The following is a 57,671-nucleotide window of genomic DNA, read 5'->3' as shown; positions in this document are numbered from 1 at the left end:
TTTCACCTGGCCAAAAGTTGATTCCTTTAATGGTTTTGTTTGGCGAACCGATACGGTCAATACGGCCTATTCGCTGAATTAAGCGAACAGGATTCCAATGTATGTCATAGTTTACTACCGTGTCGCAGTCCTGCAAATTTTGTCCTTCGCTTAAACAGTCGGTTGCAATTAAAACATCAATGGGTTTTTCAATTTTGGTTTGTGTGGTCTTATCGTGCTGTTTGATGATTTCTAACCATTTTGGGTAAGACACTTTCCATTTGTCGGCTTCACGGTAATCATCTGAAAGGTTGATTCTTTCATATAGGTCAGACCAATCTTTTTCATTGTAAAGTTTGGTGAAAGGAGCAAAGCGTTCCAAAATGGGTTCAAACTTGTCGCCTGAATAACCATCAAAACTTTCACTGATAGAACCGGAAACAAAAGCCACATTTGGAATGCCTCTTTTCTTGAGTTCATCATACAGGAACTTAGCAGTATCTTTAAACACAGTAAATACCAACACTTTTTTATTGTCAGACTTCTTTTGCTTGTTGGTGATGTGTTCAATGAGTTTATTCAGTTTTTCATCTTCTGCTTTATTAGCATTGAAGTCAGCTTCATACTTATCCAAACTGTCTTTCAGTTTAGATAGCTTTTTGATGTCGGCTTCTAAATGTTTTTTGAATAGGTCAATATGTGTAATAGCAGAAAGAGGGATTGGTCTTTTCTTTCCGAGTGTGATTGGTTCTTCTGTTTCTCCATCTATCTCGGCTGCTGTTTCGTCAATTTCTTCTTTTTCTTCTTCGGTCAAATCATCTTCAATGGAACTGTCGGTTTTGCTTTGAATAAACTGTTCAACTTTATTCAGTGCATTTGTGTGATGATTTAAAATGTTTTCAACGGTGCTTTTGAATGAGAACCAACTTGATTCCAGTCGTTTCATCAAAAGGATATACATCATCTTAACGAGGAACTTTTGGCGTTGCTTTTCATCTTCCAGCACACTCTTTGGCGAAATGTTCTTGATGTAATCGGCAGGTCGGTATGCTGTTAAGTTTACCGAAATAGCATCTAGTATGTCGTCAAATGATTTTAAGTCGCCAATATTTTCAGGTGTTACAAACTCATTGATGGGGTCTTCCTTTTTCGGGAAATTCATTTCTCCGAATTCACCTTCTATGAGTTTTCGGGTTCTTGCAACGATTAATGCATCCGTCAATTTTTCAAACTTTTTGGGAAGTTTGGCAATGAAGTCAGCAATTTTTCTATCGTCAATATCCGACCATTCGCTGAAGTCCTTTTGTGCTGTTTTGAAAATATTCTCCAGACTTTCAATTTCTAAGTCAGTTTCTTTAAAGCCATCATCAAGTCCTTTGGTCATCAGTTTAAACTGATTACGAATGTCCATCAGCTTGTTATTGATTGGCGTTGCTGAAAGGTGCATTACTTTTACATCTCTGCTTTTGTTCTCAGGCAACAACACTTCATCAATCAGGAATTTGTATCGTGAAGATTTGTCGTTACGCAGGTTGTGGCTTTCGTCAATTACTATGAGCAGTTTGGGTCTTGTCTTGAAATAACGAAGTGTTTTGTCGTTGTAACGGTCAAAACGTCCTTCCTGCAAGTCGGTATGATAGCGGATGTAAAAATCAATTTCATCTTTCTCAAATCGACTTTGTTGGCCGACTTTGTATTGTTGCCAGTTGTTTGAAAGTTTCTTTGGGCAAAGCAATAGAACCGTGTAGCCTTTGAGTTCAAAGTATTTCATTACTGCTAAGGCCGTCCATGTTTTACCCAAACCAACTGCATCGGCTAAAATGGCTCCATTAAATTTTTGGAGCATTTTTATTAAACTGATTGCACCTTTTTGTTGATAGGGGAAAAGAGTTTTGTAGATAATGGTTTCCTCTAAGTGAGCAATTTCACGCTTGAACTCAGCATCACCTGAAAGTTCCATGATGTCGTCCTTAAACATTTCGTAAAGGACTTTATAATACAAGTCGTGTGGGGTGTACTCTTTGAACAGGTTTTTAATCAGTTCAATGATGTATTGTTTAACTTCTACTTTGGTTTTGTCGGGCAATTCAATTTTTTCCAATGCCACCTTTTCCCACTGCTCTTGAAACCATTTTTTCAAGTTTTTAAATTCATCCTCATAGTCGTGTTTGGCAATGTTCAATTCAATATTTGAACTGTCCTTAATGCCAAGTCCAGCATCGGTCAGGTTTGAGCTGCCTACAATGAAATAGTTTTTGGTTTTTGTCTTGTCAGTGTAGAGATATGTTTTAGCGTGGCAAAAATTCTTCTGAATACTTTTGACAGCAACTTTGTCTTGTTGCAAAAACTCAACGGCCTTTTGAGCTGATTGACTTAAGGTAAGAGTTGAACTAATACTAGTGTTCCCATTTAGCAAGTCAATTACTTTATTTAACTGAGCTTCATCCTGCATTAAGTTTCCTAAAATCAGTCGGAATTTTTCAACAGAATTGATGTCATCTTTCATTAACGCCAAGGCGTTTACTGAAAAATATCCAGTCACAAGATCAAGCGAGCCGTTTTCGGTGTTCCCTTTTATGAAGTCAAACACTTTAAAGTGTTCGTTGTCCTCTGTTTTTGTCTTATTATCTAATAGCATTTAAAAGTCAATAATTTTAGTTCGTGAATATCGCAAATTATCTCTAAGCATTGGCAAAGAAGTGGCTCTTTTAGCTTGGCTGAAGGGTCGGCTTTTGTTTTGGGCAAAGCCAAATGTGCCACTTGCGGGCTGGCTAAAATTACTCCCTTGTTTAATTTGTTTCCCAGCGGTGCTCGTGAATGCTTGGCATTTGTTTTTAAAAAATGTGGGTGGGGAAATGCTTGTAGCATTCACGAACTCCTTGAAAAAACAAACACAACGTGAGTAAAAAATAAAAAACACAGGGTCGGCAATGAGTGTCGGCTTACTCGTTGTCCGTTTTCAATATGGTCTGTATGTCGTTGTCCACCTGTCAAAATATATTTCTCTTTTTCATGTCAATGTCTGCTGTGTCGTGTCGTTTTACGCTTGCTGCCAACGTTTTGCCGCTTTGCGAAGGCGGGGATTTTCACCACAAATGTTGATGCGGAGAACCAAACTTTCATTAACCACAAATGTGTCTGCGGAGCACTGAACCGCCACTTTTGCCAAACGCCTGTTATCGGTTCGGCTTTCTTGTCTATACATTTTTGTGCAGTTCTATTTCAGGCATTTCATCCCACGTTTTGCCTTCCAAAAGCCGTCCGGTTTTCTTTTTGTTTGTCCCGCCCCATTGTTTGAAAAAGAAGGCTACGTCTGCGTCCAAACATTGATTTTTTATGTCTGTAACCCATTCTTCTTTCATAGGTCTTGGCTTTCGTCCGCTTTCACCACCCACAATTACCCAATCTATTCCTGTCAAGTTCATATTGGGAATTGCACCGATTAAAGGTTCACAAGAAAGGAATTTAACTCTTGCACCTGTCTCACGAAGCAAGTCAATTCTTTTGGTTACTTTATTGTTCTCTACTGAAACGCCCATCCAAATGTTGTGTGTCCAATCCAACCAACCTTCACTGTCGTAATACCGTAAAATGTCGGCTCTTTTAGTCAATACCTGAAAAACGTGTTGAGGATTATCTTTCATTACTTTGAAAACCTTCCTAATAAAGTCAATCGGAACGCCTTTGTGAAAAAGGTCGCTCATAGAGTTTACGAAAACGACTTTTGGTTTTTTCCAAGTATATGGCGTTTGTAATTCGTCTTCGTGAATGGTTATTTCAAAATTGTTCTTGTATTTCTCAACACCCATTGCTTGCAAACGCTTTGACATAACTTCTGCATAACAGAATTTACATCCTGCTGAAATCTTGTCGCAACCAGTTGTTGGGTTCCAAGTCATTTCAGTCCATTCTATGCTAGATTGTGCCATTTCTATTTTTTTATTTGGTAAGTGATTATGTTCTTCTTACGGAAAACGTTTTCATAAGTCAAATATGGTGTTTGTGTCTCATAATTTAGTTTTCCTTCTTTTTTGAGCCTTTTCAATACTATTTCTGCGTGTTTTGGAATATGACCACACTGGTAAGTGTAAAGTAGAACCGCTTCATTGGTAACAGAATTTTTCTCTAACAACTTGTTTTCAAGGTCTGATTGGAACTTTTCAACTTTTGTCATTCGTTTGCCTTCAAACAAAGTCAGCTGATTTTTCTTGTTGTCATCATCAATATCAAAGTCAGCTTCTCCATTTAATTCATTTCTTTTCCAAGCTATCGTTAGAAATTTGTTTACAGCTGCATAGTTTTTTGACCCAAATACAATTCCATAAATGTTGGCATTTTTCTTAATTGAAAAAGGAAACAATTTCAATTCAGTTTTCGCAGGAAGTCTTGATTTCATTTTATTCAAGACCAATCTGTGCATATTTCTATATTCTTCTGCTTCCAACTCTGACACATCAATCTCAAGAGCTTTTTTGAATTCTTCCGTTTTTCCGTAACGCTTAAAAAATGAAGAAGAAACAAAGTAAAGAAAGTCTGTTGTTTTAAGATTTTCTAACTGGTTGATATACTCTTGCGAAATGAATTTTACTCCATTTTGGTCTAAATAAACAAGTGAAGGGTATTTACTTATAATTGGTGTAAGTTTAAAAAATAATTCTTCTGCATTCTCATTGTAAAAGTTTATTGTCGGAAAGTATTTGAACTTGGGATTTTGGCTTAAATAATTACTACAATTATCTTTAAGCAATTCAAATTTATCTTGCTTCTTTTTGGTAGGTTCAAATTCATTTAAGTGTAAAACAATCTTAGTCTGTTTCGACATTATGTGACCTAAATGTTCGCTTATCTTTGCCAATAGTCGAATAGGACTTCCCGGAACATTTTCAGAGTCATATCCTGGTCCGGAAAAAAAATCAAAAATGTGAATTTCTGTAACGTGCGGTTGCATCACAAAAGTCGGTATCCAAGCTTGAGCATAATCTTCAAAGATTTCAAGTTTGGTTATTGTTCCCTTGTCGAACGGTTCTAAGTGTATGTTTTTTGAACCCATTTTATTTTGATTTTTTATCTCGGTGTCGGTTTTCTAAGCTGACGCACAACATTTACTTATACGCACTTTAGTTCGTTTTTTTCGAGTTAATAGATTATCCAAGGGGGCTTTTATATCTATCTTTTTTTCCTTTGCTTGATATCAATGACCATACGCTGCGAATCAACGTACTTGAGTCGCGTACTGGCTACCTCGCTTACCCTTAGTCCGGCAGCATAGCTTGGTAAGAGCCTGCTCTTGTGCCTTAGGCTTCCAATCAGTATTGCTTTGTTCTCAGGCTTTTCATTAGCCAATGATACAAAAGTGTTTACAAATATCCAAACGGTCTAGCGGGTTTTAGGCTTGTTCAAGGTTTGCGGGGTGTCTACAAAAAAGCCGCTCCCTTTGTGGCGGAGAGCGGCTTGGCAAGCATTGTGCAAAACCCCTGTTGGGGGCTTGGTGGGGGGTGCTATTCTTCGGTTTCGATAGGGGCGGTGGTATCGCCTTGGGCGGCTTGTACTTCGCCTTCTTCGCCGTTGGCCAGCATATCTTCGTTGGCTACGCGGGCTACCGAAGCGATGGCATCACCCTCTTGGATGCGGATGAGGCGCACGCCTTGGGTGGCGCGACCCATCACGCGCAAGTCGCTCACGGAGGTGCGCAGCAGGATGCCCGAGCGGTTGATGATCATCAGGTCGTCCCCGTCGCTCACTTCCTTGATGGCGGCCAGCTGCCCGGTTTTATCCGTCAGTTGGAAGGCTTTTACGCCTTTGCCTCCACGGTTGGTGATACGGTAGTCGCTGATGGGAGAGCGTTTGCCGTAGCCGTTCTCCGACACCACGAGCAGGTGCGACTCTTCGCTGCTCACACACACCATCCCCACGACATAGTCGTCGTCGCCGCTGAGGGTTACGGCCTTTACCCCGGCAGCCACGCGGCCCATAGCGCGCACTTTGTTTTCGGGAAAGTGGATGGCCTGGCCTTTGCGCGTTCCGATCACGATATGGTCTTGGCCGCTGGTCATTTTCACATCCAGCAGGCGGTCACCTTCGTTGATACTGATGGCGCGGATACCGTTTTGGCGTGGGCGGGAGTAGGCCTCTAGGGTGGTTTTTTTGATGATTCCCTGGGTCGTTACCATCACCAAGAAGTGATTCTGGAGGAAGTCCTCATCGCTGAGGTTGCTCACATTGAGCACGGCGCAGACGCTGTCTTCCTTTTCCATCTGAATCAGGTTTTGGATGGGGCGGCCTTTGGCGGTTTTGTTGCCTTCGGGCACTTCATAGGCTTTGAGCCAATATACTTGCCCACGGTCTGTGAAGATCAGCAGGTAATCGTGTGTCGAGGAGACGAAGAGGTGGGCGGGGAAGTCGTCGGCCTTGCTGCTGACACCGCGAGAGCCTACGCCACCACGGCTTTGGGTGCGGTATTCGTCGAGGGCAGTGCGTTTGATATAGCCTTGGTGTGAGATAGTAATCACCATCGACTCTTCCTGAATCATATCTTCGATAGACACATCGCCTTCGGCGTGGTAGACGATGTCTGTGCGGCGGGCATCGCCGTAGCGCTCTTTCATCTCTAGCAGCTCATCGCGGATGATGCCGGTACGGAGGTTTTTGTCGGCAATGATGGCCTCTAAGCGTGCAATCAACTCGGTGATGCGGCGGTGTTCTTCTACAATCTTGTCGCGTTCGAGGGCTGTAAGGCGTTGGAGACGCATATCTAAGATGGCGCGGGCTTGGCGTTCGCTCAGCTCAAAGCGCTCCATCAAGCCGATGCGGGCGGTTTCGCCGTCTTTAGAACCACGAATCAAGGCGATGACTTCGTCGAGGTGGTCGAGGGCTATCAAGAGGCCGTCGAGGATGTGTTGGCGTTCTTGGGCTTCGCGCAGCTCGAAGTGGGTGCGGCGCAAGACTACCTCGTGGCGATGCTCTACAAAGTATTCGATAATTTCTTTGAGGTTGAGCAATTGCGGACGGCCTTTGACCAAGGCCACGTTATTGACCCCAAAAGATGACTGTAGGGCGGTATATTTGTAAAGCTGGTTGAGCACCACTGAAGGCATGGCGTCTTTTTTGAGGTCAAACACCACACGCAGGCCGTTGCGATCCGACTCATCGCGGATGTCGCTGATGCCTTCTATCCGGCGCTCGTTGACGAGGGCCGCCGTTTTCTCAATCATCGCCGCCTTGTTGACCAAGTAGGGGATTTCGGTAACAATGATTTGCTCCTTGCCGCTGGGGCTGGTTTCGAAGCTCGCTTTGGCGCGTACCACTACCCGGCCACGGCCTGTTTCGAAAGCATTTTTGACCCCTTGGTAACCGTAGATTGTCCCTCCGGTGGGGAAATCGGGCGCGATGATATACTTCATCAGCTCAGGGATGGTGATTTCGGGGTTTTCGAGCAGGGCGATGATGCCGTCTACCACTTCACTGAGGTTGTGTGGGGCAATATTGGTCGCCATCCCGACGGCAATACCCGCCGCGCCATTGATGAGCAAGTTGGGCACTTTGGCCGGCAACACGCTAGGCTCGGTGAGGGAGTCGTCAAAATTGGGCTGAAAATCAACCGTTTCCTTACGAATATCTTCCATCATCTCCTCAGAGATGCGGCGTTTGCGGGCTTCAGTGTTGTGATTGATAAAGCCATTGGCCACAAAAGAATGGCATTCGCTGGCTACCTTGACAGAGTAGACTACTTCCTCTTCGGCCAAAAGTTGGCAAGCATTTACCGTAGCAAAGTAGTACCTGTCGGCTACCAGATGATGAAAAAGCTCCTGTAGTTTGGCTACAGCTAGGGCTTGATGAATGCGTTCGTACTGGGCATCAATGCGTTTGTAGCGGTCAAAGTTATGTTTGGCCAAGAAAGGCGAAACTTCCGAATGTTGACGCACATACTTGCTCAGGAAGGGGGTATAGTCGCTGCTGTGGCTATAACGTACAGGGGTTTGCTCACGGCGCGTTTGTTCGGCAGCTATGAGGGCTTCTAGCTTTGTTTGTTTGGAGGCAGCAAAGCCAACATTCTGACAAAACAGGCTGATGTTATGGAAGCCGCCAATGCAGAGTTTATACTCTTTACGGGCTTTGGCAGGAGAGATTTTACTCACAATACCAAACTCCAACAACAACACCTGTAGGCCTTGTGCAAGCGCCAAGCTTTGGGTACAATATTGTAGGTTGAGGGTGTTTTTGGGCAACAGGGAGATAGAACCGTCTCCCTCAAACAAGTATTGTAAAAAGACACGTTGCACGGCCTTAGGGCTGCGGAAAATATAGTCAGGAACTATTTTGTCTCCGGCTTTGCGTCCGGCTAGGTCTTCGAAAAGAGGGCTTTGTGCGAAGGCATCAAGTTTTTGAACATCAAACTCAAAAATCTCCTTTCCGGAGGGTAGGCGGCGCTGATAGTTGTAATAGCCAGCACCCACATTGGCGGTATAAGCCTTGATGAATGCCTCATAATAGGCTTTATCAGTATTGTTAAATGTGAGGCGCTTCTGTGAGATAGATCCTTCAGACACTAGGCAGCCGGCAATGATAGCCCAATTGAGGGCGGTTTGGTCGGCGTGTTCTTGCTGTAGTTCGTGCTGTGTGCGGTCGATAACTACTTTATCTCCGGCTTTCACACGGCTGAGCAACTTCCAAATATAAGCCGGTCTTCCGGCTTCATCTTGGCCAAAAACCAGCACAGGGTGGTTGCCGGTACCTTTCAGTTGGTATCCCTCTTGTGTTTGAAGCGCATAGACGGGGTGTTTTCCGGAGTTGAAGAACATCACTGCGTCATTGGCTTGGCGGTGGAGAGAGAGCACCTTGGTTTGTATAGGCGTTTCGCTGTTGAGCGCGGCCTGTGGCACTAGGTCTTTGATAGCAATCAGCCCACGGTCAGTCTTCAGGCGTGTATCCCCGGTTACGCAGTAACGCATGGCCGCCGCTGAGTCTCCGTCGATTGAGCCGAAGTTACCCTGCCCATCGACTAAGGGGTAGCGCATCGACCATTCTTGGGCCATCCGTACCATGGTATCATAAACGGAGGAGTCGCCGTGTGGGTGGTATTTACCCAGTACTTCTCCCACGATTCTAGCTGATTTTTTGTAGGCCTTGTTGTGTGCCAGGCCTAGTTCTAGCATCCCATAAAGCACGCGGCGGTGTACGGGCTTGAGGCCGTCGCGCACATCAGGCAAAGCCCGTGAAACAATCACCGACATAGCGTAGTCGATGTAGGCGGTTTTCATTTCATCGCCTATATCTACGGGCGTGATTTGCGGATTAGATTCACTCATTGTTCAGATAATGTGGTGTTCTTTAAGCCTTCAAAGATAGGCAAAAAAGGCCGGATAGCCCACAAAATCCCCTTTTCATTTTGATGAAAATACGTCAAATCTTGTGGCGGCATCCCTACCCAAAAACAAGCGGCAGCGAGCGTAGGAGGCTTGTCAAGTAGTTGCGCTAGGGGACATTTTTGGAAAAGCAGCTCGGAACTCCAGCTCCGAGAAAAGCTGAGGCCTCATTTTGAGGGTACAATGAGACTTAGTTACAGTTTTAATGTGGGATTTGAAATGCCCGGGGGTGTGTCAAGCAGTTTTATTTTTAGTCAAATTGTAATGGTATTTGTATCTTTTATATCTTGTGAGAGAAACTAGTGCCTACAACCAACCTGCGCTCAAGCCTTAGGCTACACAAAAACGCTGAAAGACAGACAGATGAATACCTACAAACGACCGTTGTTCATTCATTGGTTTTACTATATATCGGCCATTGTCAGCTATTGGGTGGCGTTCATCCTTTTGGCTGTACACTATTATCAGCAGGAGCTGCCGATTCCGGTGGGGGCGTATGCCTTGCTGGGCTTATGTGTGTTTTATCCGCACATTGTATTTGGGATTCAGTATTTCAAAACCGGCTTCAATGAGCGCCACGAGCGCTATTGTATGTTGCTAGATATCAGCCTTTGTGGGGTGTTTGCCAATTTTATTGCGGTGTTTTCTACTCCGGCGTTGCTCTACTTGATGCTGACGATGACCAATATTATGTTTGGGCACGGGCTAAAGGTTTTTTTGCAGGGTTTGGCCTTGGCGATGGTCAATTTTGGTGTTTCGGTGGGGCTGATGGGGCTGAATTTTTTTACCCCGGTATCTTTTGAGCTGAGCTTGGTCAGCGGTGTGCTTACCTTGGCCTATCCTGTGTATTTGTCTTATATCATCCACTTGCGCACCAATAGCCTCAAGCGTTCTAAGGCGATGCTCAAGCATCAGAAGCAAGAAATAGAAACCCAACACAGCGAAATACTGCTGCAAAAGAACGCCATGCAAGAGCTCAACGAAGAGCTTAACCAGCTCAATGAAGAGCTAGCCACTACCGTAGATACCATCTCTGAGCAGAAAAACAGAATCGAACAACAAAACGAAGACATTACCCAAAGCATCAACTACGCCAAACGCATCCAAGAGGCGGTGATGCCCTCTAAGGGGTATATACAAATGCTTTTGCCCCAAAGTTTTGTGTTGTATAAGCCCAAGAACATTGTGTCGGGCGATTTTTATTTCTTGACCAAACATCGCCAAAAGCTTTTTGCAGCGGCTGTCGATTGTACCGGACACGGTATTCCCGGGGCTTTTATGAGCCTTTTGGGCAATGACCTCCTGACCGAAATCATCACGGGAAGGAATATCTTTGAGGCAGATGAAATATTGCAGGAGCTAGACGAGGGCATCAGCAAAATATTGAGGCAAAAGGAAACACTAAACCGCGACGGTATGGACATCGCCCTGCTCTGTATCGACTTAGAAAGCCTCGAAATCAGCTTTGCCGGAGCCAAAAACCCGCTCGTGTATGTCGAAGATGGTTGCTTGCATTATATCAAAGGGGATAGCAAACACATTGGCGGCTTACAAAACACCGAAAAGGGGTTTACCAAGCACCTTGTCAGGCTTCAAAAACCAGAAAATACTGTTTTCTACCTCTTCTCCGATGGCTACCAAGACCAGTTTGGCGGGCCGCTACAGAAAAAATTTATGGGCAAACAACTGCGCGACTTGCTGTTAGAGGTCCATCAAAATCCTTTTGAAACACAACACTACATCCTAGAACAAACCATAGAGCAATGGCGTAGCCAAGGCAATGAAACCCAAACAGATGATATTCTGGTGATGGGCTTTAAGCTACCGCTTTTGGGCAGATAATCAGCACAGAAACGCGTACAATCCAACCCCTCTTGGACTTGTGTTTGAGAAAGATGAAAAGGTTGTACTTCGCAACAAAAACATAACATTGGCTTAAACTAATGGTGCATACAAATGGGTAACTTTGTATCCAGTACAACCCTAGCGTCATGCTACCCCAAACTATGTTTAGAGCCAATACCGTTCGCACCCGTTTGCAGCTTTCTTTCTTGGTTTTTGTCTTGATTATGGCACTTATTGTCGCCATCGACTATGCCTTCCGTAAGCGCGAACGCAACCTACAGCGTACCTTTGACCTCGTACAAACAGTCAATACCGATATTCAAATGATTCAGCGCCTAGAGCTGACTTTTTTTATTGACGAAACCATCAACGAGGCTGTTTATCAAACAGGGCAGAGCGAAGTGCTCAAACGCCGCTCCGAAGTAGTAGGACGCATCCACAACAACCTCCAAGCCTTAGCACAAGGACACTCAAGCGTGGCCTCACGCATACAGACAGAGGTCAAGCAACTCCAGAATGCCGTCCAAAACCACGAACAAGTCTTCGACAAAACAGTCCAACTCTTGCTCAAGCGAGGCTTCAAAGACTACGGCGCCGAAGGGGCAATGCGCAAAAACATTCACTATATCGAAGAAACTTACGGCAACCAAGTAGATCTTGCCCTCTTACTGATGATCCGCCGCCACGAAAAAGACTTTATCATCCGCAAGCAAGAGCAATATACCCAAAAACACGCAGAGGCGATTGAGCGCCTCAAAGCCCAAAACCAAAACCAGCCTAATATCGTGGCTGCGCTCAACCGTTACGAACAGATTTTTAAAGAGGTCGTCAGCCTAGAGCAACAAATTGGCTTTAACCCACAAACAGGCCTGCGCAAACAACTCAATGACCTCAACGGACAGGTTACGGAAGTAATAGAAAAACTCAATGAGTTGATTATCAGTACTGTAGAGCAGGCGAAGTGGCAAAATCAAGTCGTCCAGATTCTGATGCTGGCTATCTGTATTGTTCTGACACTCTACCTGACCTATGCGGTTCCAAGGGCCATCGGTAAGCCCGTACAGCGCCTTTCAGGAGATATTCAGCGTGTCATCCAGAACCAATTCAGAGGTACAGATCCCATTGCGCGTATTGAGAGCAAGGATGAAATCGGCCTGCTTTCAGACAATGTCTCGCAGATGGTCGAAACGGTACGCCGCAACTTCAAAGAGCTGCGCGAGAAAAACGAAGAAGTAGAGAAAAAACAAAGCGCCCTAATGAACAGTGTTATTTATGCCGAAAGAATGCAAAAATCATTGCTCCAAGAGCAGGTCGCCATTTTAGACACTAATTTTGAGCGCTATTTTGCCATTTATCAACCCAAATATGAGGTTTCGGGCGATATGTATTGGCTACGCAGGGTAGAAGACCGCCTCTTGGTAGCGATGCTCGATTGTAAGGGCATTGGCCTTGCTGGTTCCATTATTACGATGATTACCAACTCCTTGCTCAACCAACTCATCAGCCAGCATCCGAAGGCTAGCCCAAGCCAACTACTCAATTTACTACACCGCCAAATTCATAAGTCTCTACCACAAGGTTATGTGCAGATGGCGCTTTGTAGTATCGAAAATATCGCCGCCGAAGACAAAATCCGCCGTATTACATTAGCCTCTGCCGGCTTGCCGGTTTTTGTTACGAAGGGGCTGGAGCTGCTGGAGTTTGAAGGCTCGCCCTGCGTATTGGGAGGAGGGAAGCTGCAAGACCCCAATTGCGCCGAACACACCCTAGAGCTGCACCGAGACAATATGATTTTTATGATGACCGATGGGTTGTTCAGGCAGATGAGCGCCGATGCAGAAGAAGCGCGCACGCAGTTCAAAGAGCTGGTATCGGCCAATATCCACCTCTATACCACAGACCAAGAACGTATCCTTAAAGAAACGCTCCACCAACTGACCCAAAGCCAAAAACAACACGACGACATCTCGCTGCTTGGCCTCAAACTCTTCTTCAAAAGCAAGGTAGTTCAGCCCGAAAAAGCCTTGGCCAGTGTATGAGTGTAGCCCCGGAGAGCTTTTGCTGCTCCAAGACAGGCGGATGATTGGGATACCTCTTAGAGCTTATCTAAAATTCTCTTCATCGACACCAAAACAGCTGCTTTTTGGCTGCTAATTCGTTAAAAATGCTCATCGTAGCCCACCCACAATTAAAATCGTGGGCTAAGACAAGCGCCTGCGCCTTTTGCTTAATATCAGCACAAAAATCAGCTGTTTTGAGCGCGCCGCGCTGAAAACTTAGCCAAGCTCTTAGCTCACGTGCAGCACCAATCCTTTGAGGTACTCGCCTTCTGGGTGATAGATATTGACGGGGTGGTCGGCAGGTTGGGTCAGCTGATAGACAATCCTGACCTCACGGCCAGCGTCAGCAGCAGCACCAAAGACAATCTTACGAAATAAATCGCGGGAGATATTGCCCGAGCAAGAAAAGGTAAAGAGCAACCCCCCTTTTTTGATTTTGCGGAAGCCGGTCAAGTTCAAATCCTTGTAGCCACGGCTGGCATTGGGCACAGCACGGGCGTTTTTGGCAAATGCCGGAGGGTCTAGAATAATGAGGTCGTAGTGGTTGTCGGGCATATCGCGCAAAAACTTGAAGCAGTCTTCGGCAACCCCTTGGTGGGAGGCTTGAGCGAAGTTATGGCTAATAATCTGCTCACACTGCGCTATGGCCGCCTTCGATACATCGACCGAATCGACTGAAGCCGCACCGCCCGCTAAGGCATACACACTAAACCCGCCCGTATAGCTGAAGGCGTTCAAGACGGTCTTCCCCCGGCTTAGTTGGCGGACTAGCTGGCGGTTGTCGCGTTGGTCAATAAAAAAACCTGTTTTCTGCCCTCCTTCGATATCGATGCTGAAGCGTAAGCCATTTTCTTGAACCCAAAGTGTATCGGGGTAGGCCTTGCCGTCTACCCAACCTTTGGAGAGCGTAACTTGCTCCAAAAAACCACTGTTTTCCTTGATATTGAGGTAGATATATTCGTAGCCTAGCGCCCTGATGGCCGCTTCTACAAGGGGATATACTCGCTCTGCGCCCTTGGTCAAGACCTGTATGACCACCACTTGGCCATAGACATCAGCAATAAAACCGGGAAGGCTGTCGCCCTCAGCGTGAAGTAGGCGGAAAGTATCTGTAGCCTTAGGTAATACCAAACGCCGCATTTGCGCAGCGATGCTTACTTTTTCTGCCCAATAAGCCCCATCAAAGGCGGCTGTTACTTGCCCAAAATGAAACAAGCGGCAAACAATCTGACTCTTGGGCGAATAAAAGCCATAACCCAAGATCTCCCCACCGCGATTGGCTACGGCCACAATATCGCCATTTTGAGCCTGTGGTAGCACCTGTACCGCCCCCGAAAAAATCCAAGGATGTCTGAAAATAACGGCACGGTCTTTACCAGACTTGAGCTGAAGGGTGGGGTATGGCTGTGTAAAATTCATAAATCTATGGGCTAAATATAACTAGGCCGCAAAGATAGGGAATGTTTGTGAGGAACGTATCGCCAACGGATACCAATACTACCACCACTGAATATTTCAGAAAAGCAGTACGGAGCGCTAGAAAATTCAAGTCCTTTGTTATACCAAGGTTTAAAGATTTACAGGATTTGATTTTCTTGATTCTCGGCGTACGCATATCCCCAACCCATACCACTGGACGTTTTGGAAAAGTAACTCGGCACCTCAGTTTGTGTCGGAGCTGAGGCCTGATTTTAGGGTACAATGAGACTTAACCCATAGTTTTAACGACGGGGTTTGGAAAATGTCCAGCGGCGTATGTCCCAAACCAAATCTTAGCCATCAAAAAAATACCCCTTGAAAACACACAAGGGCGGTCTTTCAAGGGATACCAAAATATCCTAAACTATGGCTGAAACTATTTTTTTTGAGGCTCTTGGAGTAAATCCAGAAAGTCCATCGAGATATATTCCATATTATGGATTACCTTTTGTACTTGCCCGACAAGGTAATTGTAAGCCAAGTTCATCAGAATTCCCACAATAAGCCCGGCCACTGTTGTAACCATAGCCGTATAAATGCCTGATGAGAGGAGTTGGGGGCTTACAGCGCCTTCCTGCTGCGAAATGACCATAAAGGCTTGGATCATCCCGATAACTGTGCCCAAAAAGCCCACCATCGGTGCTGCGCCAGCAATGGTCGCCAACATAGACAAGTTGCGCTCTAGGCGGTAAACTTCTATCTTACCCACATATTCAATGGAGGTTTCAATGTTTTTGAGCGGGCTGCCAATACGCGAAAGCCCTTTGGCAATCATTCGGGCTATGGGAGTGTTTTTGTTTTCACAAAGCTGCTTGGCAGCCTCTATATTGCCTTCGAGTACAAGCTGCTTCACCTTGCGCATCCAGCCTTGTGGATTACGGGCGGCACGCTTGATGGTGATGATGCGTTCAAAAAAGATATATAACCCTGCCACAGAGAGTAGCAGAATAGGAATCATCGTAAACCCTCCTTCAAAAGCTAAATCAATGACCGAGAGCGATTCCTGCTGGGGGTTGTTAGGGCTGAGCTGTAGGAGCAAAGCTGCCAAGGTGCTTTCCATAAGCCAAATAAATGGTTGTTGAGGTGTCTTGGAGAAAAACGAAGCAAAGGTTGTTAAAATTGTTCAAACGAACAAGCGTTTGCCTAGTAGTGCGCCTTCAAATCAAATAAATCTTGTCACACGCTGCTGGACACTTTCGGAAAAGCAGCTTGGAACTCCTGCTCCGAGACAAGTTGGAGCCTTATTCGGTTATAAATAAGACTTAGCCCATAGTAGGGTTTGGAAAATGTCTAGTGGTGTGATTTTGTCACAACCTGACCCTTCCATAACTTTGGCCGAATCCAATTGGGGCTAATTTTGGAAAGATATACCAAGATTTACTTGGCGCGCAAGGATTTTCAATGCGGATATTTTCTAGATTAATTTTTGACTGAATATAAATAATTATATATCACATCAACCCATAAAAGATATGGACTTATTTAATCACTTGACAGCAGAAGAAGCGCTAACACTAAAAGAGATGTTCGAGTACAAAAAGTTTAGCAAAGGGGATTTTATAATAAAAGAAAATGATACAGTCAAGCACATTTACTTTATCTTGAGTGGGTTGGTCAAGCTGTCTTATATCGATGAAGGAGCCAAGGAGTTTATTTTATCCTTTGCTTTTGAACAATGGTGGGAAACAGACTTTGCTGCATTCTGCAATCAAGACAAAGCCACCTTATCGCTCCAGTGTTTGGAAGATACAGTAGTGTATGGCCTGAATTATGATAGCTATTTTGTGTTTTTAGAAAAGCATAAATTATCAAATTATTTTTTAGAAAAATCAATAAAAGGCCATATTGCTAGTCAGAGAAGGATTTTGTCGCTTCTGGCATTATCACCCAAAGAAAGGTACGAACAATTTGTACAACTATATCCTACGCTTATTCAGCGAGTTCCCAAATCTGTATTGGCGCTTTATCTTGGTGTTTCAAGGGAAACGCTGAGTAGATTATATAGGCGGGCTAAAAAATAATAGTGATTTGGCTCACACCAGTATCCTAGAAAGTAGTCAGATATTTGTGCCAGATTAACGTATCTGCTCATTTAAACTACTTTAAGATGCAAAAAAACAGTAATAACCCTTGGCGTTGGCAAGACACAAGAAGCTATGTGCAAGCCGTAGAAGTAAAGAATGTGGAAAGCACGCTATATGTTTCTGGGCAAACGGCCATAGATGATGAAGGGGTATCCAGCAATCAGGATATGCGTGCGCAATTGATCCACAGCATCCAAAACCTGGAAAGGGTCATACGGGAGGCTGGCTATGAGCTAAAAAACATTGTGCGTCTGAATATTTACACTACCTCAAAGGCTGAGTTGTTCGAAAATTTCGATGTTTTTCAAAAATGGACAGCCGAAAACGGGATACAGCAGGCTTCTACCGTATTGGAAGTCAAAAGCCTTTTCGAAACACTGCGAGTAGAGCTTGAGGCAACAGTAGTGAAATAAAAAGTACAAATACCCCACGGTTTTGCCGTGGGGTAAAGTATATCAAAACTGCAAGACCCAAGCATCAATGCCATACTGCGTTTTTAGGGTTTGTTCGTGTGTTTTGGCCTGCTCACGGTCAGCAAACACATAAGAAGAGACCCTTACGCGGTTGCCTTGCTCTACAATGCGTAGTTGTCGGAAACCCTTCTGAGTCATATGGTTATAGAGAGAATAGGCGTTTTCGGCCTTATCAAAGCTCCCTACGATTACATAAAACTGCTTGCTGGGTGCTTTTATCAATACTTGCGAAAGGTTGGCTGGCGGAGTAGGGTTGATAGCCAGCGCGCCCAAGATATTGCGGTTGGGTGGTGGCAACTCTACTTTGACGCTTTGGGAGTTGGTGGTATTGCCCTGTGTATTTTTGGCAGCCTTGTTATCAGTTTTTGCTGGAGTTTCTACTGGGGTATTTTGCGTGTTTGCAGGTGTTTCGGTCGCACTGGGGGTGGCGCGTTCGTCAAGGGGGAGGTTCTGCTCATCAGTAGAGAGGTCTTCGCCGGTGTCTTGGCTGGTGTCCTCTTGATTGCGGACAATCACGGCGGTATCTCCGCCCTTATCTCCCAATAACTTAGGCACAATACCAGAGTTGGCCAGATACCAAGCTCCTATCGCAGTGCCGGTCAGCACAATACCTGCGCCTACATAACGGCCTATAGGGCGGCGTTTGCGGGTACGGTCATACTCTTCAGGCTCTTCTTCGAAGATAGGATCTTCTTCATCGAGGTTTTCGGCAGGCTCTTCACGGTCTACGGGCTTACTGAATAAGTTGGGCAGGCCATAGCTGTCGCCGAGTAGGTTGGCGTTTTCGGCCATTTTGAAGCTCATCACTTCTCCCTCATCCAGATACAACGTACCCAAGCCGTGGATGGTGTAGCTGCGCTGTACGCTGACTTCTATCTTTACGGCGGCCACATACTGCCGTACTTTGTCTTGAATATCGGCCAAAGGCAGCCCTGTTTGTTCGGATAGGTATGCTTCAAACTGGCCGTCGTTATATTTGGAAGAGGGGTAGAAACTGATGCGTTTGCTTGGCGGCATCCAGTGATGGATACCAGAATGTACCTCTGCGCCCTGATAGCTCGATTCGAACTGCCCTAGCTCAGGGATGAGCAAGCTGTCATGTTCGAGCAACCAGCCGCATATATGCTCTTCTATCAGGTGTTTATCTGAAGTCATAAGTCAATCCTATTAAAAAGTTTAGTCCCCGCACAGGGTATCGATAATATTGTTGGTACGTATTTCCGAAGAGGTTGTTTGTACGAGCAAATACCGACCAATGTTTCCACAGCATATATTCAGCTTGGAGGTTTAGGTCGGCGATCAAGGGGAGGTCTACCGTTGTTGCGGCATTAAAATTAAACGCTTTGATGCCTGCATACAAATAAAAGTCCAAATTCAGGCGTAAATTTTTAATAGGGTCATAGCTCAAGTGTGTGTTGCCCACCCAAGATGGCCTATGCCAAGCCTCTGTGGTTTCGGGCAGTTGGTAGTAGAGGTATTGGAGGCTGCCTCCGGCCTGTAGCCCGGGTTTGAGCTCGTATTCGGTTTGAGCTTTGAGGCTCCAGGTTTGAGCGTTGGTAGGTACATACAACACATCAAAGCGGGCGGGGTCTAGTGGGTTGTTAAGAAACAGATAAAACTGCTCATCATTGGCCCAAGCAGCACGCACCTGATAGTTCCATTCGGGGCTGAGGTCGCCTTGGAGCTTCAGGAAAAGCTCGTAGTTGCGTACGGTATTTCTAGGGAGGGCATCAGTAGCAATAAACGGATTTTCTCTACTCAAACTGTAGAGGGTATTGGCTTGTAGTTGGCCTACAAAACCAATGGTGGCGCGCAGTATGGGCCTCCAATCATAGCTAAACAACAGGTGTGGCAATAGTCGAAGCTCAGTTTCTTGTCCTTGACGTTCTTGCTGGGCCAACAGTACGACACCTACTTCGGCACGCCAAACGCTATCTTTTCGGATAAGGGTAGGGTGTAAGCCAAGCCACGCTCGGGCATTTTCGTTGTTGGGCTGTTCGGCAGTACGGAGCGCCACATAGCTTCCATCAGCATATATGCCCATTTGCCAGCGCTCGTTCCAGTGGTAGTTGAGCTGGCCTTGTAGCTGTAGTTGTTGCTCGCTATTGTTTTCTCTGCTGCTCCAAGAGCGCACATTTAGCGCTGCGAGGTATTGCCACGGGCTTTGGGCCGATTTGTTCTGATAGCGCAAGCTCCAGTCTACTCGTTGGAACACTTGGCGCAGGCTGTCGCCAAAAGGCAGGTTGTCGTTTTCAAAAGCATAGCCATAGTAGCGGAACATTTGTCTTGTATAACTCAGGTCAGTGTGCCAGTGTGCTGTTTCCGTAAAAAAATCAGCATAAGCCCCCACGCCATGAAGGTTGTTGGCCGAGTAATCTGCCCCACCTACAGGGCCACGGCGCGCATACCAATGCTTCCCGTGAAGGCCATAACTGAAGTTAGGCGATATTTTTTGGGTAAATAGGCCTTCGAGGTAAGTAGTCGCAAAATTGCCAATCCCTCCCATTAGGTATCCTTCTTTGCTACGGTCTAAGACAGGTCGGTCAACGGCCTGTGTTTCGGGCAATGCCAAGTTTACTTCCAGAGGCTGTGTTTCGTAGTTGGGGGTATTCAGCTCGTATTGGATACGCCCTCTTACACGTTTTAGAGGCTCAGGAACGGCCTTTTCGGCATTTTTTTTCAGAATAGGCAAATCAATGCGGGCATCTTTTTCGATGACTACCTGCTGCTCTTGTACAGCCCCACCTTGGGCGTAGAGCCGGGCGGCTCCTGAGGCGATGGTAAGTAGTAAAAAAAAGGCGAGTGTCGTACGCATACAGTTAAATTTCTTGTAGTCGAGTTCGGGCAAGTTGTTTGATGTTGGGGTCAGGCGCGTTGTCTACGATTGATTGTAGCATAGATTTGGCCTGAAAAATCTCCCCGTTGGCAATATAGTTTTCGGCGATAAGCAAAAAAGCCTTTCCACGCCAATATTCTTGGCTACCATAGCGCCTAGTCAGCTCCAACAACAGGGCGTTAGAATCATTGTATCGTTTTTGGGTATGCAATATTTTCCCGGCGAGGTACTGCGCCTCTGCGCCTACAGCGGTGAGGTCGCGGGAGTATAGTTTTTCAAAAAGGTCTAGGGCGGCGCTATACCGAGATTGGTGAAGGTGGTTTTTGCCCACAACCAGCTGTGCCTGTGTGCTCAGAGCCGCGCCGGCTTCCTGTTTGATGACCAAGTCGGCAAAGTACATTGACGAATCTGCTTGTTTGAGCCGCTCATAGTTTTGGGCTATGCCCAGCCAGGCTTCTACTTGGTCGCGTTTGCTTTGGGTCTGGGCTGCCAGTGCAAAGTAGTAGTTGATACTTTGGCGGTACTGCTCAGCCTCATACTCTAGGGAAGCCAAACGGCGCAGGGCGCGCTCTAGGTAGTTGCCCTTGCGCTCGGCGGTGGCTCTGATGAGCATCTGACGGGCTTGCTTCACCTCTCCTAAGCGAGCATAAGCATCGCCGGTCCAGAAGGCGGCATCATATCGGAGGGAGCTTTGAGGATAGCGCTCCAGAAAGCGCTCAAACAGCCTTACCGCTTCTTGGTATTGTTGGTTAAAGTAGGCATCTTTTGCTTGTTCATAGTCAATCGTCTCAGCCGCATTGCTTCCCGGGTTGGCTTGCGCAAACAGGGTCATATATTCGGCAGCCTCTGCGCCACGGCCTTCGGCGCGTAACAGTTGTTGTAGGGTGTAGAGGGCATCTTCGGCCACAGGGGCTGTAGGATAGCGACGGATAATCTGAGCGCAATCTTGGATGGCCAAATCATTGCGGCTGATATTGCGATAGGCCATAGAGCGCTTGAGTAAGGCATCGGGAGCAAAAGAGCCAATGTTGGTTTGGTTCAGTAGGTTGGTATAATTATCGACGGCTACGGCATAACGTCGCAGGCTGAGGTTGACATTGGCCAGCTGATACAGCGCCGGGATAAAATAACGAGACCCTTGGTAACGGAGTTGTTGGAAGTAAGCAAAATCAGTAGCCGCACGCTCATAGTCTCCTTGTAGCGCATAGACCATTGCCCGCTGATAGAGTGCATAATCTTGCTCAGGGTTTTGTGTACTGATAGCCTCATTGTATAAATTGAGTGCTTGTGTATACTGGCGTTGGCCATAGTAGCTATCGGCCAAACGAAGACTGGCATCAGCCACATATTTGTTGCGCCCACGCTGGCGACTGTATTGCAGGTATTGCTCAAATGCTTGGGCGGCTGCCGGATATTCGGCCAAGTTGTAGTGCGCATACCCCAGACCATACAAAGCATCTAGCGCCAACTCACTATAAGTAGGGTTATAAAAATTGACAATTTCTCGGTATAGGGGCACTACCCTGTTTTCTAGGTAGTTGTCTCTGGTGGTTTCGTCGGCATAATCTTGTAGGCTGTAGGCTTCGGCCAGCCAATAGGCAGCGGTATACTTCAGCTCAGCAGAGCGAGTCTGTCGGATAGATTTTTCGAGTAGCTCTACCGCATCGTTGTACTGTTGGTTGTTAAAATATTCGATACCCTTGAGATACGTAACTTGCTGATAGGCATACCGGATGGTATCACTTTTGGAGGGCAGGCTTTCGATGTAGCGAATAGCCCGATCATAATCATTGGAATAAAGGTAGGCACGAGTCAGGTTTTCTTGAATAGGCGTGGCCAGCGGATCGCCTGGGTATTGTGCCAAAAAACCTTGCATTACCCGGATGGCTTCGGGATAAAGCTCGGTCTCATAATACAACAAACTGAGGTTATATTGTGCCAAGCGCCGGATATTGGATTCATATGGCATAGCCGCTGCCCGCTGAAAAGGCGCAATAGCAAACTCTTGGTTGTGCGCCAGCAGGTAAGATGCTCCCATATAGTAGGCTGCGTATTGCCCCAAATCACTATCTTCTAGAGCAACCTCTTGCAAATAGCCAGTGGCCTTGGTATAGTCTCCGATATGATAAAAGGTATAGCCAATGCGGTAGGCAATGTCCGGAGCCAAACTTGTGGTGGCTTGCCCTGCATAGCCAATGTAGTAATTGGCCGCATTGTTATAGTCTTTCATAATAAAGCAAGCCTCCGCTGTCAGTAGATAAATATCTACCAAGGCCTCGTAGTTTTGTACCGGAATATCTTCGTCTTCTTCTAATAACGGCTCAATAAAATCCAGCAAATCAAGGTATCGGCCTTGAGCATAATAAGCACTGACAATCCAGATAGGGGCTTTGAAAGCATATTGATTAGACTCCATCGAAAACTCAAGATCAGCCACGGCCTGCTCATAACGTGATGCTTGGTATGCAATCACTCCCGAGTAAAAAGCGGCGGCGTGTTTGTAGGGGCTGCTTTCTGTCTTTTTGAGGGTGTTAAAATAGGGCTCGGCTTGTTGGTAATTTTCAGTATAAAAATACGATACTGCCAACATCATCCTCACATCTTGACGCTCATTGAAGTCTAGCTGTGTAATGGGGATTTTCTGAAGATACACAAGCGCTTCCTCATAGGCCTGTTGTTCATAATAAAACTGCCCCCAAAGATAATAGGCCTGCTTAGTACGCGGGCTATGGGGGTATTTGGCCAAAAACTGCTCCAGCTGCTTGTCGGCGCTGGGGCGGCGCAAATAAAGCGAGGCCAAGGTACTTTTGTAGGCCGCTTCGGCGCGGTCTTCGGGCTGAGGCAGGGCTTCTTCGACTTGAGAGAGCAGGTTTTGGGCTTGGGCGTAGAGCCGCTTTTCAAAGAGCGCCAACCCAGTACGATATTGCGCCTCGGTTGGGTGGTCGCGTAAGGTTTGTTGCGCCCACAAGGACACACTCGAAAAGCCAAAAAAACACACCAATAGGCGCAAGACAACAGAAGCTTGACGCATAAATACAGAGGATAAGGTCAGTAAGTAATCAATAAACTAAAACAAAGGCAGGCATACTATCAAAACAAACAGGGGTGCAATCCAAAGCGCTATATATACTAGTGTCAACTGAAAACCCTTGAGAATCAAACCCTGTGAGTCCTCAAAATCAAGTGAATCTTCTTATATATAATGCCTAACAACGCAAATAAAAACCATTTATGTGATGTTTCGGTACAAAATCTTACCCATCAATTCTTTAAGCACTTCGTGGTCGGGTAGGTTACGTCCCTCAATTCCCTTAGACTGAAGGTCGGCGATATATAAAGCCTCCAGTGCTGCCACTATATCGTGTGCATTGTAGTGTTGTAAGGCTGTTTTGTAGTTTTTGACCGCAAAAGGCGGCACTCCCATCACCTTGGCCAAGCCCGCATCGCTGCGGTCTTTGGAGGCATAGGCTGCCAACAATTTAGTAAAAAATTGGAAAAGCATCGCTATTGTAGGAATTAGCGGTTGTTTTTTAGGGTTGGCCTCCCAATATTGCAGAATCTTGAATACCTGCAAACTTTGCCGGATACCGAGGGCATTTTGTAGTTCAAAGATGTTGTAATCCTTACTGATACCCACCAAGCGCTCCAGTGTTTGCTCATCGATGTTACCACCTTCCGGGATGGTCGTCAGCACCTTGTCAATTTCGCTTTGTAGGCGGCTAAGGTCTGCACCAACGGCCTCTAGCAACATCTGAACGGCTTTTTGACCAATACTGCGCCGATGTTCGGCCACATATTTACCTATCCATTCTCCTACCTTGGCATCAGTCATTTTTTTGGCTTCTACCACCACTGCGCCCGCTTCTAGGGCTTTGTAGAGGGTCGTATTTTTGGCCAAGGCTTTGTGTTTGTGGCAAAGCACCAAAACCGTACTGGGAACAGGTTGTTTGAGGTAATTTTCCAACAATTTTTTACTCTCAGCACGCCCAATGTCGGGGGTTTGTTGAAATTCTTTGACAATAATCACTTGCCGTTCAGCCATCATCGGATAACGCCGCGCCTGCTGTACAATCGTCCCAATGTCCGTGTCCTTGCCATAAAGCAAGATTTGATTGAGGCCGCGCTCGGCGGGCTCCAGTACCTGTGTTTCGACAGCCTCACTGATGGCATCGATATAATAAGACTCCTCCCCGTGTAAAAAATAACAAGGGGCAAATTGCTTCTTTTTGATTTGTTGGAGGGTGCTTTCAGCCTCTTGAATCATATAACTCAATCAAAATTAGTTTGGGAAATGTATGCGCTGAAAATCCTTGAGAATCAAGAAAATCAAATTCAGTAAACCCTGAAATCAAGTAAATCTTGATATAAATTATGCTTTGTAGGGTGCTAAGATACGGTATCGTAGGCAAAACAAAAAATGCCCCGTCGGCAAGTAAGCCGACAGGGCAAAATCAAAATAGCCAATGAGGGCTTAGTTGGCTGGAGGAGCCATACGCAGTTGCTGCCCGGCGGCAAAGTTCAGGATGCCCAAGAGTGTGAACTGTGTTTGTGATTCACTGCTCAACCAAAGCTGTGTGGCGTTGAGTTGGTCTACGCGCAAGGTTTGATCAGCACCTTGCACACTCTGTCCGTCGCGTTCGTAAGTTGGATAAGAAATTACCAAACGGGTTTTGTTGTTGGTCAAAGCCCAAGTGGCCGGTACAGGTACACCTCCTGCAGTTACGAAATTAACACCCAGTGGGCTTTTTCCAAAGCGGAGGGTAATGTTGGCATTACCTTGGCGGGCAGCAACACCTTGGTCATTGATCAAGAAGAAGCCTGTATTATTAGTACCGTCGTTGCCTGTCCATCCGCCGTTGCGTTGTAGGTTTTCATCATCTTGTGAGGCTGCCGCGTTGTCTGTGGGGCCGGTGAGGTTCATACGGTATTGGCTGTTGGTACCGAGGCGAATCAGTCCGAGAAGGTTTATCTCTCCGCCGTCAGGCCCCTGAAAGCGCAACTCCGAAGCGGTGAGGCTGACAATGCGCAAATCTTGAGTTTTCGCGCCTCCCAAGGTAGGGGTTGTTGCCCCCGCAGCCAATGTAACCTCCGGGTAGATAATACGCAATGTTCGGCCATTATCCCGTAATTGCCAAGTAGCCAGAGGATTGGTAATACCATTGATGACCAATGAGTTGATAGTGCCTGTTCTGAACTGTAGTTTTAGGTTAGGAGACACAGTACGCACATCATTCACAAAAATACCATCGGTCAGCCATTCTTTATTAGCCAAATCAGCTTCCGGACCGGGAGCGGCTTCGCGCTTACAGCTTTGCAAACCAAAAGCAGCCAAGGTTAGTGTCAATACAAAGTATCGGGTAATTTTTTTCATAACAACAGAAAATGGTTGGTGTTGAGTTAACTTGGACTTAGGAGCGCTGGCCATTGAGCGGAAATACCTGCTCACAGAAGCTGTACTCATAAGCTTGATTAGAGGCAATTACGAAAAGGCGGCCTTGGGAGTTGTCTAAAATCAAATTTTTATACCATTCAATGCCTTCTTGATCTAAATTGCTCGTTGGCTCATCCAAAAATACCAATGGTGTATCGGCATAAATTGCCAAGGCCAGCTTTACCCGCTGCTTCATCCCAGACGAGAAATGTTTGATGGCCTTATGAAATGATTTTTTCAACCCAGTTTGTACCAAGAAAGCGCCTTGGTCAAAGCCTGGGCGCATCGGGCGGAAACGTTGCTGGAAGCGTAGATGTTCGGCAAGGCTCAGCTCCTCTACCAGACTCATATATGGCGCTACATACGACAGATGTCGGTACCACTGTTCTTCTGGAATCAAGGTGCCGGCTGCATCATAATACCTGATTTTCCCCGCCGAAGGGGTCTGCCAGCCGGCCAAAAGCTGCATCAGGGTAGATTTGCCGCTACCGTTGGCGCCAGTAAAGGCATAAAAGGTGTCCGCACTATCGAGGCTCAGGTCGATGCCGTGCAAGACCCAATCCTGCCCATATTGCTTGCCTACTTGTTCTAGCTTGATTTGCATCTTGTCTTTGTTTGCACGGAGTAATCGGATAACTACTACTGGACGCTTTTTGGGGCTTGCCCTTCGGGCCGAGCCATCGCCTGTAGTCCCCTTGATTCACAGCCGTGAACCAAGGGGAGCTACTTGGCGCTGTCTCTAAGCCGCTTACGCCCGTGTGATACAAGTCGCAGGCTTGTATCGGAATATACAACACTAAAGTCTAAAGCATACCTTTGGTGCTGGGCAAGGCCGTCCCGGTGATTTGCTTGGCCATTTTGATAGACTTTGCAAAAGACTTGAAGATAGCCTCTATCTGATGGTGGTCGTTTTCGCCCGAGCAGCGGATGTGTAAGTTGCAAGGCACTTGGTCAGCAAAAGACTTGAAGAAGTGCGACACCATCTCACAGGGGAAGCCACCCACAGCCTCACGGCGCAGCTGCACGTCCCATACAAGGCTGGCGCGCCCCGAGAAGTCAATCGCCACCTGAGCCAAGGTTTCGTCCATCACAAGGTTGAAAAAGCCATAACGCTCCATCCCCCGCTTATCGCCAAGGGCTTGGGCAAAAGCCTGGCCCAAGGCAATGGCCGTATCTTCGATGGTGTGGTGATGGTCGATGTGGAGGTCGCCTTGTGCCAATACTTCTAGGTTAAGGCCTGCGTGCATCGCCAGTTGGTCAAGCATATGGTCCAGAAAGCCAATGCCTGTATCGTTGCTGTATCGGCCTTGGCCGTCGAGTTGTAGGCGGATATGGATCTTGGTTTCCTTCGTCTCCCGGCGGATTTCGGCGCTGCGCTGAGGCTTTGATGTTAGCAAGAAGTTGGCTATACCTTCCCAGCTATCCGTACGCAAAGCAATGGGCAAGACCTCGCCCTCCGGAGCTTGGGCTTGGCCAATGAGGATACCCTGCGCCCCAAGGTTCTTGGCTAGCTCGATGTCCGTAATGCGGTCGCCAATGACGAAGGAGTTGGCCAAATCAATTGCAGGATTGTTGAGATAATGCGTCAGCAGGCCTGTGCGTGGTTTGCGTGTAGGTGCTTGTTCGTGCTCAAAAGTACGGTCAATCAGGATTTCGTCAAAGCGAATGCCCTCACTCTCCAAAATATCGAGCATTTTGCGGTGTGCAGGCCAAAAAGTCTCCTCAGGGAAGCTTTCTGTCCCGAGTCCGTCTTGGTTGGTAACCATTACCAGCCGGTACTGGCCAGAAGCCACAATGCGGTGCAAATGGCGCATCACTCCGGGGAGGAAGGCTAGTTTTTCATAACTATCTACCTGAAAATCAGTAGGCGGCTCTACGATGAGTGTGCCGTCTCTATCAATGAATAATATTTTTTGCATAAAATTGGAGGCAAGGGGCAGGGGAGTGCCTGCGGTTTTGATTTGCAAATAAAACAGGTTTTGCGCAAAAAAGCGCACGATTGGCTAACTTTGCAGGCTATGGAAAACAACGCCCTGCCCACCATCCCGGCTATTTTTGAACGCCGTTTGTACCACTATTTAGGAGAAGAGGAAGCCACACAGCTTTTAGCCTCACTTGGAGGGGCAGCCCCGGTGAGCATCCGTTTCCACCCCGACAAAGCCGCTGAGCCGACCGCAGTTGCTACTCACTTGCCACTACAAAGCCCTGTAGTATGGGAGCCGGCAGCCTATTATCTCCATCAACGCCCGGCTTTCGCACTTGACCCACACTGGCACGCCGGAGCCTATTATGTGCAAGAGGCCTCCTCAATGTTTGTAGGAGAGGCTGTCAGGCAGTTGGCGCTGCCATCGCAGGCGCGGGTATTGGACTTGTGCGCCGCACCGGGAGGCAAAACCACACATCTGCTTAGTGTGTTACCTGCTGATGCGCTTTTGGTGGCCAACGAAATCCATAAGACACGCGCCCAAGTTCTTCTCGACAATTTGGCTCGTTGGGGTAAACCCAACTATTGGGTCTCTAATAATTCTCCCGAAACCTTGGGAGAGGCGCTTCCGGCAGGAATGTTTGACCTGATGCTCACCGATGTACCCTGCTCAGGAGAGGGGATGTTCCGAAAAGACGCAACAGCCATCGAGGAGTGGAGTGAAGAAAATGTAACACATTGTAGCACACGCCAGAAAGATATTGCCCAGGCGGTTGCTCACCTATTGGCACCGGGCGGCTACTGGCTTTACAGCACCTGCACCTATGCACCCGAAGAAAATGAGGCAGTCATCGCGGATTTGGTGGAGCAATATGGGCTGTTGAGCCACCGGCTGAGCCTGCCTCAGGGGAGTGGCATCGTAGAAAAAGTACATCAAATGGGTGGGAAAACGGTCTATACCTACCATTTTTATCCACACAAAATCGTAGGAGAGGGGTTGTTTTTGGCTTGTTTACACAATGATAGTTTTGCCAACCGCCCTACGATAAAAGCCAACAAAAAACAAGCCCAACAATTGGCTACGGCTTCTGCCAAAGAACGCGCCTTGCTCAGCCCTTGGCTCAAAGCACAAGCCCCCCTTGGCGATGATTGGACTTTTATCAAGCAGCCCCAAGGTTTTTATGCTTTGCCCCAAGCGCAGGCACAGCTTTGGGCGGCTCTACAAGACAAGGGTATTTACTGGCGGAATGCCGGAGTGTTTATGGGCGAACTCAAACAGCAGCAGCTCGTGCCCGCACACGCGCTAGCCTTGAGTACGGCACTTAACGTCAATGTACCCCAACTTGAGTTGAGTTATGAAGAAGCCTTGAGCTACTTACGCCGAGACCATTTCGAGCTTCAAGCGGAGGCCCCCAATGGCTGGGTTTTGGCTTGTTATGAGGGAACAGCGCTAGGCTGGCTTAAAGTACTCCAAAAACGGGTGAATAACTACTATCCGGCAGCTTGGCGATTACGGAGTTAGGCGCTTGCGCCTCTGTGCGACAGCTTTTTTAGCCCCTTAGCTACAACACTGGATATTTTGGAAAACTAGCTCGGAGTTCTGGCGCCGAAGCAAGCCGAGGCCTTATTTTTGGAGTGTAATGAGACTTAGCCCACAGTTTTAAGTGTGGGATTTGAAAAATGTCTGGTAGTGTCACAAGCGACAAAACCAAAAACATTCAAGCCCCTAACTCCTTACCGAATTCCGCGCTTGTTTAACGCTTGTTGGTAGCGGCGGGCGTTGTTGAGGTGTTCTTGGTAGGTTACGGCAAAGTTGTGATAGCCTGAAAAATCATCCTTGGCACAGAAAAAGAGGTATTCGTGGGTTTCAGCATCGAGCACAGCCTTGAGCGTGGCCAAAGACGGGAGGTTGATGGGGCCGGGGGGGAGGCCTGCGTTTTTGTAGGTATTATAGGGCGAGTCAATCTCTTTGTGTTTGTTGAGCACCCGCTTGAGACTGAAATCACCAAGGGCATACACCAAGGTAGGGTCGGCTTCGAGGCGCATTTTTTTGCGCAGGCGGTTGAGATATACTCCAGCTACACGAGGCTTCTCATCGTTTTTGCTGGTTTCTGCCTGTACGATAGAGCCCAACACAGACACTTCTATGGGGCTAAGCCCAAGTTTTTCAGCTTTTTGGCGGCGCTCGGTAGTCCAAAAACGCTGGTATTCGTCATGCATACGGCTGACAAAAGCCTCGGGGCTGTCTGTCCAATACACTTCATAGGTATTGGGCAAAAACATTGTTAAAAAGCTATGTTGGTCAAATCCGTATTTACGGGCTACGGACGTATCAGTCAGCACCTTGGTCAAGTCTTCTTCGTGGAACATCATCTTTGGAGCTACTTTTTTGGCAATATCTTCGGGGAAGCGTGCCATCGTAAAGGTAACCCGAACAGGCACTTGCCGCCCACTGCGGAGTAGCTTTATGGCCGCATAGTTGTTCATATTGGGCTCAATATGATAATGCCCGGGCAACACCTTGTCTTGGTATTTGAGTAGTTTGGCCACAAAAGCAAAAGAAAGTTGGTCACCCACAACACGGTTTTTCTTGAGACTGTCGAGTACGGTTTGGAAGCGTGCGCCCTCGGGAATATAGAGGCTGTAAGCTTGTTCGCGCTTTACCTGCAAGTTGGGACTATAAAACATTTGGTAACCATAAACGATAATGGCTACCGAAGCCGTAAAAAACATCAAGGTCAATGCGATGAGTGTGCTCCTGCTAGGTCGTAACACGCGTAAGCCTTTAAGCCGCTCGCCCAAGTTGGCCAAAGCCAGGATATAGCCTAATAATCGCTCTCGTTTTTTTGATTCCATAGTATTGTTTTGCCCCAAGGGTGTATTTGGCAAGGGCAAAAGTAAAAATATTGTCCGAAAAATAGCGCCTTATCGATGGCTTTTCTGTACGACGATTATTGGAAACACAAGAGCTAGCGGTTTGGAAAACCTGTCAAGGCTTTAAGTCCTGACAGGTTGGTTGTATTGTTTATCCTACAAAAAAACCTCTCTGACATTGCAGGTAGAACGTTGCCCTATGTCGTCGAAGTTTTGGGCTATCCAACGCTCGGCATAGTCGCGTCCGAGGTCGCGCAGGCGCAGCAGGAAGTCCCAAGTAGCGTTGAGCTTGCTCGACACGTTGTATTGGTGCATATCCTCTTCGGGGTTGATGTTGTGGATATAGATTTTGCGGAATTTGCCCCCCAAATCTACGCCCATACTGATGAGCCGGTCTACGAGGTCAATTTTACGCATTTCGTGCATGAGAGCGGAGTTGAAGCTCAACTCGTTGATGCGGTCACGTATTTCGGCAGAGCTTTTAGGTGTCTCCGGGATATTGATAGGGTTGATTTGCACAATGAGAATGTCTTGTGCAGGCGTGCCGTCAATCAGCGGGAAAATAGGCGGGTTACCCATATAGCCCCCGTCCCAATAGTCTTCTCCGTCAATCGTAACGGCTTTGAAGAGGAAAGGCAGGTTGGCTGAGGCCAAGACCGCATCGACAGAGATTTCGTGTGGTTTGAAAACCCGCACCTTGCCCCGTCGCACATTGGTAGCTGCCACAAAAAGCTGGGTTATCTTGCATTTGCGCAAACTGTCGAAGTCAATCAAATCAGTCAGAATATCGCGCAAAGGGTTGTAATCAGAAAGGGGGGACTGGTATGGCGAAACAAAAAGCCCCATCATTTCAGACACCAAAAAGCCCGGTGAATGGTCCATATTACCACTGCTGGTGATGCGGTCATAAATACCGGGCTGTAGGGGGGAGAAGGCCGCTACCTGGGAGTTAGTCTTCCAAAACTTGTGGAGCAAATCACGAGCCGTTTGTCGGTTGCCGGAGTGTAGGCCATAGGCGAGTAGGGCGGCGTTCATTGCCCCGGCGCTCGTGCCGCTGAAGCCATCGAGGATGATGCGTTCATCTTCGAGCAGGCGGTCGAGCACTCCCCAAGTAAAAGCCCCGTGTGCTCCCCCGCCTTGAAGCGCAACGGCGAGGTGTTTTTCATCAGTAGATTTACGTTGTTGTTTTGCCATAACAGATAGGTTTGGTGAGCAAAATTATATCAAGATTTACCGGATTCTGCTTTTGATTATCAGGGCTTTGAGCCCGTACATTGCCCGAGGAAGTTTGATGGGGCATAGTTGTACTTTGTGAACAAAAACAATTCCAAAGGCGCTTCTCTCCACAAATGCTTTAGCGGAGCGTAACGATGGTGATGCCGTCGCCGCCCCGGTCGGCGTGCTCGTCGGCTATTCCGACAACCTGCTTGTATTGACGCAACTGCTGCCGGACGAGGTTACGCAAGATGCCGTCGCCTTTGCCATGTAAGATATGAAGTTCGGTTTGCCCCAGCAAGATGGCATCATCCATAAAGCGGGTCAGCTCGGTTACGGCCTCCTCGCCGCGTTTGCCACGCAAGTCGAGCTTGATGCTGAAATGCATCATTTTTTCGTTTAGGTTGATTCCTTTGAGGCGCACACTAGCCTGTTGTTGTTCTTTTCGGAAGGCCTTGCGGCTCAAGCGCTCCAAGCGGTCAAGCTTAACGGTAGACTTCAGTGCTCCGATGGCGATTTCAGCGTTTTTGCCTTTGAGTGCAACTACTTGGCCGATGGCATTTTGCCCCTTGATGCGCACATAGTCGTCTATTTCTATGTTTCCTTCTATGACTTCAATAGGTACTTCGGCTTCGGCCACCTCTGGAGTGGTAGCTTCCCAAGCCACTGAGGCTGCTTCGGGACGATTTTTTTGGGCAAATTTTTGAAGTTGTTGGCGTACTTCTAAGGTCTTACTTTTGTCTGCCTGTGTTTCTTTTATTTCACGAATGGTGCTCTCAATCCGCTGATTAGCTTCTTTGAGCAGTATCGAGGCTTCTTGTTTGGCTTGATTGAGGATACCTTTTTTCTCCCGCTCTAGGTATTCTTTGAGTTTTTGGTAGTTGTTGAAGGTTTCGGTAAGGGCGTGTTCCTTTTCCAAAAGCGTGCGGTTGAGGTCGTGGAGCTGCTTACGCTCTATTTCGAGATTGCGCAATACCTCATCGAAGTTGACCTGTTGCTTGCCGGCTTTTTTGCGGCTGCGTTGAATAACCTCTGGCGGAAGCCCTATCTTGTGGGCAATTTCGAAAGCAAAAGAACTGCCCGGCTTGCCTATTTCAAGGATGTAAAGCGGCGAAAGCTTTTCGGCATCGAAGCGCATAGCACCATTAATCAAGCCTTTGGTGTTTTCGGCCAAGAGTTTGAGGTTGCTGTAATGGGTTGTGATTACGCCGAAGGCACGTTTGGCATTGAGCTGTTCTAGGATAGCTTCGGCAATGGCTGCGCCAACTACCGGCTCGGTACCGGTGCCAAACTCATCAATCAACAGCAGGGTATGTGCATTAGAGAAGCGCAGGAAGTGCCGCATATGGGTTAGGTGGGCGCTGTAGGTGCTGAGGTCGTTTTCGAGCGATTGCTCATCGCCTATGTCGATAAAAATACGCTTGAACAGCCCGATGGTTGAATTTTCGGCCAAAGGCACCAATAGCCCACACTGGAACATGTACTGTAATAGTCCTACGGTTTTGAGCGACACGGACTTACCCCCGGCGTTGGGGCCTGAGATAAGCAGGAGGCGGCGCTCCTCTGACAAGCTGATGTCAAGCGGGATGACGTGTTTTTTTTGCGCCGCAAAGCTCAGCACCAGAAGCGGATGCCTAGCCGCATACCAATCTAGCAAGGGCTGCTCCACAAAATTAGGTTTTACAGCACCTAGTTCGAGTGAGAGCTTGGCTTTGGCACGGATGAAGTCAATCATCCCGAGGTAGTCGTAGGCTTTTTGTAACTGAGGTACTTGTGGGCGGATAGCCGCCGTGAGAGCTGTCAGGATACGGATGATTTCGCGCCGTTCTTGGTAGGCGAGCTCTTTGAGGTGGTTGTTGGTGTCGAGTACCTCGGCAGGCTCTATGTACACGGTTTGTCCAGTGGCCGATTCGTCGTGGATGAAACCCTTAATCTTACGCTTGTGTTCGGCAGGAACAGGCACGACCATACGCCCTTCGCGGAAAGTGATATTGGCATCAGACTTAATATATCCTTGTTGCTTGGCGATGCCCAAGAGCTTGTTGAGCTGCGTACGTAGGTTGTTTTGCTCCTGAATGAGACTTTTGCGGATGCGTTGCAGATCGGGCGAGGCATTGTCACGAACTTTGCCACGCTCGTCGATGGTGGCATCAATCTGTTTGACCAAACCTCGGTCAAACTCCACTGTCTGGCTAAGGGCGGTCAACAAAGGGTAAGTTTCTTGCATCGAAGCCTGCGCAAAAAAGCGCAAACATTGGTCGATGGTCATCAGGGAGGCGCGCAACTCCCCAAACACGGCCTCATCCAAAAAAGCCCCTTCGATGGCGGCCTGCTTGAGGTAGGGGTGGGCGTTGTAGTAGTTTTGTTGGGGGAAATACTCCCCCTGAGTGAGGATATCTTGGAACTCAGCTGTTTGGCTGGTTAGCTTTTGGATGAGGTCGTAATTGTCCGAAAATCGAATTTTGTCTACATAGGCCGTTCCGAGGTCGCTCAGGCAGCGTTCTTTGAGCAATTGGCGTATGGTATCGAAGCCAAGCTTGGCCTCAAAATGGTCGGGGTAAATCATTGATGTTTGTATAATAACCGAATGCTGCGCGTGGGTTTGGGCTGGGCAGCGAATAAGTAGTAGTGATGTCTAAAATGCAAATTTACTAAAAAAGCCGCAAAGCCCCCTTTTTGTTTTGCGGAATGCTGTGTGGATAAGCTCGAACTGTGTATCTTTGCGGGCTATTGCCTTGTTAGATATTTACTCCTATTTTGATAAAAAATGAGAATTTTTTATACCATCTTATTATTAATACTTTCCAATGCCTTTATGATGATGGCTTGGTATGGGCATTTGAAGTTCAAACAGATTCCGGCCTTAGCCAAATGGGGCTTGGTGGGAGTCATCCTGATTAGTTGGGCTATCGCCTTATTTGAGTATTGTTTTCAAGTGCCTGCCAATCGCTTAGGCTACAAAGAGTATGGCGGTCCTTTTGCCTTGGTAGAGCTGAAGGTCTTACAAGAAGTCATCACCTTGGTGGTGTTTGTGGTGTTTTCGTTGGTGGTTTTTCGCAACGAGACCTTCCGCTGGAATCATTTAGTCGGATTTGGCTTTTTAGTTTTAGCAGTGTATTTTATATTTAAAAAATAAAATTGGTTTATCTGTTGTTTTTTCAATATATTAAACCTGTATATCACTGAATATTTCCAGAAAAGCAGGCCTGACCGCACAACACCACTGGACATTTTTGTAAAAGCAGCTCGAAGCTCCTACCTCCAAGATAAACTAAGACCTCATTTGGGGGTACAATGAGACTTAGCCCATAGTTTTAACGGTGGGATTTGAAAAATGCCCAGTGGCGTGCAAAGTCCTCAATGTTTGCACGCCTTTGTGCATAGTGGGGTGTTATTTTCCGAAATTAATTTCGGTATTATCTCCTATATTCAAGCTTTGAATCATCCCTTTGAGGGAGCTATCATTGCCAATTACAGAGGCTTTCAAGACAACATCTTCCAGCTCGCTATAAGAGCCAATAATACTGTTTTGGACAATAGAGCGGCGCAGCGTGGTATTGTCTCCGATAGCTACATTAGGCCCTATGATGGAGTGTTCTATGCGACAACCCTGCCCAATACTGACGGGCGGCACGATAATCGTGCCCAGATAATCTTTTGGAGGAACTTTGAAGGTCGGGTTGTTGAGTAAAATGGCGTTGGCTTCGAGCAAGGTCTCTTTTTTCCCACAATCAAACCAATTGTCGACCATCGTAATGGCGATGTTTTCGCCTTGAGCCAATAGATAGGCTAAGGCATCGGTGAGGTGGTACTCATTGTTGCTGCGTAAGTTGTTTTGGATGATGTGCTCGATGGCCGTAAGCAGCTTGCCCACGTGTTTGATTTTGTATACCCCCACCAAGGCCAAGTTGGACTTGGGGATAAGGGGTTTTTCGGTCATCTTGGTTACATATCCGTGTGCGTCGGTCTCTACAATGCCAAACTGCTCGGGAGTTTCTACTTTTTGTACAGCAACCACGGTATTGGGGCTGTTGCGCATCGCCTGCATATTGAAGGTAGCGATGGTATCTCCCAAAACAATCATCAGCGGCTCCTCAGGGTCGAGATGTTCGCGGGCAGTCCAAATTGCATGAGCCAATCCTTCACGAGGCTCTTGCGTAACAAAAATAGTTTTGAGCTCAGGGTAGTTTTGCTTGATATAAGACTCTATCTTGTCTCCCAAATAGCCAAGAACAAAAACAAACTCATCGAAACCGTGAGCATAAAAATTGTCAATAATATGTGCCAAGATGGGTTTACCGGCAATAGGAACCAGCGTTTTGGGCTGTGTATGGGTGTGAGGGCGTAACTTTGAGCCTATGCCCGCCACCGGAATAAGAACTTTCATAACTTATACGACTATAAAAATCAGAGATGGATGCTATTGATGGGGTAGCACCACAAGGTTGAGCACGTTCAGAACAGGCTAAGCCCAAAGCTAAGAAAAAAGGATTAGAAAAGATTTTTTCGCTCTACTAAATTCTACCAGCAGGGCAGAGAGATAAAAAAAGCGCAGTTTAATATCGGAGCTATTGTGTGGCGCGGGTTTTTATACTAAATTGCCAAGATGAAATCTGTCTACACGTCAATATGCAAGATATAGAAATTGCCCAACTCAAAAAACTTACAGAGCTAATTCAGGGACGCTTTGATTATGACTTCTCGAACTATGCCATGTCATCGTTCAAACGCAGGGTACAACGCTTGTTGGAGATATACAAATACCCATCGATAGAAGTTTTGATTCAGAAACTATCAGAAAAAGATGAACGTTTCTTCCAAGAGTTTTTGTCCGAAATCACGGTCAATGTAACGGAAATGTTCCGAGACCCTGGTTTTTGGAAAGTACTCAAAGACAGTATTTTACCCAATATTTTACTCAATGAGCGCCCCATTAAGATTTGGCATGCAGGCTGCTCTTCGGGCGAAGAAGTATTTTCGATGGCCATCGTCTTACAAGAAATGAAGGCGCTTGATAGGGTACAGATTGTGGCTTCAGACATCGATACGGCCATCATCAACAAGGCCAAAGAAGGAAAGTACCCCATCAAAAATATGGAACTAAACCAGAAAAACTACGAACGCTATGAAGGCTCACACACCCTGAGTACATACTACAAAGAAGAAGGCAATAAAGCTGTTTTTGACAAAAACTTGGTGCGTAATGTCCAGTGGATTGTCCATAACCTAGTAGACGGTACTGCCTTCGATACTTTTGACTTGATTTTGTGCCGCAATGTGATGATATACTTCAACCAACAGCTCCAAAATCAAGTACTTAAACTATTTCACGAAAGCCTACACAAATACAGCTACTTGGCCGTAGGCTCCAAAGAGTCCTTGATTTGGTGCGAAATAGCCAATAAGTTTATCATTGTCAATAATGAGGAGAAAGTCTACAAAAAAGTGAAAGACTAACCCTCGCCATAGGCAATTAACCCAAATTAGGCTGTTTTACTTTTTGTTTTTTATCATCAAATGAGCGACTTTCACATCAAACATCAATATAAAGCCATTGCCATAGGAGGCTCGGCGGGGAGCTTTCAAGTCATTACCAAGATACTCAATCACTTGCCTAAAGACTTTGATATTCCCATTATGATGTGCCTGCATAGACTGCGGCACGTCCGCCACGGCTTTGTAGAAGCGCTCAACATCAAAAGTAGTATTGAAGTACAAGAACCCGAAGACAAACAAAGCGTGCAACGAGGCGGTATTTATTTGGCTCCGGCCAACTATCACCTCCAAGTAGACCCCGGCAATACCTTTTCACTCTCTACAGACGACCTGATCAACAACTCCCGCCCGGCCATAGATTTGATGTTTCATTCAGCAGCGGCTGTTTATAGGCATCGCCTAATAGCGATTTTACTCTCCGGTGCCAACAGAGATGGCGCTTTAGGAATGAAAATTGCAAAAGACAAAGGAGGGCTTGCAATCGTACAAGACCCAAGCGAATGTTTGATTGATACGATGCCCACCGCAGCACTCAAAATAACTCCGATAGATTACCAACTCAATACAGACCAAATTATACGCTTCTTGGCAGAACTGCACGAAAAAAACAAAGCAGGTATACTTAAATAAAGTGTTTCTATGAAAATCATTCAGCGTTTAGCCGTTTTTGCAATCATCCTCTTTATCTTGGGGATATTCTTTACGGCTTCCTACCTCAATAGCTGGCGAGTGGAGCTGCTGAGCACGCTCAAGCTCAGCCGCATGGAGGATATCGAAAAGCTCCGACTAGCAGTAGCCAATATTTTTTGGGTTGTAGGGGTAGAAACAGCCCTAGGCTTGTTTGCTATCCTGATGCTCTTGCTGAGCCGCCGCCGGCAAGTAGAAACCATCTACGTAGAGCGTGTAGGCAAAATCGGACAACAAAAAGGCTCTGACAGCCAAGCCGCTACAGAAGACCAGACCGACAATACCAGCATCAATAACAGCCAAAAACAACTGATGCGCAACTTGCTCGAAGTGATGAACCTCCACAACAACAACCGAGAGTTCCAAAAACTCTTAGAACAGGTCTTGAGGCTGGTCTGTACACACCTCGAAGCAGGGCAGGGAGGATTGTACCTTGCCATTCAACCCGAAAACGAAGCCATACAGGCCAAACTCGTAGCCACGTATGCCTACTATACTACCGAAACACGCAAAAACGTCTACGAAGTAGGGGAGGGCTTGATAGGCCAAGTAATGAAGGACGGAAAGCTCATCAACCTCAAAAATGTACCCGAAGGGTATATCATGATTGTTTCTGGGCTAGGCAATGTTTCGGCCAAGCACCTGACCGTAGTGCCCGTGATCAATGAGTATGGGCAAGTGCTGGCAGTGTTCGAAATCGCCTCCCTTCGCGAATTTTCAGAAGCCGATGAGGCACTTTTAACAGAAGTGGCATTACTTTTGGCAAAAGAAATAGCCGAAGGCGAATACCAAAACATATTACTCGACTGACAGAACCGCTGATACTATATGTTTAAGAACCTCAGAATTGGAACAAAAATTACCATCTTGGTAATTATCATCGTACTCATATCGGTTATATCGGTGAGTTTGATTGCCTTTAACCTTAGCCGGCAGTCTGTAGAAGAACGCTATTTGGCTTCTATCAATACCATTGCCAAGCTGAAAGCCGAAAAAGTAGAAACTTTCTTTGACAAAGTAACGGCCAACCTCATTTTTGGTAGTCAGCTGAGTATTGTTAAAGATAAGCTGCGCGCACACCAACGCAGCAATGCCTCACAAGTGTTTATCGCCTTTGATACCACCGGCAAAAAAGACCCAAAAGAAGACTCTCTCACAATGTTAAGCGCAACGGTATATGACAGTACTACCGAAGCCCAACTCCAAGAGATATTACAGTCTATCGAACAACTCTATCAAATCAGTTTTATTTACCTGACAGATGCCGAAGGGAATATTATTTCTGAATATGGTGAGAATCGCGCGCGGGTCAATGTAAGGCGCAAAGTCAACATCAATGATGATAAACGCCGCCTTACCTTTGCAGACCAAGTCATTGCTTATAGTAATGTATACAAACCCGTAGACAGCCTCAATGTATTCAAAATGTTGGCCGCCGCCAATGTGTATGACCAAGATAAGTCGCTGTTGGGGCGGTTGGTTTACGAAATTGATATGAGCTATGTCTACTCCTTGGCTGCCGACATCACAGGCTTAGGAACTACAGGAGAAATCATCTTGGCGCGCCGCGAAGGCAACAACGCCGTATACCTCAACCCATTACGACAAGACTCGCTAGCACCCTTGCGCAAAAGGGTACGCCTAGGCGAAGACGCACACCAGTACCTACAAGAGGCCGTCAAGGGCCGTCAAGGCTCCGGCTTTGCTCGTGATTATCGTGGCGAGGCGGTGTTGGCTACTTGGCGAACTATCCCCGGGGTAGAGTGGGGGGTGATTGTAAAAATAGACCAATCCGAAATCAATCGCCCTACAGACTTGTTGCGCAATGCCTTTCTTATCGCAGGGCTAGTCATCATCTTTATCTCGCTGGTATTGGGTATTTTATTTTCCCGACTGCTCATCAATCCTTTGCTCTCCCTCCGGCAGGTTGTCAATTTACTGGCGCGGGGAGTCTTGCCTAGCGCCATTCCCCAAAGCTCCGAAGATGAAATAGGCGAAATGGCCGGACAGCTGAACCAACTGGTAGAGAATCTCAAGAAAACCGTAAGCTTTGCCCAAAGTATAGGCCAAGGCGAGCTAGACACAGAGTTTAGCCCCATTAGCGAAGAAGATGCCCTCGGCGTATCTCTCATAGGAATGCGCGACAGCATCCGTACCGCTGCTATGCGCGACGAAGAGCAAAACTGGATTGTAGTAGGCCGCGCCGAAATCGGTGATATTCTCCGTAGCCAAAACAACATCGAAACCTTGGGCGAAGCCGTCATCGAATACATTACCAAGCGAATCAATGCCGTTCAGGGCGCTTTCTACACCACCGAAGCCCACGGCGAAGATCTCCGCGACAACGAACTCGTGATGACAGCTAGCTATGCTTACAACAAGAAAAAGTACCTTAATGCCAAATTTAAATTTGCTGAAGGGCTGGTTGGTCAAGCTGCTATCGAACAAGATACAATCGTCCGAACTGAAATCCCGGATGAGTATGTAACCATCACCTCAGGTATCTTGGGAGACCGCAAACCCAAATGTATTCTCATACGCCCGCTCATCACCCTAGTAGACCGCCAAGAGCAAGTGTTGGGGGTGATGGAGTTTGCAGGCTTTGAGCGCTTTAGTGAGAGAAATGTCCGGTTTGTTGAAGAAATCAGCGAAATCATTGCCCGTACAGTATACAATATCCAAGTAACAGCCAATACCCAGCGCCTACTGGAAGCCTCTCAGAAACTCAGTACAGAGCTACAAGACAAACAGGCTGTATTGAGCCAAAACGCAGAAATAATGGCTGCGCAAAACGAAGAGCTACAAATCGCCAAAAACGAACTCGAATTTAGAATAGAAGAGGTACACCGCGCCAACGAAAAAACGCGCCTCCTACTCGAAAACGCTTCCGAAGTAATCACCATCTACCGTGAGAATAAAGAAATCAGCTATATAAGCCCCTCGGTAGAGAAAATCTTGGGCTATACCCAAGATGAAATGATTGGGATGAGTGATACCATTTACATCGAAGAAGGAAAAGAAGCCTTCCAGCAGATGTTCCAAAACCTCATCCTGAACCCCCGCGAACGCATTACCATCCAGTTTAGCTACCGCATCAAACACCCCAAAGAAGACGGCCACGAAGTGATTTGGCTAGAGGCTACTGGGACTAACCTGCTCGATGACCCCGCCATCCAGGGGATTGTGGTCAATAGCCGCGATATTACTGAGCGCCGCCTAGTAGAAGCCGAACAACGGATGCGCGGCCAAATGCAGGCACTCTCTGAAAACTCCCCCGACCTTATCACCCGTATTAGCAAAGATGGACGTATCTTCTATATCAACCCTGTAATTGAAAATTATACAGGGAAAAATAAAGATGCCTATCTACAACAACATATTGATGAGGTAGAAATACCCCCCAAAGTCTTGAACCAATGGAAGCAAAGTATAGAACAAGTGCTGACAGAGGGCTATAAAATCAGCTTTGAAATGGATTTCCACTCTGACATGGGCAAACGCATTATGCAGGTCGATGCTATTCCGGAATATAATGACCAAAAAATCGTAGAGTCTGTTCTCTTGGTATCGCATGATATTACCGAACGTAAAATCATCGAACTCGAAGTTCAGAATACCAATAAGAAAATCACCGAAAGTATCAACTACGCCAAGCGTATCCAAGAAGCAATCTTGCCAGACAATGAGTTGATACGCAATTATTTACCACAATCATTTATCCTCTACAAACCCCGCGATGTGGTTAGTGGAGACTTCCCTTGGTTCTACAAAAAAGGAGATGATATCTACCTAGCCGCCGTAGACTGTACTGGCCACGGCGTACCCGGCGCCTTGATTTCCTTGATTGGCTACTTCTTGCTCAACAATATCTTAGGACGCCCCGAAAACCTCGAACCCGGCAAGATACTCGACCTGCTGGATGCAGAGGTAGTGGAAACACTCAAACAAAACCTCGGCTCCAACTCTAGAGACGGAATGGACATCTCGCTATGCAAAATTAATGTGAAAACCCAAACACTGTCGTATGCAGGGGCTCACCGCCCGCTCTACTACTTGCCCGAAGGCGGCCACATAGAAGAACTCAAAGGCGACAAGTACCCCATTGGTGGCGCGCAATACAAAAATAGAAGCGAGTTCAATAACATAGTAGTGTCATACAAACCCGGAGATGCCTTCTTTATCTTCTCCGACGGCTTCCCCGACCAATTTGGCGGCCCCGAAAACCGCAAGTTCTCCCCTCGACGCATTCGAGATATTATCTTGAAACACAAGCACGAACCCGTGGATAACATCAACAATGCCCTCGAACAAGCCCTCCAAGCTTGGCAAGGCGATAATAAACAAACGGACGACATCTTATTAATAGGCGTAAAATTTTGATGAAACCCTATTACTTTTCAGAAAAATATCATAATATTGAATCATCTTGCAATTTGAGTTAAGGATTTTCCTTAATGAATGCTAATACGGTAAAAACATATGAAGTACATCTATGAACTGCACAAGATAATGGTCGAGCGTAACCTCATCCTCGTATATGAAGGAGAGTTTACGCAAGAAATTACCAAGTCTGTGCTTGCGATGGCAGAGCGTAACATGGATGCAGGGAGGGAAGATTCGAGCGTCAAACGCAAAGTATTTAATGTGATGGTGGAGTGCCTCCAAAACATCGTAAAATACTCTAACGAAATTGACTTTGAAGACGCAGAAGGGCAACAGCATCACGCCGTCTTTATGGTAGGTAAGCACGAAGACGTGTATACCATTACCTCCGGGAATATGGTAACCAACGACCGTGTCAAAATTTTGCAAGACAAAATCGAGCATATCAACAGTCTCGACAAAGACGGCCTCAAAGCCTTATACAAAGAAATCATCAAGACTGGCGAAATCAATGTCAAAGGTGGCGCAGGGCTTGGCTTTATTGATATGGCCCGAAAATCAGGCGAGAAACTACAGTTTGACTTTGAGCCGATGAACGATAAAATTTCGTTTTTCTCGCTCAAAACGGTTGTGCCACGGAAAGAATCTTAGTAATATTGCAAGACTAAATCACCCGCCAATTATTGCCGTATCGAATAGCAACAGTTTGCCGCATCACCATTTGTCTAAATAGAATACTAAAACAATACAAACTATGGACGTAATCAATTCAGAAGGAACAGAAGACACCCCAAAAATAATTCTGGACAAGAATAACGGTATTTTTGAGATCTCAGGTCGTTCTCTGCCCGAAGACGCAGCCGAGTTTTATGACCCCGTTCTCCAATGGCTTGGTGAGTATGGTTCATCACCCAACCCCGAAACTGTGTTTATCTTCAAACTGGAGTATTTCAACACCGCTTCATCAAAACTGATTTTGGATATTCTATCCAAGCTAGAAGGGATCACAGGAACTAGCGTGCTTTGGTATTATCACGAAGACGACGAAGATATGCAAGAGGCCGGTACCGAGTTTTCGGAGCTGGTTGAAGTACCCTTCGAGTTCAAGCCTTACTAAAACCTAGGCTTTACCCCTAATCCAACTCAGGCTTTACCCTTACCCTCCAAGGGTAAAGTTATTTTTATTTTGGCTCCAACAACAAAAAGAGCGAAAATAGTACAAAAATTGCGAGAGCCTGTAACCGTATACCCCGGCGTTGTTACACACCCCGTAGGAAGCACATAGCATATGAGCGAAAATATATTAGATGCCCTTACCCGTTTGTTCGGGATCATCTCTAAGCAAGATGGGGGAGCCACCCAAATCGAAAGAGACTTTGTCATTACGTACTTCAAAGAACACCTTGATCAAAACTCTATTCATACTTATACCCAACTGTATGACGAAGTAGCGGACTATGGCAATCCGGGGCCAGACCGCATCACAATGCGCGAATCAGTCAAAATCTTGAAATATTGTCGTGAGATTAACCAAAACCTCGCCCAAGGCCAAAAGGTCGTCATCTTGACCAAACTGCTCGAACTCATTGCTACCGACGGAGAATTTACAGACCAACGCCGTGAAATCATCGATACAGTCTCCAAAGCCTTTAACATCGCCGGAGACGAATACAAGGCCATTGAAAGCTATGTAATCAATCGCGAAACAAGCCAGATGAGCTTCAAGGACATCTTGATTGTGAGTAGCAACCTCAATGCCCAGCTTAGCAACCCCGAAGCCAAAACCTTACAGCTCGAAAAACTCGACGGCGAAGTCATCTTCTTGTGGGTGCGCAGCGCTGATATGCTATTTGTAAAGCATCACTGCCAAGAAGAAGAAATACTGCTCAACGGCTTCCCCATTAAGCCCTATCAAGTATACCTATATTCTCGCGGGAGCGCTATCAAAACCGGACAAGGCAAGGCGCTCTATTACAGCGATATAACAGCTATTTTCTTGGAAAATCTCCAAGAAACCAAACTTTCTTTTATTGCCGAAGAAATTGAGTTTACCTTTCCGGCTGGCAACCTCGGCCTCAGAGGAGTTTCTATCAGCGAGACACAAGGCCGCCTCGTCGGGATTATGGGCGGTAGTGGCGCGGGCAAAACCACCTTGCTCAACGTATTGGCTGGCCTCGAAACCCCCTCCAAGGGCGAAGTACTCATCAACAACATTGATATTCATAAGGATAAGGATGCAATAGAAGGCGTAATTGGCTACGTAGCCCAAGATGACTTGCTTATCGAAGAATTGACCGTATACCAAAACCTCTATTACAACGCCAAACTTTGCTTCAACGACCTCAATGAGGCCGAAATAGACGAGCGTGTAGTCAGTGTACTCACAAGCCTCGGCCTAGACCACATCCGGCACCTCAAAGTAGGCAACCCCCTCAACAAAAAAATTAGTGGAGGCCAACGCAAACGCCTCAATATCGCCCTAGAGCTTATCCGAGAGCCCGCAGTGATGTTTGTGGACGAGCCTACCTCCGGCCTCTCCTCACGCGACTCCGAAAACGTAGTCGATTTGCTCAAAGAGATTTCCCTCAAAGGCAAACTCATCTTTGTGGTCATTCACCAGCCCTCGTTAGACATCTACAAGATGTTTGACCGAATGATCATCCTCGACCAAGGCGGCTACCCAATCTATTATGGTGACCCCCTCGAAGCAATCCCATACTTCAAAAAAACCGCCAACCAAGTAGAAGGCGACCGGCGCAACCTCAATCCCGAACAAATCTTCAACATCATTGAAGATCAAGTAGTAAACGAATACGGCCAATATACCAATAAACGCAAAATCACTCCTCAACAGTGGAACGAACACTATAAGGCAAACTTCCAACAAGAGAAGGTCGAAGTGATTGAAGAGCCGCCACCATCGTCGCTCAAGTTGCCCAACTTGTTTGTACAGACAACAATCTTTACCATTCGCGACTTCTTGGCCAAGGTCGGCAACACCCAGTACCTGCTCATCAACTTACTCGAAGCCCCAATTTTGGCGCTGCTGATGGCCTTTGTGATTCGCTTCCAAAACGACCCCAAGGTCGAAGGGAAATATACCTTTATGTTCAATGACAATATTCCGGCTTATATCCTGATATGTGTCATTATTGCGCTCTTTATGGGCTTGACTGTCAGCGCGGAAGAGATTATCAAAGACCGCAAAATTCAAAAACGCGAAAAATTCCTCAACCTCAGCAAAGCCTCCTATCTTTGCTCCAAACTGATTATTCTCTTTACTCTCTCAGCAATTCAAACCCTGACTTTCGTGGTGGTAGGCAACGCCATTCTCGAAATCAAAGGCGAACTGCTCAATTACTGGATAATACTGTTCTCCGTGTCTTGTTTTGCTAATGTGTTGGGGCTGAACATTTCGTCGACCTTCAACTCCGTCGTAACTATCTATATCACCATCCCGCTGCTGCTGATTCCGCAGATGATTTTGAGCGGAATGATTTTTAGCTACGACAAAATGAACGACAATATCACCCTCAAAGGCAAAGTCCCCCCTGTGGCCGACATTATGGTTTCGCGTTGGGCTTTTGAAGCAATGACAGTCAAACAATTCAAAGACAACTACTATAACGAAGACTATTACCAAATCGAGAAGACAGAAAACTACTATCGCGTAAAACAAAAATATTGGGTTCCTGCCCTACGCGAAAAAGTAGACCGCCTAGTCGAAAACTACCACCTTGATGACAAAAACGACTCTGTCATGAAGGTCATCGAAGATGATTTGTCATTGCTGCGCAATGAGATTAGCGATGAAAAACGCTACCATAAATTTGCCAAAAACATCAAAATAGCCGAAGAGCTTACTACTTCGCGCTTCAATGAAGGCGTGGCTGACAAACTCAACACCTACCTCGATAAGGTCAATGATGATGCGACCGAACAAGAAAACAAGGCCGCCCGAGAACGTGAGAAGGTATACGAGAAATTTGAGGCACAAGACCCTAAATACCCCAAAATCAAAGAGCAGTACCACAATAATCAACTCTCCTTGATGATGAAAAAGGAAGAGGTGGCTATCCAAGGCCAACCCTTCATTGAGCACAGAGGCCGGCTAATCCAAAGGATTTATCCCGTCTTTCACGAGCCCAAAAACCCCATCAATTGGTTCGACTATTCCGCACACTTCTTCGCTCCAACCAAACATTTTGCCGGGCGTTGGATTGACACCTACTACTATAACCTCTTTGTTATTTGGCTTTTGACATTTGTTTTGTATCTTACGCTGTATTTCGACGTATTCAAGCGTATATTCAACATTTTCAGTAGATTAGGTTCTCTTAAATCTTAACTTTACTACGAATCAATAAAAATCACACAACATATGAACACTACCCCAATGCGCCTGTTTGCTATTTTTTCCCCAACTTCGCTCCGTACCCTCGTGATTTTTACTTGTGCAGCCACACTACTGCTCAGTTGTGGGGGCAACAAAAAACCCAAAGGAGGCTCATTGCTCACCGGAGATGAAGACAATCAAGAGGTTAGTAAAGATGATAACTCAAGCGCACCGCCATTCTCAAAAGAGGTATTGGGCGATATTGTACGCTCTATCCCCTCGCCGCTCGAAATCTCTTTCCTAATCAAGGACTTAGGGATTAAGTATGACAGAGGCCTGCTCAATACAACAGAAAAAGCCAATGACTACAATACTTCTTTCAAACAAGCGCTCAACCTAGGAATCTATAGTACTGACCTTGGCTATGCCAACATCTACGGCCAAACCAATGACGCGCTACAATACCTCACTGCGGTCAAAATTATGACGGATGGCCTCAAAATAGGAGACTATTTTGACTTCAACACCTTGAAAGATCTAGCTACCAATAGCAACAACCTTGACTCGCTATTGCTCGTAACCAACACAAGCCTTGAACGCATCAATGAGCACCTTCAGAAAAAAGATCGTGCCGACCAAACCATCCTCATTTTGACTGGTGGCTGGCTCGAAGCGCTGTACCTGACTTGCGAAATTGCCAAACGCAGCCCCAATGACTTGCTCAATAACCGCATCGGAGAGCAAAAAATTATCTTGGATCAACTCCTTCTCCTCCTCTCTTTCTACGAAGAAGAATTCCCCAAGATTAAAGACTTGCGTAATGACCTCATTGAGCTGCAAAAAATTTATAACCGTGTAGAAATCACCTTCGTATACGAAGAGGCTTCTACAAAAGAACAAGAAGGCATCCTCATTGTAGAAGACCAAGCCACCAGCAAAATCAAGTTTACGTCTAAAGATTTGGAAGACATCTTGGCAAAATCTAAAGAAATTAGAGCTAAAATCACAGAATAATCGCTCATAGATTGAACAAACAAAAGCCCCGGCAGTAATCTGCTGGGGCTTTTGCGCATAAACCCTAACACAGAAAATCAACTCCCCGCCCCGCACCTTGGAAAATTGGCCTTGAGTCTGTAACTTTGGCTGAATATCAAATACCTCAACATCAAACTATCAACGAGCCATACCATCATCAATAGATTTATTTTGCCCAATATACTACACCAATATAACTATACCCCAAGAGCTTACGTTAAATAATCGGGCTTTTGCACCGAACCCCTCTTGTGTCTTTGAACCAACAAAGCCCAATAGCAGGGTAGCTTGGTATGAAACTTGCAACGTAAGTCAAAATAACACCGGCTCAACTTAATATAGCCACGCTAAAATTATCACTTCCTATGAGAAAATCACCTCTGTACCTAATTCTAATTTGTCTGATAGCTTGCTTACCTTATACAAATATCCAAGCCCAAGACAGCAAAGAAGAGCTGCTCGAAATGATTATTCAATCGATGCCCTCGCCGGTAGAAATCTCAGTGCTTATCAAAGAAATCGGCATCGAATACAACGGTGCGATGCTCTCTTCGGTGTCTAACCTAGGCTCTTATAGCTCAGGATACAAACAAGCCCTAAACCTAGGAGTATACAGTACGGACTTGGGATACACCACTATCTATAAGAAACCAGATGCACTACAGTATCTCAACTGTGTCAAATCATTGGCCAATACCCTAAAAGTAGGAGAATATATCAACTTCGAAGCCATCCAACGCCTAGCGCTATCCAACGACTTGAACCTCTTGCTGTCCGAAACTTCTGACAGTTTCTCAAAAATCAACGGACACCTGCGCGAAAACAAACAATCAGACCTAGCCATCTTGATGCTGGTAGGCGGCTGGCTCGAAACAGTATACCTCACCGCCCGTGTAGCAGAGAAAAACCAAAACGAACTGCTCAATATCAAAATAGCAGAGCAAAAATTCGTGCTTGACCAACTGATGACCGTCATAGAAGAGTATGGCAACAAAGAAGGTTTGAAAGAAATTGTGGCAGACCTGAAACGCCTCCAAACCAAACTAGATGCCGCCTTCCAAATGCTAGAAAGCAAAGGAGAGGTTACGCTTGATGACCTTGACGGCGTAATCAATAGCATTGTGGCTATGCGTGAACGCATCATCGCATAAGCGCACCCATACCAAAAACATAAGAGGCATTCAAGACACAACAAGTGCTTTGAATGCCTTTTGTTGTCTAACCTACGCGATCATATCGGCAATGAGCTTCTCAGAACAACACCTCAAGGTACAGCGCACAGCACGTTATTACCAAAGCGCTGATATCAGCGCCCAAACCCAGCAACTTTGGTTTGTCTGCCACGGATATGGCCAATTAGGGGCATACTTTGCCCCAAAGTTTGCCAGTATTGCAGACGCATCAACCGTCATCATTGCTCCAGAAGCACTCTCAAGGTTTTATCAGAGTGCCTTCAACGGAAGGGTAGGGGCTACTTGGATGACCAAGGAAGATCGCCTTCACGAAATCGAAGATTATATCGCCTATCTCAACCAACTCTATAACCATATACTTGCTCAACATCCGCAGCCCCAAACACTGCAAATACACATATTAGGCTTTTCGCAAGGCGTAGCAACTGCTGTGCGATGGGCTGCCAATGGCCATGTTCAGTTTCATCATCTGACTGCCTGGGCAGGCACTTTCCCAACAGAGCTAGATTATGAAGTCCTCGGACATAACTGGAAAACACAAGCGATTGATATTGTTTATGGGCTACAGGATGAGTTTTTTACAGAAGCCAATTTTCAAACCCATATCAATCAACTAGCTGAGGCAGGTCTACAGTTTGATACCCATACTTTTGAGGGAAAACACGACTTGCATCATGACACACTCATGCATATCGCACAATTACGACGCTAACCCTACACCAAGATTTATTGGTTCAAGAAAATCAGCGCTAGTGAATCCTCAAAGTCAATCTCAGTATAACTTATGCATTTGACCTGCGTTTGAGTTAAATAAGCCCCAAACCCTTTTATTATTCACAATTCACAACTCATTTTATGAAAACACTTCAGAAGTTGACAGTACTCCTAGCTTTTGCCTTTATGGGCATGAGTTTTATAGTGGCAGATACCAACAATGACCCACGGAAGCTTTTGGTACGCAAATGGAAATTTGACATTGAGCACCTGCGTAAGATGGTGCTAGAGGATATGAGAAAAGAAGGAGCCTCGGAGGAGGAAATAGAGCAAGGAAAGCTTTTTGTAGACATGATGCTCGGAATGATGGATGCTATCCGCCTAGAGTTTAAGGCTGATGGCACGGTCATCAATACCGGCGGTGGAGATGAAGAGGATTCTACAGGACATTGGACGCTCAGTGCCGATGGCAAAACCCTAACGCTTTCGTCCCCAGATGGGGAGGAGACAATCCTCAATGTAGTATCGATTACCAAAGATGAGCTAATCATACACGAGCAAGACAGACCCGAGGTTACCCAACGACTTGTTCCGGCTAACGACTAGTAGTACCTGAATTTATACCAAGATTCCCTACGCCGCTAGATATTTCTGGAAAGCAGCTCGGAGCTCCGGCTCCGAGACAAGCTGAGGCCTTATTTGGAGATAAAATGAGACTTAGCCCACAACGAGGTCTGGAAAACGTCCAGTTGTGTGAAGATTTGCTTGATTATGAAGGTATAGATTGTCCAAAACAACGCTGATTGGGTGTAAGACCAAAAAAGCCGCACATTGCGGCTTTTTTTGATGTGGCAAATAGCGCACCAATAGTTTGCATAATACACCAGCACCTGTTATTGTACTAAAGAAGCGCTTATTTTGATATGACGGCCTTAGGTCTTTCGGCTTTTTTAGGCTTTCCTGTGGGGTAAGCATCGGCAGGTTTGGTGTGAGTAGTAACTCCTCGAATGACAAAAACAACTGACAAAGCAAGCAATAACCCACAAACAACATAGGCACTAGTCGTATCCACAGCCAGTATTGGCAACAGCGCCCAAGCCAGTAAAGCCAAAATAACGGTAACACCGGCGGCGACAAAGTTGCTCATGCGTTTGGCCTCTTGTTGTTTTTGGCGGTCAAGAATCTGTCTTTTGACATCTTCTTTGACGAGCTCGCATGTAGCCTCATCCCAACCAAAACGCTCCATATAGCCTACAGCCTTGGCATTGTGGTGGTGGCTGACAAGTTGGTATACCTTAAAATACTGTGCTTTGTCGATATGGTGTAAATCAGGATGTATGGGTTGGAGTAGCCCCATACTTTCTGCAAAGATTTTGTGTTGCTCTGGTGCAACATAGGTATCAGCGATGTGATTTAGATTTTTGTAATTAGCCAAGATATCCAACGTTTGTTGCTCGTCAAGTTGGTAGGCTAGGGGTAGCAGTTGGCGGATGTAGTCATTGTCAAAATGATTTTTTTGCAATTGGTCTACATACTCGCATATCTCGGCCACACGCTTTGCAGGAATATACATCAGAAGTAAGCTTTTGTAGGGTTTTGCGAAATTATTCGCTTCTTTAGACGAGTTTGGGCTTACTTTAGTTGGCCTGATGGGGGTATTTTTAGCTCTATGTGGGCAAAAAATTTAGGAAAGGCTGTTTATAAGGTCAATATAAGATTTGGCAGCCACATCTTTACCCATTCCTTTGAGTTTCTCCCAAGCATCGTATTTGAATCGACCTTTCATATCAAACATCCCGGGGCGGTCACCAGATACATCTCCTTCGGTTGCTTGCTTGTAAAAAGCATAAAGCTGCAAGAGCACCTCATTGGAAGGGCGCTGAGTGAGTTGTTTAGACTTTTCTACGGCTTCTTGGAGGGCAGCTTGTAAATCCATAAAAATCAGGAGTTTTGAGATGGGCAGAAGTAAGGATTATTGTGATTCCGTAGGGACTCGAACCCTAAACCTACTGCTTAGAAGGCAGTTGCTCTATCCAGTTGAGCTACGGAACCAAAACCGACGAGTAGTTTCCTACCCTGTCGGGGCGGCAGGATTCGAACCTGCGACCCCCTGGTCCCAAACCAGGTGCGCTAACCGGGCTGCGCTACGCCCCGAATACTTGCAAAAATAACTATTTTTGGATACTTTTACAAAAAGCAAAAAACAGGCTTTTGTTGGTCGGGGCGGCAGGATTCGAACCTGCGACCCCCTGGTCCCAAACCAGGTGCGCTAACCGGGCTGCGCTACGCCCCGAATTACCAAAAACGGCTGTTATTTGTGCAAGCTTTAGGAAAAAAAGGCGCTCTAAATCGTTTTAGAGCGCTTGGCGGAGAGGGAGGGATTCGAACCCTCGGTACCCTTACGAGTACGGCAGTTTAGCAAACTACTGGTTTCAGCCGCTCACCCACCTCTCCGTTTTGAGGTAACACTTGTTGTGGTGTTGCTGAAAGTGTTTGCAAAGGTAAGGATTTAATCTGATGCCGCGCAAGGGTTCTGTCAAATTTTTTGTGAAAAAACAGCTCAAAAAAACGCTTTAAGCCTGTATATCAGGGAGAAATATTTTCGTATTTTTTATCAGCTACCCTGAGTTATGAATCAATCATTGGGTTTGCACATACAAATACCCCTCGCTATCTTTGCTCCATTGCATCAGATAAGAATATATGATAGGAATAGAGTGGTATCAGTCGTGGGGCTGGTTTGAGTCGTTTGTTTGTGTGGCCTTTGCCAGCTTGGTAGTCTCATACCTCTGGCGGGTATTGCGCGTATCGGGGCAGTTGAGGCTTTCGCCATCGTTGATTTTTGTGAAAATACCCATCCGAGTGTCCTATTTCGGTTTGTTGTTGATAGCATTGATGGGGCCATCGTTTGGCGCTGGCAAGAAAACCATTCAGGCCATAGGCAAGGATATTTATATTGCGGTAGACCTGTCGCGCTCAATGGATGCCGGCGATATTGTACCCTCGCGCTTGGAGCGTGTCAAGCACGAGCTAAGGCAATTGGTGGCCAATCTGCCAGCCGATAGGATAGGCCTAGTGATTTTTGCGGATGATGCCTACATTCAGTGCCCACTGACTTATGACAAGAACGCGCTACAGCTATTCATTCAGACCATGCACAGTGGGTTGTTGCCCGAGGGCGGTACAGATTTTAGCGCTCCACTGTCGCTGATTTTGGAACGCTATATGGCTTCGGAAGGACAAGAGACGACTAATTATTTTGCCAAAATGGCCATTCTAGTCAGTGATGGAGAAGACTTTGGAGAGCATACGGCCAGAGCTACCGCCGCGCTACGCAACAAAGGGGTGCGCCTGCTCACCCTTGGTGTAGGCACACAAGCCGGAAGCCAGATTCTTGTTTCCGGACAAGGCTTTGTAAAAGATGCACAAGGGCAACCCGTGCAGACACGGCTACAAAAGTCTGCCCTCATCCGTATGGCACAAGATACCGGCGGGCAATACTTTGAGCTAAGCGACCAAAAGCAGCAAATCCCCGAATTATTGGAGGCTGTTCAGGCGTATAAAGGACAGCGTCTGGATACTCGTACGGTAGACTTAGCCAGCAACAAATACCTCTATTTTTTGGGAATAGCGTTGGGTTTGATTATTTTAGATGCGTTTTTGATTATCAAAGTTTTGGCAATCTGAGTTTATGTACAAATATTTCTGGACACTCTTGCTCATCAACCCATTGACCTTCGTCAGCGATCGAAATCAGACGCAGTTTGAGGCCGTAAGGGCGCATCAAAGCCAAGACTATATTACCGCAATTGTCCGATACCAGTATTTGGTAGAAGAGCTGGGGGTTGATAATCCATCAGTATTGACCAATCTGGCACAAGTATACTATGCCCAAAAAGACTACACAGAGGCCAGTGTATACTATCAGCGGGTAACCGAGCATACACAGGCTTCAGAAGAGTTACGCTCTATGGCTTGGGTACAGTTGGGCTTGATAGCAGAGGCTACCCAACAGTATGACGAGGCGCTGATAGCTTTCCAAAAAGCGATAGAACAGTTTAGACCAAACTATTTGGCGCGCTATAACTATGAGTTGCTCAAACGTCGGTTGCGTAACCAAGAGGTGAGCCAAGCCCCTAACCCTGACGGCGCCACCCAACAACAACCACAAAACGCCCGCCCTGATGCCAATGGGGTAGCGCAAACAGAACAAGTGCCCGATAAAGATGGAGAAGAACAAAACCTGCCCGAAAAAGAAGCCAACCCCAGCGGCACTCAAACAATAGAGCAAGCTACCAGCAACCCAAGCCCCGAAGAGCTGGCACTGCTCAAACGCTTACAACAGATGAACTTAGACCCTGAAACAGCCAATATGTTGCTTGATGCCATGAAAAATCAAGAGTTACAATACTGGCAACAATTACAGCGAATTCCGAAAAACAACAAACACAAAAACAACAAAAAACCCAATTGGTAAATGACTAGCCTCCGTCTTGCCAACTGCCATTTGCAATACTCTCCCCAAGGCCTACAGATGCGGTATTACCGTTTTTGGAAGCGTTCGATTAGGCGCTGGCTTTGGTGGGGGGCTTGTTGTGTAGGGCTGCTTTGGGCTTTGTATTGTATACAGTCCGAGAGGCGGTGGATATTTGTGTGTGGATTGGCTTTTGGGGTGTTTTGGCTGTCTGCCTTGCTACGGCAGAGCTGGCAAATCTACCATTTATATTACCCGTCGGTATATTGGGATTGGCAAAGACAGACACTAGCTATACGCAATTTTTGGTGGCAATGGGAGCACATCCCTTTGGCCGAAGTCAGAAACCTCCGCCTCCAAGGTGAATGGGACGTACCTAGTCTGTTACAGCTTTCTGGCGGATGGCCACCAAGCTATGGAATAGTCTTCTGGGTAGAAAACCGCTACTTCCGCAAGTACTTCCTTTTCAAATTGTACGATTGGGAGCACTACAATCGCCCACGCTACACCGAACAGACTGAGAAACAAGCAAAAATGTTGCTTCAAATACTAGAACACGAAATCAATCAATATCGCCAACAACCCAAGCTGGCTCAAACATAAAACTTGTTTTTTATGTTGGATTTGTATATTTTTGTAGAGATTGTTGTTAAGCTACATTGCCCTATATGCGTTTTTACTCAGAACAAACCCTCCAAGAGCTTATCCGTCAAGATTATAGTTATGCAGCAACACTGCATCAACTAGGAATTGCTTTTTATGAATATGAAGCCGAAGAGACCTTGGCTAGTATTTGTAAGCAAAAAAGACTGGATGTGAAGCTAGTCATCAAAGGATTGGAGGCGGCTGTAGCCAAAAAGCAAAAAAGCGAATCATTGCGCTTGCCCAATTATGGTGTAGAGGTCATTATTGCGTATTTGAGGCACATACACGTCAACTTCATACAACGCAGGTTGCCTTATATGGCCACATTGGTCAAGCACCTACAATCCAAAGACTTGGAAAGCCCCGACTTAGTAAAGGATTTGCAGCTCTTTTTCCCGCTTTTTGTAGAAGAGTTTATTGAGCATATTCACGAAGAAGAAGATGGCCTCTTTGCGTATTTGTTGCGCTTGCACCAAACTGCACAGGGAAAGTACCCAGCAGTAAAGCTTTTTTATGAGCTAGACAAGAGCCCGTTGAAGGATTTTGCCGAACATCACCACGATAGCGATGATGAAATGCGAGGTGTGCGCGAGCTGACCAACCAGTATGCGCTTACCCAAAAGTCTCCCTTGTTACAAGTAGTACTATACGAAGAGCTCAAAGCCTTTGAATATGAGCTAAAAGTACACGCCGATATCGAAGACCACGTATTGTTGCCCAAAGGAGTACAGCTCGAAACCGAAGTGCGCCAAATGATTCGCAAAACAGCCTTGTTTAATTAAGCCCCACCGATGTATGCCAAGGATACTTGCCATTGATTATGGAATCAAACGCGTGGGAATAGCGACCACTGACCCGCTACAGATTATCGCCACACCACTCACAACTATTCCTAACCACGAACTGCTGCCCTATTTGCAAAAATACCTCCAACAAGAAGAGGTAGAGGCAGTAGTAGTTGGGATGCCTACCAAGGCCGATGGCAGCGATACCCACAGTACCCCGCACATCAGAGGCTTTGTCAGAAGTTTACAAAAACTCTACCCCGATTTGGCCGTCCATACACAAGACGAAAAAGGCAGCTCTCAAGAAGCACTGGAGGCGATGATTAGTGGGGGAACCTCCAAGAAATACCGCCGCCAAAAAGAAAATCTCGATAAAATCAGTGCAGTCATCATCTTACAGCGCTACCTCGAAAGCCGGCCAACAACCCCACCCAATACAACGACCTCCTGACTTTTTTGCAGCTTTGCACACCCTGAGCTGCTTATTTTTATCACAGTATATTTCACACATCACATCTATGATTTACCCTATTGTTGCCTACGGAGACCCGGTACTCAAAAAAGTGGCACAAGATATAGACCCCAAAGACGCTTCTTTTGACCTCAAACAGCTGGTGGCCGATATGTTTGAGACCATGTACAACGCCCAAGGCGTAGGCCTAGCCGCCCCACAGATAGGCAAAAGCCTCAGATTATTTGTAGTAGATGCCGAACCCATGGATGAGGAAAACCTCAAAGGGTTCAAAAAGGTATTTGTTAATCCGGAAATCTTGGAAGAAACCGGAACCCCTTGGGCTTACGAAGAGGGCTGCCTCAGTATCCCTACTATACGTGGCGATGTAGAACGACCCGAAAAACTGCGCATCCGTTACTATGACGAAAACTGGAATGCGTATGAGGAAGAGTACCATGGAATGGCCGCACGTGTCATCCAACACGAGTATGATCACATCGAAGGCATTCTGTTTACGGAACATCTACCAGCCCTCAAACGACGCTTGCTCAAGTCAAAACTGGGCAATATCAGCAAAGGCAAGGTGCGGGTAGATTACCGTATGCGTTTCCCCAATCTTTAACCCAACGCCAAGCCGATGTACGGGCATTTGTTATACCTTCACGGCCTCGACAGCGTGCCACATAGCGACAAGGTGGCACGCCTATCGGCAGTAGCTGCGCGTATATCAGCACCACTACTTGACTACCGCCAACACCCCGATACACTCCAACGCTTGTTGGATAGCTACAACACTGACCGCCCCGACTTCTTGATAGGGAGCTCTATGGGCGGCCTCATGGCCTATTGGATGAGCTTGTATTGGGGGATACCAAGTCTATTGCTAAACCCTGCGCTTTCGTATACTTCTGTTTTTCAGCATATTACACCGGCGCCTAATCCTCAGTGGGTGCAACAAGTCCTAATACTCGGAGCTCAAGACAACCTCATACTGCCCCAAGATACGCAACAGTATTTGCAAGCCTATCACCCATCGGCGCATTATACTGTTGATATTTGGCCTACACTAGGGCATCAAATCCCAGTAGAGGATTTTCAGGCTATCATAGACAAACACCTCTTATCTTGAAGTGAACGATGGCACTCCCAACTACTATCGAAAAAGATACACTTTGGAAAGGTATCATAGAAGAGCTTTTTGAGGATTTTATGCACTATTTTTTCCCTGAGTGGGCAGCGCAACATATAGACTTCAGCCGTGCACCGGAGTTTTTGGACAAAGAGCTCTCCGAACTTATTGCAGATAATAACAGCAATAAACGTTATGCCGACAAGCTTGTAAAAGTACATTCTAAAGAAGGAAAAGAGCACCGCATCCTGATACACATAGAAGTACAGGGCTACAAAGACGAAGATTTTGCCGAGCGTATGTTTACCTACTTTTACCGAATACGTGATCGATACCAGCAAAATATTCTAGCCTTTGCTCTTTTTACAGATGACAAACCTGATTTTGCCCCTAACGAGTACCGCTATGAGTACCATACCACACGCAATATCTACCAGTTTGATACTTTCAAACTCCTGAATAAATCCGACGCCGAACTAAATATTCCCAATAACCTTTTTTCGGTTGTGATGCTGACGGCAAAAAAAGCCCTCGAAAAGCAGCATCTCCAAGATGCGGCACAGCTCAGGTGGAAACGCGACCTAGTAATGGAATTGCAGACAGCCAAGTACTCGACACAGAAAATTCGGCAACTCCTCAACTTTATTCGCTTTTATGTGCGGTTTGAACAAAATGACAGTCTTTTGACGTTTAATAATGAAGTACAACAGATTCTCAAACAACGTAAATCTATGGGACTAGAAGAAGCCATCTTAGAAGAAGTAAAACAAAAAGGCAT

The 57,671-nt window shown here is 46.3% G+C and carries 44 protein-coding genes and 4 tRNA genes (1 of these 48 cut by a window edge); 25 read left to right on the top strand and 23 right to left on the bottom strand.

The annotated features are described in order from the left end of the window. The 4 genes from G499_RS0114865 to gyrA all read right to left on the bottom strand — a co-directional run. Positions 1 to 2,617 carry the 5' portion of a helicase-related protein gene (locus G499_RS0114865; protein ID WP_027000595.1) on the bottom strand. 761 nt of this gene lie to the left of the window's left edge, so 2,617 of the gene's 3,378 nt are visible here — the first part of the coding sequence; the start codon lies at positions 2,615 to 2,617; the stop codon falls past the left edge of the window. Positions 2,618 to 3,176: 559 nt separating this feature from the next. Next, entirely contained in the window at positions 3,177 to 3,908 is a 732-nt protein-coding gene (locus tag G499_RS0114860) for a DUF5131 family protein (RefSeq protein WP_027000594.1), read from the bottom strand. A 2-nt stretch (positions 3,909 to 3,910) separates the two neighbouring features. Continuing rightward, a complete protein-coding gene (gene tcmP, locus G499_RS0114855; protein WP_027000593.1) occupies positions 3,911 to 5,029 on the bottom strand; it encodes a three-Cys-motif partner protein TcmP in 1,119 nt (372 codons plus the stop codon). A 448-nt stretch (positions 5,030 to 5,477) separates the two neighbouring features. After that, on the bottom strand, positions 5,478 to 9,284 hold the full coding sequence (gyrA, locus tag G499_RS22045; RefSeq protein ID WP_035727707.1) for a DNA gyrase subunit A: 3,807 nt from the start codon (positions 9,282 to 9,284) through the stop codon (positions 5,478 to 5,480). Positions 9,285 to 9,704: 420 nt separating this feature from the next. Here gyrA and G499_RS0114840 point away from each other — a divergent pair, with 420 nt between their 5' ends. Together G499_RS0114840 and G499_RS0114835 are read left to right on the top strand one after the other, a co-directional pair. Next, positions 9,705 to 11,183, top strand: a complete 1,479-nt coding sequence (locus G499_RS0114840) for a PP2C family protein-serine/threonine phosphatase (RefSeq protein ID WP_027000592.1) — start codon at positions 9,705 to 9,707, stop codon at positions 11,181 to 11,183. 149 nt (positions 11,184 to 11,332) lie between these two features. Then, positions 11,333 to 13,225, top strand: a complete 1,893-nt coding sequence (locus tag G499_RS0114835; RefSeq protein ID WP_081413826.1) for a SpoIIE family protein phosphatase — start codon at positions 11,333 to 11,335, stop codon at positions 13,223 to 13,225. 249 nt (positions 13,226 to 13,474) lie between these two features. On the opposite strand, the gene G499_RS0114830 is transcribed toward G499_RS0114835, so the two are convergent. Together G499_RS0114830 and G499_RS0114825 are read right to left on the bottom strand one after the other, a co-directional pair. Continuing rightward, entirely contained in the window at positions 13,475 to 14,665 is a 1,191-nt protein-coding gene (locus tag G499_RS0114830) for a class I SAM-dependent rRNA methyltransferase (RefSeq protein ID WP_027000590.1), read from the bottom strand. A 436-nt stretch (positions 14,666 to 15,101) separates the two neighbouring features. After that, entirely contained in the window at positions 15,102 to 15,785 is a 684-nt protein-coding gene (locus G499_RS0114825) for a MotA/TolQ/ExbB proton channel family protein (protein WP_051296292.1), read from the bottom strand. Positions 15,786 to 16,197: 412 nt separating this feature from the next. Here G499_RS0114825 and G499_RS0114820 point away from each other — a divergent pair, with 412 nt between their 5' ends. Both G499_RS0114820 and G499_RS0114815 read left to right on the top strand, forming a co-directional pair. Beyond that, positions 16,198 to 16,746 carry a Crp/Fnr family transcriptional regulator gene (locus G499_RS0114820; protein ID WP_035727706.1) on the top strand — a complete coding sequence of 183 codons (549 nt, stop codon included), beginning with the start codon at positions 16,198 to 16,200 and terminating at the stop codon, positions 16,744 to 16,746. Between the two features lie 86 nt (positions 16,747 to 16,832). Further along, on the top strand, positions 16,833 to 17,222 hold the full coding sequence (locus tag G499_RS0114815) for a RidA family protein (protein ID WP_027000587.1): 390 nt from the start codon (positions 16,833 to 16,835) through the stop codon (positions 17,220 to 17,222). A gap of 42 nt (positions 17,223 to 17,264) precedes the next feature. On the opposite strand, the gene G499_RS0114810 is transcribed toward G499_RS0114815, so the two are convergent. The 7 genes from G499_RS0114810 to hisB all read right to left on the bottom strand — a co-directional run bounded on the left by G499_RS0114810 (position 17,265) and on the right by hisB (position 27,468). Further along, positions 17,265 to 18,437, bottom strand: coding sequence for an SPOR domain-containing protein (locus G499_RS0114810; RefSeq protein WP_027000586.1), 1,173 nt, complete (start codon positions 18,435 to 18,437; stop codon positions 17,265 to 17,267). Beyond that, the gene (locus G499_RS0114805) at positions 18,424 to 20,097 is read right to left on the bottom strand and encodes a TonB-dependent receptor (protein WP_154658480.1); all 1,674 of its coding nucleotides are present in this window, start codon (positions 20,095 to 20,097) and stop codon (positions 18,424 to 18,426) included. The genes G499_RS0114810 and G499_RS0114805 overlap by 14 nt, the downstream gene beginning before the upstream one ends. A gap of 4 nt (positions 20,098 to 20,101) precedes the next feature. Continuing rightward, positions 20,102 to 23,149 carry a tetratricopeptide repeat protein gene (locus tag G499_RS0114800; protein ID WP_027000584.1) on the bottom strand — a complete coding sequence of 1,016 codons (3,048 nt, stop codon included), beginning with the start codon at positions 23,147 to 23,149 and terminating at the stop codon, positions 20,102 to 20,104. Between the two features lie 198 nt (positions 23,150 to 23,347). Next, positions 23,348 to 24,382, bottom strand: coding sequence for a DNA polymerase III subunit delta (gene holA, locus G499_RS0114795; RefSeq protein WP_027000583.1), 1,035 nt, complete (start codon positions 24,380 to 24,382; stop codon positions 23,348 to 23,350). 207 nt (positions 24,383 to 24,589) lie between these two features. Next, positions 24,590 to 25,489 (bottom strand): hypothetical protein, encoded by a 900-nt coding sequence (locus G499_RS0114790; RefSeq protein WP_027000582.1) that lies wholly within the window; start codon positions 25,487 to 25,489, stop codon positions 24,590 to 24,592. A 37-nt stretch (positions 25,490 to 25,526) separates the two neighbouring features. Beyond that, positions 25,527 to 26,153, bottom strand: coding sequence for an ABC transporter ATP-binding protein (locus G499_RS0114785; RefSeq protein ID WP_027000581.1), 627 nt, complete (start codon positions 26,151 to 26,153; stop codon positions 25,527 to 25,529). 199 nt (positions 26,154 to 26,352) lie between these two features. Then, complete coding sequence (gene hisB, locus G499_RS0114780) at positions 26,353 to 27,468, bottom strand: bifunctional histidinol-phosphatase/imidazoleglycerol-phosphate dehydratase HisB (protein WP_027000580.1); 1,116 nt, start codon at positions 27,466 to 27,468, stop codon at positions 26,353 to 26,355. A gap of 99 nt (positions 27,469 to 27,567) precedes the next feature. Between hisB and G499_RS0114775 the strand changes: the two genes are divergently transcribed. After that, a complete protein-coding gene (locus tag G499_RS0114775) occupies positions 27,568 to 28,995 on the top strand; it encodes a methyltransferase RsmF C-terminal domain-like protein (protein ID WP_035727704.1) in 1,428 nt (475 codons plus the stop codon). Between the two features lie 212 nt (positions 28,996 to 29,207). Here G499_RS0114775 and mltG read toward each other — a convergent pair whose 3' ends face one another. The 3 genes from mltG to G499_RS0114760 form a co-directional block, all read right to left on the bottom strand. Then, complete coding sequence (gene mltG, locus G499_RS0114770; RefSeq protein WP_081413825.1) at positions 29,208 to 30,329, bottom strand: endolytic transglycosylase MltG; 1,122 nt, start codon at positions 30,327 to 30,329, stop codon at positions 29,208 to 29,210. Positions 30,330 to 30,503: 174 nt separating this feature from the next. Further along, the gene (locus tag G499_RS0114765) at positions 30,504 to 31,541 is read right to left on the bottom strand and encodes a patatin-like phospholipase family protein (protein WP_027000577.1); all 1,038 of its coding nucleotides are present in this window, start codon (positions 31,539 to 31,541) and stop codon (positions 30,504 to 30,506) included. 160 nt (positions 31,542 to 31,701) lie between these two features. Continuing rightward, positions 31,702 to 34,128: an endonuclease MutS2 gene (locus G499_RS0114760; RefSeq protein ID WP_027000576.1), complete on the bottom strand. Its 2,427-nt coding sequence runs from the start codon at positions 34,126 to 34,128 to the stop codon at positions 31,702 to 31,704. Between the two features lie 201 nt (positions 34,129 to 34,329). Here G499_RS0114760 and G499_RS0114755 point away from each other — a divergent pair, with 201 nt between their 5' ends. After that, positions 34,330 to 34,698: a DMT family protein gene (locus G499_RS0114755; RefSeq protein ID WP_027000575.1), complete on the top strand. Its 369-nt coding sequence runs from the start codon at positions 34,330 to 34,332 to the stop codon at positions 34,696 to 34,698. A 255-nt stretch (positions 34,699 to 34,953) separates the two neighbouring features. On the opposite strand, the gene G499_RS0114750 is transcribed toward G499_RS0114755, so the two are convergent. Continuing rightward, positions 34,954 to 35,949: a sugar phosphate nucleotidyltransferase gene (locus tag G499_RS0114750; RefSeq protein WP_027000574.1), complete on the bottom strand. Its 996-nt coding sequence runs from the start codon at positions 35,947 to 35,949 to the stop codon at positions 34,954 to 34,956. 242 nt (positions 35,950 to 36,191) lie between these two features. Here G499_RS0114750 and G499_RS0114745 point away from each other — a divergent pair, with 242 nt between their 5' ends. The 11 genes from G499_RS0114745 to G499_RS0114695 all read left to right on the top strand — a co-directional run bounded on the left by G499_RS0114745 (position 36,192) and on the right by G499_RS0114695 (position 50,012). Beyond that, positions 36,192 to 37,019: a CheR family methyltransferase gene (locus G499_RS0114745; RefSeq protein WP_027000573.1), complete on the top strand. Its 828-nt coding sequence runs from the start codon at positions 36,192 to 36,194 to the stop codon at positions 37,017 to 37,019. 60 nt (positions 37,020 to 37,079) lie between these two features. Continuing rightward, on the top strand, positions 37,080 to 37,688 hold the full coding sequence (locus tag G499_RS0114740; RefSeq protein WP_027000572.1) for a chemotaxis protein CheB: 609 nt from the start codon (positions 37,080 to 37,082) through the stop codon (positions 37,686 to 37,688). A gap of 9 nt (positions 37,689 to 37,697) precedes the next feature. Then, entirely contained in the window at positions 37,698 to 38,555 is an 858-nt protein-coding gene (locus G499_RS0114735; protein WP_027000571.1) for a GAF domain-containing protein, read from the top strand. Between the two features lie 18 nt (positions 38,556 to 38,573). Then, positions 38,574 to 42,125 carry a PAS domain S-box protein gene (locus G499_RS0114730; RefSeq protein WP_027000570.1) on the top strand — a complete coding sequence of 1,184 codons (3,552 nt, stop codon included), beginning with the start codon at positions 38,574 to 38,576 and terminating at the stop codon, positions 42,123 to 42,125. A 99-nt stretch (positions 42,126 to 42,224) separates the two neighbouring features. Beyond that, on the top strand, positions 42,225 to 42,779 hold the full coding sequence (locus G499_RS0114725) for a SiaB family protein kinase (protein ID WP_027000569.1): 555 nt from the start codon (positions 42,225 to 42,227) through the stop codon (positions 42,777 to 42,779). A 103-nt stretch (positions 42,780 to 42,882) separates the two neighbouring features. After that, a complete protein-coding gene (locus G499_RS0114720) occupies positions 42,883 to 43,245 on the top strand; it encodes a DUF1987 domain-containing protein (RefSeq protein ID WP_027000568.1) in 363 nt (120 codons plus the stop codon). A 171-nt stretch (positions 43,246 to 43,416) separates the two neighbouring features. Continuing rightward, entirely contained in the window at positions 43,417 to 46,476 is a 3,060-nt protein-coding gene (locus G499_RS0114715) for an ATP-binding cassette domain-containing protein (protein ID WP_027000567.1), read from the top strand. 33 nt (positions 46,477 to 46,509) lie between these two features. Continuing rightward, a complete protein-coding gene (locus G499_RS0114710) occupies positions 46,510 to 47,478 on the top strand; it encodes a hypothetical protein (protein ID WP_154658479.1) in 969 nt (322 codons plus the stop codon). A 386-nt stretch (positions 47,479 to 47,864) separates the two neighbouring features. Then, positions 47,865 to 48,650, top strand: a complete 786-nt coding sequence (locus G499_RS20235) for a hypothetical protein (RefSeq protein ID WP_051296290.1) — start codon at positions 47,865 to 47,867, stop codon at positions 48,648 to 48,650. Positions 48,651 to 48,741: 91 nt separating this feature from the next. Then, positions 48,742 to 49,404: an alpha/beta hydrolase gene (locus tag G499_RS0114700; protein WP_027000565.1), complete on the top strand. Its 663-nt coding sequence runs from the start codon at positions 48,742 to 48,744 to the stop codon at positions 49,402 to 49,404. A gap of 143 nt (positions 49,405 to 49,547) precedes the next feature. Continuing rightward, a complete protein-coding gene (locus G499_RS0114695; protein ID WP_027000564.1) occupies positions 49,548 to 50,012 on the top strand; it encodes a lipocalin-like domain-containing protein in 465 nt (154 codons plus the stop codon). Between the two features lie 307 nt (positions 50,013 to 50,319). On the opposite strand, the gene G499_RS0114690 is transcribed toward G499_RS0114695, so the two are convergent. The 6 genes from G499_RS0114690 to G499_RS0114665 form a co-directional block, all read right to left on the bottom strand. Continuing rightward, entirely contained in the window at positions 50,320 to 50,979 is a 660-nt protein-coding gene (locus G499_RS0114690; protein WP_027000563.1) for a hypothetical protein, read from the bottom strand. Positions 50,980 to 51,090: 111 nt separating this feature from the next. Continuing rightward, positions 51,091 to 51,342, bottom strand: a complete 252-nt coding sequence (locus tag G499_RS0114685; RefSeq protein ID WP_027000562.1) for an acyl-CoA-binding protein — start codon at positions 51,340 to 51,342, stop codon at positions 51,091 to 51,093. Positions 51,343 to 51,384: 42 nt separating this feature from the next. After that, positions 51,385 to 51,458, bottom strand: a tRNA-Arg gene (locus G499_RS0114680). A gap of 27 nt (positions 51,459 to 51,485) precedes the next feature. Next, positions 51,486 to 51,560: transfer RNA gene (locus G499_RS0114675), tRNA-Pro, on the bottom strand. A gap of 61 nt (positions 51,561 to 51,621) precedes the next feature. Continuing rightward, positions 51,622 to 51,699: transfer RNA gene (locus tag G499_RS0114670), tRNA-Pro, on the bottom strand. Between the two features lie 71 nt (positions 51,700 to 51,770). Further along, positions 51,771 to 51,860, bottom strand: a tRNA-Ser gene (locus G499_RS0114665). Between the two features lie 249 nt (positions 51,861 to 52,109). Between G499_RS0114665 and G499_RS0114660 the strand changes: the two genes are divergently transcribed. The 8 genes from G499_RS0114660 to G499_RS20225 form a co-directional block, all read left to right on the top strand. Beyond that, positions 52,110 to 53,093: a VWA domain-containing protein gene (locus tag G499_RS0114660; protein ID WP_081413824.1), complete on the top strand. Its 984-nt coding sequence runs from the start codon at positions 52,110 to 52,112 to the stop codon at positions 53,091 to 53,093. 4 nt (positions 53,094 to 53,097) lie between these two features. Further along, positions 53,098 to 53,883, top strand: coding sequence for a tetratricopeptide repeat protein (locus tag G499_RS0114655; RefSeq protein ID WP_027000560.1), 786 nt, complete (start codon positions 53,098 to 53,100; stop codon positions 53,881 to 53,883). Beyond that, a complete protein-coding gene (locus G499_RS0114650) occupies positions 53,884 to 54,483 on the top strand; it encodes a hypothetical protein (RefSeq protein ID WP_027000559.1) in 600 nt (199 codons plus the stop codon). It begins immediately after the preceding gene. A 65-nt stretch (positions 54,484 to 54,548) separates the two neighbouring features. Continuing rightward, positions 54,549 to 55,307 (top strand): hypothetical protein, encoded by a 759-nt coding sequence (locus G499_RS0114645; RefSeq protein WP_027000558.1) that lies wholly within the window; start codon positions 54,549 to 54,551, stop codon positions 55,305 to 55,307. 13 nt (positions 55,308 to 55,320) lie between these two features. Beyond that, on the top strand, positions 55,321 to 55,761 hold the full coding sequence (gene ruvX, locus G499_RS0114640; RefSeq protein WP_027000557.1) for a Holliday junction resolvase RuvX: 441 nt from the start codon (positions 55,321 to 55,323) through the stop codon (positions 55,759 to 55,761). 67 nt (positions 55,762 to 55,828) lie between these two features. Further along, positions 55,829 to 56,386 (top strand): peptide deformylase, encoded by a 558-nt coding sequence (def, locus tag G499_RS0114635; RefSeq protein WP_027000556.1) that lies wholly within the window; start codon positions 55,829 to 55,831, stop codon positions 56,384 to 56,386. A gap of 15 nt (positions 56,387 to 56,401) precedes the next feature. Beyond that, entirely contained in the window at positions 56,402 to 56,893 is a 492-nt protein-coding gene (locus tag G499_RS20230; protein WP_051296288.1) for a YqiA/YcfP family alpha/beta fold hydrolase, read from the top strand. An 8-nt stretch (positions 56,894 to 56,901) separates the two neighbouring features. Beyond that, the coding region (locus tag G499_RS20225; RefSeq protein ID WP_035727702.1) for an RpnC/YadD family protein at positions 56,902 to 57,671 on the top strand (770 nt) is incomplete at its 3' end.

It is taken from the genome of Eisenibacter elegans DSM 3317 (assembly GCF_000430505.1).
Classification (GTDB): Bacteria; Bacteroidota; Bacteroidia; order Cytophagales; family Microscillaceae; genus Eisenibacter; species Eisenibacter elegans.
The sequence above is the reverse complement of the archived record's forward strand: the minus strand, read 5'-3'. Positions and strand labels throughout refer to the sequence as shown.

Excerpts from the sequence above, each read along its gene's own strand:
- G499_RS0114860 (WP_027000594.1), bottom strand. The coding sequence starts at position 3,908 with ATGGCACAATCTAGCATAGAATGGACTGAAATGACTTGGAACCCAACA.
- tcmP (WP_027000593.1), bottom strand. The coding sequence starts at position 5,029 with ATGGGTTCAAAAAACATACACTTAGAACCGTTCGACAAGGGAACAATA.
- gyrA (WP_035727707.1), bottom strand. The coding sequence starts at position 9,284 with ATGAGTGAATCTAATCCGCAAATCACGCCCGTAGATATAGGCGATGAA.
- G499_RS0114840 (WP_027000592.1), top strand. The coding sequence starts at position 9,705 with ATGAATACCTACAAACGACCGTTGTTCATTCATTGGTTTTACTATATA.
- G499_RS0114835 (WP_081413826.1), top strand. The coding sequence starts at position 11,333 with ATGCTACCCCAAACTATGTTTAGAGCCAATACCGTTCGCACCCGTTTG.
- G499_RS0114830 (WP_027000590.1), bottom strand. The coding sequence starts at position 14,665 with ATGAATTTTACACAGCCATACCCCACCCTTCAGCTCAAGTCTGGTAAA.
- G499_RS0114825 (WP_051296292.1), bottom strand. The coding sequence starts at position 15,785 with ATGGAAAGCACCTTGGCAGCTTTGCTCCTACAGCTCAGCCCTAACAAC.
- G499_RS0114820 (WP_035727706.1), top strand. The coding sequence starts at position 16,198 with ATGGACTTATTTAATCACTTGACAGCAGAAGAAGCGCTAACACTAAAA.
- G499_RS0114815 (WP_027000587.1), top strand. The coding sequence starts at position 16,833 with ATGCAAAAAAACAGTAATAACCCTTGGCGTTGGCAAGACACAAGAAGC.
- G499_RS0114810 (WP_027000586.1), bottom strand. The coding sequence starts at position 18,437 with ATGACTTCAGATAAACACCTGATAGAAGAGCATATATGCGGCTGGTTG.
- G499_RS0114805 (WP_154658480.1), bottom strand. The coding sequence starts at position 20,097 with ATGCGTACGACACTCGCCTTTTTTTTACTACTTACCATCGCCTCAGGA.
- G499_RS0114800 (WP_027000584.1), bottom strand. The coding sequence starts at position 23,149 with ATGCGTCAAGCTTCTGTTGTCTTGCGCCTATTGGTGTGTTTTTTTGGC.
- holA (WP_027000583.1), bottom strand. The coding sequence starts at position 24,382 with ATGATTCAAGAGGCTGAAAGCACCCTCCAACAAATCAAAAAGAAGCAA.
- G499_RS0114790 (WP_027000582.1), bottom strand. The coding sequence starts at position 25,489 with ATGAAAAAAATTACCCGATACTTTGTATTGACACTAACCTTGGCTGCT.
- G499_RS0114785 (WP_027000581.1), bottom strand. The coding sequence starts at position 26,153 with ATGCAAATCAAGCTAGAACAAGTAGGCAAGCAATATGGGCAGGATTGG.
- hisB (WP_027000580.1), bottom strand. The coding sequence starts at position 27,468 with ATGCAAAAAATATTATTCATTGATAGAGACGGCACACTCATCGTAGAG.
- G499_RS0114775 (WP_035727704.1), top strand. The coding sequence starts at position 27,568 with ATGGAAAACAACGCCCTGCCCACCATCCCGGCTATTTTTGAACGCCGT.
- mltG (WP_081413825.1), bottom strand. The coding sequence starts at position 30,329 with ATGGAATCAAAAAAACGAGAGCGATTATTAGGCTATATCCTGGCTTTG.
- G499_RS0114765 (WP_027000577.1), bottom strand. The coding sequence starts at position 31,541 with ATGGCAAAACAACAACGTAAATCTACTGATGAAAAACACCTCGCCGTT.
- G499_RS0114760 (WP_027000576.1), bottom strand. The coding sequence starts at position 34,128 with ATGATTTACCCCGACCATTTTGAGGCCAAGCTTGGCTTCGATACCATA.
- G499_RS0114755 (WP_027000575.1), top strand. The coding sequence starts at position 34,330 with ATGAGAATTTTTTATACCATCTTATTATTAATACTTTCCAATGCCTTT.
- G499_RS0114750 (WP_027000574.1), bottom strand. The coding sequence starts at position 35,949 with ATGAAAGTTCTTATTCCGGTGGCGGGCATAGGCTCAAAGTTACGCCCT.
- G499_RS0114745 (WP_027000573.1), top strand. The coding sequence starts at position 36,192 with ATGCAAGATATAGAAATTGCCCAACTCAAAAAACTTACAGAGCTAATT.
- G499_RS0114740 (WP_027000572.1), top strand. The coding sequence starts at position 37,080 with ATGAGCGACTTTCACATCAAACATCAATATAAAGCCATTGCCATAGGA.
- G499_RS0114735 (WP_027000571.1), top strand. The coding sequence starts at position 37,698 with ATGAAAATCATTCAGCGTTTAGCCGTTTTTGCAATCATCCTCTTTATC.
- G499_RS0114730 (WP_027000570.1), top strand. The coding sequence starts at position 38,574 with ATGTTTAAGAACCTCAGAATTGGAACAAAAATTACCATCTTGGTAATT.
- G499_RS0114725 (WP_027000569.1), top strand. The coding sequence starts at position 42,225 with ATGAAGTACATCTATGAACTGCACAAGATAATGGTCGAGCGTAACCTC.
- G499_RS0114720 (WP_027000568.1), top strand. The coding sequence starts at position 42,883 with ATGGACGTAATCAATTCAGAAGGAACAGAAGACACCCCAAAAATAATT.
- G499_RS0114715 (WP_027000567.1), top strand. The coding sequence starts at position 43,417 with ATGAGCGAAAATATATTAGATGCCCTTACCCGTTTGTTCGGGATCATC.
- G499_RS0114710 (WP_154658479.1), top strand. The coding sequence starts at position 46,510 with ATGAACACTACCCCAATGCGCCTGTTTGCTATTTTTTCCCCAACTTCG.
- G499_RS20235 (WP_051296290.1), top strand. The coding sequence starts at position 47,865 with ATGAGAAAATCACCTCTGTACCTAATTCTAATTTGTCTGATAGCTTGC.
- G499_RS0114700 (WP_027000565.1), top strand. The coding sequence starts at position 48,742 with ATGAGCTTCTCAGAACAACACCTCAAGGTACAGCGCACAGCACGTTAT.
- G499_RS0114695 (WP_027000564.1), top strand. The coding sequence starts at position 49,548 with ATGAAAACACTTCAGAAGTTGACAGTACTCCTAGCTTTTGCCTTTATG.
- G499_RS0114690 (WP_027000563.1), bottom strand. The coding sequence starts at position 50,979 with ATGTATATTCCTGCAAAGCGTGTGGCCGAGATATGCGAGTATGTAGAC.
- G499_RS0114685 (WP_027000562.1), bottom strand. The coding sequence starts at position 51,342 with ATGGATTTACAAGCTGCCCTCCAAGAAGCCGTAGAAAAGTCTAAACAA.
- G499_RS0114660 (WP_081413824.1), top strand. The coding sequence starts at position 52,110 with ATGATAGGAATAGAGTGGTATCAGTCGTGGGGCTGGTTTGAGTCGTTT.
- G499_RS0114655 (WP_027000560.1), top strand. The coding sequence starts at position 53,098 with ATGTACAAATATTTCTGGACACTCTTGCTCATCAACCCATTGACCTTC.
- G499_RS0114650 (WP_027000559.1), top strand. The coding sequence starts at position 53,884 with ATGACTAGCCTCCGTCTTGCCAACTGCCATTTGCAATACTCTCCCCAA.
- G499_RS0114645 (WP_027000558.1), top strand. The coding sequence starts at position 54,549 with ATGCGTTTTTACTCAGAACAAACCCTCCAAGAGCTTATCCGTCAAGAT.
- ruvX (WP_027000557.1), top strand. The coding sequence starts at position 55,321 with ATGCCAAGGATACTTGCCATTGATTATGGAATCAAACGCGTGGGAATA.
- def (WP_027000556.1), top strand. The coding sequence starts at position 55,829 with ATGATTTACCCTATTGTTGCCTACGGAGACCCGGTACTCAAAAAAGTG.
- G499_RS20230 (WP_051296288.1), top strand. The coding sequence starts at position 56,402 with ATGTACGGGCATTTGTTATACCTTCACGGCCTCGACAGCGTGCCACAT.